The following is a 57,671-nucleotide window of genomic DNA, read 5'->3' on the forward strand; positions in this document are numbered from 1 at the left end:
TATATAGGAGGAGTTGACGAGGCTGGGAGAGGACCCCTAGCAGGACCTGTTGTGGCAAGTGTAGTAGTGTTTGAGAAGGATACTAAAATACCTTATGTAAACGACTCTAAGAAGCTATCTGAAGCCAAAAGAGAGGAATTATTCGATATAATAAAAGAAAAAGCGCTAGACTACGGTATAGGTATAGTAGATAACGATGAAATAGACGAGTATAATATTTTAAATGCGACATACATGGCCATGAAAAAGGCGATAAATTCATTAAATAAAAAGCCTGATTATCTGCTTTTAGATGCAGTTACTATTCCTGATTTAGATATAAAGCAATTTCCAATAATAAAGGGAGATGCAAAGTCAATTTCGATTGCAGCTGCAAGTATACTAGCAAAAGTAACTAGGGATAGACTTATGTACAAGTACGATGAAATATATCCACAATATGGATTTAAACACCACAAAGGCTATGGAACAAAGGAGCATTACGAGGCTATCGAAAATTTTGGAATAACTCCAATTCATAGGAAAAGTTTCCTAAAAAATGTGCTATAATTATGATGATATGAAAACTAAACGTTAAAAGTATTCATGGAAAATTCAAAACGATTATTTTAGGGGGATAAAGAAATGGATTACAAGGAAGTTCTAAAAAATGCAAAAGAAAATTTAAATGGAAGTTGTAGAGTATGTAAAACATGTAACGGTGTAGTATGTTCTGGAGAAGTACCTGGAATGGGTGGAAAAGGAACAGGATCAGCTTTCACTGAAAACATAAAAAGCTTAGATAAAATTAAAATAAACATGAGAGTACTACACGATGTAAAAAATCCTGACACATCAGTAGAAATGTTCGGCAAAAAAATGAAGGCTCCTATATTTGCAGCTCCAGTATCTGGAACAACTTTAAATATGGGTGGAAAATACTCAGAAAAAGAATACATATCATGGGTAATAGAAGGATGCTTAAAAGCTGGAATATATCCAATGGTAGGAGATACAGCAATAGAAACTTTCTTAACAGATAATCTAGAAGTATTAAAAGAAAAAAATGCAGATGGTATAGCATTTATAAAACCATGGGAAAACGACGCAATAATTTCAAAAATGAAATTAGCTGAAGATGCAGGTGTATTTGCTTTAGGTGTAGATGTAGATGCTTGCGGATTAGTTACATTATCATTACATGGAAAAAATGTAGAACCTAAAACTTTAGATAAAATAAAAGAATTAAAACAAGCTACAAAGCTACCTTTCATATTAAAAGGACTTATGACTGTTGATGAAGCAATATTAGCTGCAGAAGCTGGTGTAGATGCAATAGTTGTATCTAACCACGGTGGTAGAGTTTTAGACTGTACTCCAGGGGCAGCAGACGTATTACCTCAAATAGCTAAAGCAGTAAAAGGTAAAACTATAATACTTGCAGACGGTGGAGTTAGAACAGGCGTAGACGTATTAAAATTAATAGCTCTAGGAGCTGATGGTGTTTTAATAGGTAGACCATTTGTAACTGCTTCATTCGGTGGAGGTACTGAAGGTGTAGAAATTTATGTTAATAAGATAATATCTGAGCTTGAAGCTACTATGAGACTTACTGGATGTGCTACAATAGCTGATATAGATGAAAGAGTATTATTTAATTATTAATTTTATGAATTAAACAATTATTAGAGTTAAAGAAAGAGGCTTAAATCGAGCCTCTTTTTTAAAATTTAATTTTTAGCAAATTCCTTTTATATAATATATTTCGTTTTAATTTTCAAATGGATTTTCGACAACACTTATCTTGTCATCTGCCTTTATTTGGTCAGCTGTATTAGTATAAGATTGTTTTAAATAGCTTGAATCTATATATGATGTTTTGCTTAAAATATCGTCTGCAATAGGTATTATCTCATATACGTATTTTGAGCCATCACTATACTTAGCAACCCATGTAGGTATACAAGTGACTTTTTTGACTGCAGCTTCTTTTTCGTCGCTTTTTTTCTCGATATCTATGTTGACCATAAGACCATCTTCAGTGTACATACTCAAGTATTGTCTTCTTTGATTTGAAATGTAATTTCCAAGAGAGTATATCACTAGAGTTTCGTGATTTCCATCGCTTGATTTTATCATTTCAACAGGCTGAACTACATGAGGATGAGAGCCTATTATAATATCTACACCTGCATCACAAAGCTTTTGTGCAAGCTCTGTCTGGAAGGTGCTAGGAGTTCTGCTGTATTCGTCACCCCAGTGGAGAATTACTATTTGCATATCTGTGTCGTCTTTGTATTTTTTGACAGTAGAGTAGATTGTATTGAAGGCTTCATCTGAATCTGTAGCGTTAAATACATTCATCAAGTCATTTTTATCACTTGATACTTTTATGCCGTTTAAATATTTAGTTCCGTTTTTTATTTCGCCATAAGAATAAGATGTAATACCTAGTTTTATGTTGTTTACATTTTCTATTATGTATTCATCGTCTGATTTATTTTCTCTAGTACCTACAGTATCAAATCCCTTTTCCTTTAGAGTAGCTAATGTACGTTCAACTCCAAGGCTAGACATATCAAAGCTGTGGTTGTTAATAGTAGATAGTAAATCAAAACCAGTGTTTTTTAAGGCGTCTGCAATTGCATCTGGTGTGTTAAAGGTTGGATAAGAGCTGTATGCGTATACATCGTCTTTACAAAGAGTCGTTTCTAAATTTGCTATTGCCAAGTCTGATTTTTCTATGTATTTTTTTACGTATTTGTAGTTGTTGTCAAAAGAATATTCCTTAGTAGAGGCGTTGTACTGTGCTTTAAGCTGAGGCATATGAGCCATGACATCACCGCATGCAGTTAGTGAAGCTTTGTATGTTTCAACTTTTGTATTTATTTTAGTTATGTTATCAACTACGGATGAATTATTTGGTTTATTTAATATTTTACTCCCTGCAATTATTACAACTAATATAAGTGCAGATAAACAGCCTAAAAATATTTTTCCCCTTTTATTTAGCTTTGTCTTTTTATTATTTCTTTTTTTACTCATGATTTACCCCCCATTAGAAACGTATTCATTATTTATAATATATTTAATTGTAAAAAATTTCAATTAAAATCTAAAAAAGTGTATATATTGTAACTTTTATGACTAAAATAAAAAAGTCTACATTTGGAACATTAAATTTTGAAAATAGCAGGTGTCGTGTATGAATAACTACGAAGTATTTAAATCTTTAGATAACGTAAAGAAAGGCAAAATAGGTGAAAAAATAGCTCGAAAATATCTCGTTTCAATAGGTATGAATATAATTTGTACCAATTACAGGACTAAATTTGGAGAGGTAGATATAATTGCAAGGTTTGAAAATAAAATAGTATTTGTAGAAGTAAAATCCAGGACATCTAAAAATTACGGGTTAGCCTGTGAGGCTGTGGATTTGAAAAAAATCAAAAAGATAACTGCTGTAGCAAAGTACTACATTTTGGAGAACAATTTAAGAAATTGCGAAATGAGGTTTGATGTTGTAGAGGTTTATTTCGATGAAGAGAGGATAAACCATATAGAAAATGCATTTTAGGAAAGGGATAATATGTTAAGTATAGTAAATTCATGTAATCTATCAGGGATAAATGGCTTTATAGTCAATGTCGAGGTCGATATTACTAGAGGGATGCCTTGTTTTAATATAGTTGGGTTAGCTAGTATGGAGATAAAAGAGGCAAAAGAGAGAGTAAAATCGGCAATTATAAATAGCGAATATGATTTTCCGACTAAGAGAATAGTTGTAAACTTATCTCCAGCAGATATAAAGAAGGAGGGTTCTCTACTAGATTTGCCGATATCTATTGGACTAGTTATGAACTACATAACAAGAGGTGCAGATTATTTTAGAGAAACTGTATTTGTAGGAGAGCTTTCATTAGACGGAACTTTAAAGAAAATAAGAGGCGTTCTGCCAATAGTTTTGAGCGCAAAGGAAAAGGGATATAAGAGGATATTTATACCTTATGAGAATTTGCTAGAAAGCTCGTATGTAGATGGAATAGAAGTAGTTCCTGTAAAAAATCTAAGACAGTGTATAGGGTACATAAATGGAAAAATAGATTTAAATTTAAATGATTTATTTTCTAATATAAATAAAAATACAGAAGAAGAGGAGTACGAAGAGGACTTTTCTGATGTAAAGGGCAATTACTTTGTAAAAAGAGGATTGGAAATTGCAGCTGCAGGAAATCACAACACGCTTTTAATAGGTCCTCCTGGCACAGGTAAAACTATGATGGCGAGAAGGGTTAGGACTATACTGCCTGATTTAGATAAGGAGGAAATGATCGAGATAAGTAAGATTTACAGTATAGCTGGACTTATCGATAATAATATAGGCATAGTCAATAAAAGGCCATTTAGGTCGCCGCATCATAGCGCTACGACAATTTCTTTAATTGGAGGTGGGGTCAAGTCTACCCCAGGAGAAATTGTTTTAGCTCATAGGGGTACTTTATTCTTAGATGAGTTACAGGAGTTTAGAGATTTGGAAATATTGAGACAACCTATGGAGGATGGCTATATAAACATATCTAGGCTTAAAGGATATATAAAATACCCTTGTAAATCGTTGATAATTGCCGCGATGAATCCTTGTCCATGTGGTTATTTTATGTCGGATATTCCGTGTAAATGTTCTGCATATGAAATGATAAGATATAAAAATAAAATTTCAGGACCGATTTTAGATAGATTTGATTTATTTTTGCCAGTTGATTCAGTTGAACACGGTGAATTTAGCGATGATAACTTTAATGAATCCTCTGCTAGTATAAAAAAGAGAGTTGAAAATGCAAAGGATATGCAAAAAAATAGATTTAAAGATAGCGATATAAAGAGCAACAATGAAATAAAATCATCTCAAATAAATAAATACTGTAAATTAGATAAAGAAAGTAATCTAATTGCTAAAAAAATATTCGATAAATACAAATTGAGCAATAGAAGCTACACTAAATTACTTAAAACTGCTAGAACTATAGCAGATTTAGAATCGAGTGAAAATATAAATAAAAACCATATATTAGAGGCTTTTTCATATAGAAAGGGTTATTACAAATATTTTAAATGAGGTGAAAATTATGGAAAAAAAGGACATGTACTTGCTTTTAAGTTCTATATATAGAATAAATAACCTAGAAGTGGATATATTAAAAGAAGAATTTGGAACACTGGAAAATTTAATGCAGGTAGATAAGAGGAAAATTCTTCAAAATAAAAAATTAGATTCAAAATTATTAAGAAATATAGTAAAATATAGAAGCTATTCACGAATTGATAAAATTAAAGAAATTTTATATAATAACAAAATACAATGTGTTTGTATTGAGGATGAAAATTATCCAGAACAATTAAAGCATATTACGTTACCTCCGCCTATATTATTTTATAAAGGAGATATTTCTTTTTTAAAAATGGAACAGACATTAGCTGTGGTGGGTTCGAGAACTCCTACACAATACGGATTATATTGTGTTAGAAAATTAACAGAGGAATTGTCGTCTGTAGGTGTAAATATTGTAAGTGGACTCGCTTTGGGAATTGATTCTGAAGCACATATGGCGTGTATAAAAGGCAAAAATGGAAAAACTGCTGCGATATTGGGAGGACCTATAGATGAGATAAGACCAGCTACAAATATACCTGTAGCCGAAAAAATTTTAGAAAATGGTGGAGCCGTAATATCGGAGTTTTTTATTAGTTCTAAAATATATCCTTCAAATTTTGTTCAGAGAAATAGAATTATAAGCGGGCTGTGTAAAGGGACTTTAGTTGTAGAAGCTGCGGATGGTAGTGGTGCTTTAACTACTGCAGAGTATGCAATACAACAAAATAGAGATGTTTTAGCAATACCAGGACCTATAAATTCTCCAAAGAGCAAAGGATGCAATTATCTTTTATCTGAAGGTGCAAAAATAGCAAGAAATTTTGAAGATATTATGCAGGAGTGTGAATTTTCTTCTTTAAATAATTCTAAAGATAGTATAGAATATGATATTAAGGGTTTAAATTGTGAGCAAATTGCAATTTTAGATTTAATGAAAAGAAAAGGTAATATAAAAATAGATGATATTTGTAATTATACTGATATTGATATAAAGACAATAAATTCAAATATAAATGAACTATTGATAAACGATTATATTATTGAAATGGAAAATAAAACTTATGGATTTAACGTTTAACCGAAAAATAAGTTAACCGAGAAAGTAAGTGGGGGTGTAATAAAATATGGCGAAAGCATTAGTAATTGTCGAATCGCCAGCTAAGGCTAAAACAATAGAAAAGTTTTTAGGAAAAAGTCATTATACAGTAAAGGCTTCTGTAGGACATGTAAGAGATTTACCTAAAAGTCAATTAGGCGTTGATATAGAAAATAACTTTGAACCAAAATATATAAATATTAGGGGAAAAGGAGATGTAATCAAGGAACTAAAGAAAGAAGCCAAAAAAGCTAAGAGGGTTTATCTAGCGACCGACCCCGATAGAGAAGGGGAGGCAATTTCTTGGCATCTATCTTATATTTTAAATATAGATGAAAAAGAAGAATGTAGAATAGAGTTTCACGAAATAACAAAGGATGCAATTAAAAAAGCTATAAAAAATCCAAGAAGTATAAATCTAGATTTAGTAGATGCTCAACAGGCGAGAAGAGTTTTAGATAGGCTTTTAGGATATCAAATAAGTCCTATTTTATGGCAAAAGGTCAGAAAGGGCTTAAGTGCAGGTAGAGTTCAATCTGTGACTACTAAGTTAGTTTGTGAGAGGGAAGATGAAATTAATTCTTTTATACCTAAGGAATACTGGACAATAGATTTAATTGTAAAAAATAAAGACGGTGAAGAATTTGTTTTAAAATTTTATGGAGAAGACGGCAAAAAAATAGAATTAGAAAACGAAGATCAAGTAAAAGAAATATTAGAAATAGTAAAAAATAACGATTTAATAGTAAATAAAATAGAATCTAAAAGTCGTAGAAAATCAGCTCCAAAGCCGTTTACTACAAGTGTACTTCAACAGGATGCTGCAAATAAACTGAATTTTACAACTAAAAAGACTATGATGGTAGCTCAAGAGCTTTATGAAGGTATCGACATAAAAGGGGAAGGAACTGTAGGTCTTATATCTTATATAAGAACAGATTCTAAGAGAATATCAGAAGAAGCAAAGGAAAAGGCTAAGAATTATATAGTAGAATCAATAGGAGAAAATTATTATAAAAACCAAACAAAAGAAAATAAATCTAAAAAAGAAGATAAAAAAGTACAAGATGCTCACGAAGCCATCAGACCAACTTCTGTGGAGCGAACTCCAGATAGTATAAAGGATTCTTTGAGTAGAGATCAATATAAGCTTTACAATTTGATTTGGAGAAGATTTGTGGCAAGTCAAATGGAGGATTCTGTGTTTGATGTTTTAAATGTCGAATGTAAAATTTCTAATTTAGTGTTTAAGGCAACTGGCTCTAAACTTAAATTTGATGGATATACAAAAATATACAACTTTACAGAAAGGGAAGATAAAATACTTCCAGGTTTGAGCGAAGGTGAAAATTTAACTATACAAAAAGAAGAACCGGCTCAACATTTTACATCTCCTCCACCTAGATATACAGAGGCGAGCTTAGTAAAGACTTTAGAAGAGCTTGGAATAGGAAGACCAAGTACATATGCGCCTACTATAACTACTATACTAAATAGAGGATATGTTGAAAAAGACGGAACTAGTTTACTTCCGACTGAGCTGGGGATAATAGTTACAAAAATACTAGATGAAAATTTCCAAAAATTTATGGATGTAGATTTTACTGCCGATATGGAATCTCAATTAGACGAAATCGAAGAGGGAAATGCAGAATGGAAAAAAGTAGTCGAAGAGTTTTATTCACCATTGAAGGAAGCTATTAGAATCGCTATGGAAAAAATAGAAAAAGTAAATATGGATGAAGAAACTGATGAAATATGTGAAGTTTGTGGCGCTAATATGGTGATAAAATACGGTCGATTTGGCAAATTTATGGCCTGCAAAAATTATCCAGAATGCAAAAATACTAGACCTATTGTAAATAAAATTGGTGTAAAATGCCCAAAATGCAAAGATGGAGATGTGATAATGAGAAAAAGTAAAAAGAACAAGGTATTTTACGGATGCTCAAATTATCCAGAATGTGATTTTGTAGCATGGAATAAACCAGTTGAAGAAGTTTGTGAGCAATGTGGTTCTTATATGTATGAAAAATATTCAAAATCAGGCAAGAAAATAGTTTGCTCAAATAAAGAATGTAAAAACGAAAAGATTGTCGAAGATGAGTAAAAATTACAATTAAAAATAATATTATTGAAATGCGTGAAAATTTAAAATATTAAATTATATTTGTTGAATTGCATAAAAAAATATGTTAATATTACATTGTGAGACTGTTAATTATATGACATAGTTAGATTAGAGTTATAAATTTATATGATATTGACTTAAATTAAGGAGAGGATAATATGGCAAGTGAAGTGCTACAAAAAACTAGAAGAATAAATAAAACTTTACAAACTAGTGGTGGAACTAAAGTATCTTTTGATAGATTATCGGAAACATTAGGAGAGGTTTTAGACGCTAATGTCTATGTTTTAAACACAAAGGGTAAAGTATTAGGCCTATATCTTACAGACATACAAGATAGTTCTGTTATAGAGGACGAAGAGACAAAACAAAAGAAATTTTCAAAGGAATACAATGATAGCTTACTTAAAGTGTCAGAAACAGTAGACAATTTAACAGGAGAAAAGTTAGTAAAATTATTCCCAGATGAATACAATAGAAGTGAAAAATACTTGACAATAGTTCCAATACTTGGAAGTGGTCAAAGATTAGGATCATTAGTATTATCAAGATACCACAAGACTTTTAACGATGATGATTTAGTTATATCAGAATATAGTGCTACTGTAATAGGTATGGAAATACTAAAATCTCAAAGTGAAGAATTAGAAATTGAAATGCGTAAAAAAGCTGTAGTTCAAATGGCAATAGGAACTCTTTCTTATTCTGAGCTTGAAGCAGTTGAGCATATATTTAATGAATTAAATGGCAAGGAAGGTTTATTAGTAGCTAGTAAAATAGCTGATAGAGTTGGAATAACAAGATCAGTGATCGTAAATGCCTTGAGAAAATTTGAAAGTGCCGGTGTTATTGAATCTAGATCTTTAGGCATGAAGGGAACTCATATAAAGATACTTAATGACAAATTAATACCAGAGCTTAAAAAAGTAAGAAATAATTATTAATCTATAAAATTTATGAAAAAATCCTTCTTAATTAAAGAAGGATTTTTTCATATTATATTCCAAATAAGGAGAAAAAACATGCAACCTTTAGCAGATAAACTAAGACCAGAGACTATAGACGATATGGTGGGGCAATCACATATAATTGGCAAGGGGAAGATAATAAACAAACTAATAGAAAATAAAACTATTCCAAATATGATTTTATACGGTCCTCCTGGAACAGGAAAGACAACTTTGGCGAATATAATAGCTAATGTAACCGGGAAAAAGTACATAAAGTTAAATGCAGTCAATTGTGGAGTCAAGGAAATAAAAGAGGCGATAGACAACAGTAAGAGAGATTTGTTTTCATATAATGGAATAATATTGATGCTCGACGAAATACAAGCATTAAATAAAAAGCAGCAACAATCCCTACTTGAAGTAATAGAAGATGGCTCTGTAACCTTGATAGCTAGTACAGCAGATAATCCTTATTTTGTAGTGTATAAGGCTATTTTAAGTAGAAGCACTGTATTTGAATTCAAGTCTATAACAAAGGAGGATATTTATAAAGGACTTAAAAGAGCCGTAGATAAATTAAATAATCTGTATACATATGATAGTATAAATGTCGAAGAGGAAGCCTTAAAATATATAGCAAATACATGTAATGGAGATATGAGAAGTGCTTTAAATAAGCTAGAGCTTGTATTCAACATAGGAATAGATATTGGAAGCAATTCAGTTAATATAACATTGGAGAACACAATAAACTGCTCTAGTGTAAAAATAATGAACTACGACAACAAAGGCGACGACAGCTATTCTATATTATCTGCTTTTCATAAATCCCTTAGAGGGTCTGACGAAAATGCAGCAATCCACTATCTAGCTCGACTTATAAAAACACAGGATATGCAATCTATAATCAGAAGGCTTTTATGTGTGGCTAGTGAGGATGTAGGACTTGCAGTTCCACAAGCTGTGACTATAACAAATGCCTGTGTTGAATCAGCTCTTAAACTGGGGTTTCCAGAGGCTAGACTTCCATTAGCTCAAGCGACTATATATTTAGCTAGATGTCCTAAGTCAAATTCAGTTATAACGGCTATTGATAAGGCATTATACGATTTAGATAATACAGAGACAGGAGAAATACCAGATCATCTAAAAGATGCACATTATGCTGGAGCAAAAAAATTAGGTAGAGGTCTAGAATATAAATACCCTCACGATTATCCAAATAATTATATAGACCAACAATATCTTCCAGATACACTAAAGGATAAGAAGTACTACGAACCTGGAAATAATAAAAATGAACTGTCCTTTGAGCAATATTGGAAAAAATTAAAAAATGAATTTTAGTAGAAAAATCCTCTATCAGATTGAAGTAGAGGATTTTTCTTTGTTGATTATAAAATTGCTAATATTTATAATATTGATAGAAAAGCTTTATTTTAAAGTCGAATTAAAAAGGAGTAGAGGTAATTTGGGGGATTTAAATGATTAAAAGAATAGATAGAAAGTATGAAAAAAAAGTCATAGAATATTTAAATTTAGAAAAGGAAATAAATACATTTAGCTTACAGGAATTAAAAAATTACGGATTTGAAAATATATTTTATAAAATATATTGCGATATAGATGAAGATGGAAATATAAATGGAATCCTCTTCAGATGCTTTGAATATTTAACCTTTTATTCTTACGGAGATTTTGATGTAGATGGATTTTGTGAATTGATTTCAGATATGGAGTTCAATGAGATAAGTGGTAAATCTAGCTGTGTAGATTTAATTGCAAATAAACTAGGTCTGCTCAAATATAGAAGAGTTCATTTATGTAGATTATTATCTATAGATAAATACGAAGAAGAGATTGATGATAATTTTAAATTAAAAAAAATAAATATATTTAATATTAAAAAGGTCGTAAAGCTATACGAAGAAATCGATGAATTTCAAAATACAACGATAGAAAATGTAAGGTTAAATTTAAGAAGTGGAAGGGGCTATTGTATTGAACACAAAAAGAAAATAATTTCTATGGCAAAATCGACAGCTGAAAACCAAAACACGGCTATGATTATAGGTGTTGGAACTCATCATGATTACAGAAATAGAGGCCTTGCTACTAAATGTATGATGAAGCTTTGTAGTGAGCTTTTAGATAAAAATATAATTCCTTGCTTGTTTTATGATAATGAAGAGGCGGGAAAAATTTATAAAAAATTAGGATTTGAAACAATAGATAACTGGAGTATATACTATAAAGAATAAAATAAAATCTCAAGAAACATAGTATTTTCAATGGATTTAGAAAAAAACTTTTAATTCTGACTAAAATAGTCCAAATTAATGTTGACAAAATTACTAGGGTATAATACAATAATATCATAAAGATAAATCCTACCAAAAAAGTAGGAATAAAAAGGGTGATAAAATGAAATTATCAACAAAAGGTAGATACGGGCTCAAGGCTATGTTTGAATTATCACTCAACCATAGTAAAGGACCTGTATCGATAAAAAGTATTGCCAGTAAACAAAATATACCTGAGCAGTATTTAGAGCAGATTTTTTCAAAATTAAAAAAAGCTAATCTAATAAAAAGTGTAAGGGGTGCCCAAGGTGGGTATTTATTATCTAGGAGGGCAAGTGATATAACAGTATACGACATATTAGTTGTGCTTGAAGGACCTATATCGATTTCTGATTGCTTATCAGATGAAGGGGTATGTGAAAATTCAAATAGCTGTGTTACAAAGCTAGTATGGGCTAAGATGAGAGATGCTATGGAAAATGTCATGAAATCTATTACACTTTGTGATATGGTAAACGATTATTATGAAAATAATAATATAAATAGATTAGAAAATGATATTTATTGCTTGATGAATAATGAAATAAAGAAATAGGGAGATGACTATTATGGAAAAAAGAAGATTATATATGGATTATTCAGCAACTACACCAGTTAAAAAAGAAGTTTTAGAGGCTATGATGCCTTACTATACAACATATTTTGGTAACGCTTCAAGCTTCCATCAATTTGGTAGAGAAGCAAAAGAAGGACTAGACAAAGCCAGAGCTCAAGTTGCAGCTTTAATAAATGCTGAACCAAGGGAAGTATTTTTCACTAATGGTGGTACTGAAAGTGACAACTGGGCTTTAGAAGGAACTGCTTTTGCGAGAAAAGACAAAGGAAATCATATAATAACTACTAAAATAGAACATCATGCTATACTTCACACTTGCGAATACTTACAAAAGGTTCATGGATTTGAAGTTACTTACTTAGATGTAGATGCAGAAGGTAAAGTAGATTTAGATCAATTAAAGAGAGTTATAAGCGATAATACAATACTTGTAAGTGTAATGTACGCTAACAACGAAGTGGGAACTATACAACCTATAAAAGAGATAACTAAAATAGCTCATCAATACGGAGCTTTAATGCATACAGATGCAGTTCAAGCAAGTGGTAATATACCAGTAGATGTAAAAGATTTGGATGTGGATTTAATGAGTATGTCTGGACATAAAATATATGGACCTAAAGGAATAGGTGCTTTATTTGTTAAGAAAGGTGTAAAAATTCACAACTTTATACATGGTGGAGCTCAAGAGAAAAAGAAAAGAGCTGGTACAGAAAATATACCTGCAATAGTAGGATATGGAAAAGCTGCAGAACTTGCTAAAGCTAATATGGATCACCACGTAAAAGAACTTACAAGACTTAGAGAAAAATTATTAAATGGAATAGTTGAAACTATACCACATGTAAAAATAAACGGTCATAGAACTGATAGATTACCAGGGAATGCAAATATATCATTTGAATTTATAGAAGGTGAAGGAATATTATTACTTCTTGATCAATTAGGAATAGGAGCATCAAGTGGTTCAGCTTGTACATCAGGATCATTAGACCCATCACACGTACTTATGGCTTTAGGATTACCACATGAATTAGCTCATGGTTCTTTAAGACTTACAGTTGGAGATTTCACAACTGAAGATGATATAGATTATATACTAGAAAATTTACCAAAAGTAATAGCTAGACTTAGAGAATTATCTCCATTATATCAAACTTATTTAAAAGAGCATCCAGAAGAAAAATAATTTGAAAATCGACTTATAATAATATAAGCTTTAATATAGATAGAGAATATAAAATTAATTTAGGAGGAACAAGATTATGCAATATAGTGATAAAGTAATGGAACATTTCTTACATCCAAGAAATGTTGGTGAAATAGAAAATGCAAGTGGTGTAGGTGAAGTAGGAAACGCTAAATGTGGAGATATAATGAAAATCTATTTAGACGTTGAAGACGAAATAATAAAAGACGTTAAATTCCAAACATTTGGATGCGGTTCTGCAATAGCTAGTTCATCAATGGCTACAGAGCTTATAAAAGGTAAAAGCATACATGAAGCTTTAGCATTAACAAACAAAGCTGTAGCAGAAGCTTTAGATGGACTTCCACCAGTAAAAATGCACTGTTCAGTTTTAGCAGAACAAGCTATAAAGGCTGCTCTTGTAGATTATGCTAAGAAAAATAACGTAAGTATACCAGAATTAGATGATTTCGTTCCAGACGAAGATCACGATCACGGTGTAGAAGAAGACGATGAATAATAATTATTAAATTAAATAAAGGAAAAATCTTTGGGGCCTTCTCAAAGATTTTTTCATTTTCGATATATTTTTTGTTTAATACTTTTAAATTTATCTCAAAATAGATATAATATAAAAACGAGGTGATAAAGTAGAATGAAGAAAAAGGTAATGATAGGTATGAGCGGCGGAGTAGACAGCTCTGTTGCAGCTTATTTATTAAAAAAACAAGGATACGATGTAGTTGGAGTAACTATGAAATTGTGGCAAGACGATGAGGAGTACGACTTAATAGAAAATGAAGGTGGATGCTGTTCTTTAGAAGCCGTAGAAGATGCGAGAAGTGTTGCCCAAAAGTTAGACATACCATTTTACGTGTTGAACTTTAAAGAAGTATTTAAAGAGAAGGTAATAGATTATTTTATAGATGAATATATAAATGGGAGAACGCCAAACCCATGTATAGCCTGCAATAAGCATATAAAATTTGACGATTTATATAGAAGGGCTAAACAAATAGGATGCGACTATGTAGCTACAGGTCACTATGCTAGAATTGAAAAGGATGAAGAAACTGGTAGATATCTTCTTACAAAATCAGTTACAGATAAAAAGGACCAAACTTACGCTCTATACAATATGACGCAAGATCAGCTAGAGCATACATTGCTTCCTATAGGTGATTACGAAAAAGAAAAAGTAAGAGAAATGGCTAAAGAATTAGGACTTATAGTACACAATAAGCCAGACAGCCAAGAAATATGCTTCGTAAAAGATAACGACTATGCAAATTATGTAAAAAGACATTCAAATAAAAGAATAAAAGAAGGAAATTTTGTAGATACTAATGGTAAGGTGCTTGGAAGACATAAAGGTATCGTAAACTACACTATAGGACAACGTAAGGGCTTAGGTATAGCATTTGGTAAGCCTATGTTCGTAATAGACATAAATGCCAAGAATAATACTGTAGTATTAGGAGATAACGAGGATTTATTCAAACACAACCTAATCGCAAAGGATGTAAACTTTATATCAGTAGAGGATATAACAGAGCCTATTAGAGTAAAGGCTAAGGTAAGATACTCTGCAAGACCAGCAGATGCTACAGTTTACAAGGTCGCAGAGGACAAGATAAAAATTGTATTTGACGAAGCACAAAGAGCCATAACAAAAGGACAGTCTGTAGTTATGTATGACGGAGATAAAGTAGTCGGAGGAGGCATAATAGAAAGTAGCTTTTAGATAAAAATTCGACTTGATAATCTTTGAATAGAGCTTTTAAAATAAAATATTTGTTGACAAAATACAATTTATAATTTAAATTAATATTAGTAATTAATATTTAAAATACAGCGAAGAGGAATAGTAAAATATTCGATGGCTTTACAGAGAGAGGACATTGGTGAGAGTCTTTAAGTACAGGATATTTGAAGCAGCCTTGGAGTAGCAATCAGGAGTTTAGTATGGATTGTCGGTAGTTACGTTATAGCTAAGGTTTTCCGAAGATGCCATTTTTATGGTAACTAGGGTGGTACCGCGAATACACCTCGCCCCTATAATTTATTTATAGGTGCGAGGTTTTTTAATTTTATAACAATCAAATTGTAATATATTGAAAATTTAGGAGGTAATAAATTATGAAAAAAATGGGTTGTAATGAAATAAGAAAAGCTTTCTCAGATTTCTTTGAATCTAAGGAACATTATATAGGTAAAAGTTCTTCTTTAATACCTAAAAACGATAAAAGTTTACTTTTAATAAACTCAGGGATGGCTCCACTTAAAAATTACTTTTCAGGAGTTGAGGTTCCACCAAAAAACAGAATGAGTACAGTTCAAAAATGTATAAGAACTGGAGATATAGAAAATGTAGGTAAAACTGCTAGACATGGTACTTTCTTTGAAATGATGGGTAACTTCTCATTTGGAGATTATTTTAAAGAAGATGCTATAAAATGGGCTTGGGAATTTGTAACTGAACATCTACATATACCAGAAGAAAAAATATGGGTTACAGTTTATTTAGATGATGATGAAGCTCGTGATTTATGGTTAAAACACACAAGTATACCAGCAGAAAGAATAGTAAGATTAGGTAAAGATGATAACTTCTGGGAAATAGGTCTAGGACCATGTGGACCTTGTTCAGAAATGTACTACGATAGAGGTGAAGAATACGGCTGCGGAAGTCCTGACTGTAAACCAGGATGCGACTGCGATAGATACTTAGAATTCTGGAATCTAGTATTCACTCAATTTGACAGACAAGAAGACGGTAGTTATCCTGCTCTTGAACATAAAAACATAGATACTGGTATGGGTCTTGAAAGAATGGGATGCATAATGCAAGATGTAGACAATATATTCGAAGTAGATACTATAAGAGCTATAATAGACGAAATAGAAAAAATTTCAGGCGTTAAATATGGTGAAGACCACAATAAAGACGTATCAATAAGAATAATAACTGACCATATAAGAGCAACAAGCTTTATGATAGCTGACGGTATACTTCCATCAAATGAAGGTCGTGGATATGTTCTTAGAAGATTATTAAGAAGAGCTGCTCGTCATGGTAAATTATTAGGAATAAAAGAAGACTATCTATATAATTTATTCGATGTAGTTAAACAAGTTAGTGGAGAAGCTTATCCAGAGCTTGTTGAAAAAGAAGGATATATCAAAAAGGTTATAAAAATAGAAGAAGAAAAATTCAACGAAACAATAGACCAAGGTAGTGAAATATTAAATTCTTATATAGAAGAATTAAAAGCAAGTGGCCAAAAGACATTAGCTGGTGAAAAAGTATTTAAATTATACGATACTTATGGATTCCCAATGGACTTAACTCAAGAAATACTAGAAGAAGTTGGATTTGATTTAGATGAAGATGGATTTAACGAAGAAATGGACAAACAAAGAGAAAGAGCTAGAAGTGCTAGAGGTAATATGGAAGGTGAAAGCTGGAAGGAAGATCCACTTTCTACTTTAGACTCTTCTGTAGCATCTACATTTGAAGGATACGATCATCTTACAACTGTAGGTAAAGTAACTGCTATAGTTAAAGACGATCAAATAGTAGATACTATAAAAGAAGGAGACGAAGCAGTAGTAGTGCTTGACAAAACTACTTTCTATGCAGAAGGTGGAGGTCAAGTTGGTGATCACGGTATATTAGAAAATGAAAATGCAGTATTTGAAGTTATAAATACTAAAAAAGGTGCAAATAATACAATAAAACACATAGGTATTGTGAAAAAAGGTAGCATAAATACTAAAGATGATTTAAAATCATTAGTAAATAGAGAATTAAGAATGGCATCTGCTAGAAACCATTCAGCTACTCACTTACTACACAAGGCTTTAAAAGAAACTTTAGGAGAACACGTTAACCAAGCAGGTTCATTAGTAACTCCAGATAGACTTAGATTCGATATAACTCACTTTGAACCAATATCAAAGGACGAACTAGAAATAGTAGAAAGAAAAGTAAACGACGTTATTTTACAATCTCTTGATATAAACTGTGAAGTTATGGGTATAAATGAAGCTAAGGATAAAGGCGCTATGGCTTTATTCGGTGAAAAATACGGCGACGAAGTAAGAGTTGTATCTATGGGAGATTATTCAATAGAACTTTGTGGAGGTACTCACTTAACAAATACTTCACAAGTAGGATTATTCAAAATACTATCTGAAGGTGGAGTAGCAGCTGGAGTAAGAAGAATAGAAGCTATTACAGGAAGAAGTGTATATGAATACTTAAATTCAAGAGATGAATTAATAGAAGAAGCTTGTACAGCTCTAAAAACAAAAGAAGATAATTTAGTAAATAGAGCACATGCTTTAGTAGAAGAAAATAAATCTCTAGCAAAAGAATTACACGATGTAAAAGCTAAAATGAGCTTACAATCAGCTGATAAGTTTATGGACTCTAAAGTAGAAGTAAATGGAATTAACTTAGTAACTGCAAAATTCGAAGGAATGGATATGAACTCATTAAAGGAAATGGCAGATAATCTAAGAGATAAATTACAAAGTGGTGTAGTAGCAATCTCTAATGTAAGTGATTCTAAAGTAAACTTCGTAGTTACAGCAACTAAAGACGTAATAGAAAAAGGAATCCACAGTGGAAACATAGTAAAAGAAATCGCTAAAATCGCAGGTGGAAAAGGTGGCGGAAGACCTAACATGGCTCAAGCTGGAGCACCTGACGCTACAAAGATAGATGAAGCTCTAAGCTATGCTAGTGAGGTTATCAAAAGCCAAGTAAAATAATACTTTGAAAAATTACCAAAGGCTCTAATTTTTAGAGCTTTTGGGATTTTAATTTAATAGGGGGCTTTAAGATGGATAAAAATTTAGATTATACGATGAAATTTGAAGGAATATCAGAAGGTAAATTAACTATAAGAGAAACTCTTGAGTATGTATATGAGGCTTTAGATGAAAAGAAGCGCTATGATCCAATTGATCAAATTATAGGATATATACTTTCTGGGGATTCGAGTTATATAACAAGCAATAGAAATGCGAGAACTATAATCAAAAAATACGAAAGAGATGAATTGTTAAAAGAATTATTAAAAAGCTATTTATCTAAATAATTGGAGTTCTTGCTTTTTGAATTAAAAATAGAAAGAGGTAGCTTAATGAAAAAAAGATTAATATCCTTTTTATTATCACTAATAGTATGTTTAAGCTTTTCTATGTCTAGTATATATGCAGATACAGCTGAAAATTCAAATGGAAAGGTTATATATATAAGTTTAAATAGGACTAGCTTAGAAAATTTACTTGAGATACCTACAATCAAGCAAAAGACAGAAAATAGTGGTTATGTCGCTCTTATGACGACTAAAGGCGATGGTGGTTCAAATACAGACCAAAAATCTTTTGCCAGTATAGGTGCGGGCGTTAGAGCTAATGTTTTAGATGAGGATTATAATAAATTCGAAAATTTAAACGAAGACGAAAAAGTACAATTCGAATCTGTGACAGGAGTTAAGCCGCTTGAAATCAATAACTTAAAAATAAATAGAAATATAAATCAAAATATCGATTATGGAAGTTATGGAGCGACTTTAGGTATGCTTGGTTCTACATTACAGGAAAATAATCTAAAGGTTGCTTTGCTTGGAAATAGTGATATAGAAAAAAGTGGAGAAATCAAAAAGATAAGAAATTTAGCATTAGCCTGTATGGATCAATACGGTAGAGTCGAGTCAGGCAACGTAGATGATATAAATATAGAAGATAATACTATGCCGTATGCGATTTCAACTGATTACGAGAAATTAAAATCAGAGACAAAAAAATACTATGAAAGTAGCGATGCTATTTTTGTAGAGCTTGGAGATACATATAGACTAGATCAATATAGAAAATCTCTCAACGAAAATACTTATGAATCAATGAAAAATAGAATTTATCAGAGGATAGATGGATATCTAAAAGAAGTATTCGATATGGTAGGAGAAAATGATACTGTCTATATAGTAAGTGAATTTGAAAGTGATTTAGATTATTTAAATAAGAGAAGATTATCTCCTATTATAAAATTCCAAAAGGAAGGATACGGACTCTTAGAATCTTCAACAACAAGAGAAGATGGAATAGTAAGTAATATTGATATAGGTGTAGATATTTTAAATCAATTTGGATTAAAAAATGAATTGATGATAGGTAAATCATTTAACAGCGTTCAAGATGAAGATAATATAGAAAAGCTTTTAGATGAATATCAAAGGGTAGTTGCTGTAAATAGTATAAGAGCTACAGTTGTAAATACGTTCGTAGGTATAGTATCTGCATCTTGGGTTATAGCTATGCTAGCTTTATTATTTAAAGAAAAAATACCTAAAAAACAAAAGGGATTTGGCAGAGAACAAATATTTAAAGTTTTAAAAGAGCTTATAAAATTAGGTCTTATAATGCCGTTGGCGTTTTTATCAGCTCCTGTATTGCAATTTAAAACTCAAACAGGATTAGTAGTTGGAGTACTAATTATGACAATTATTTATTATTTAATAGGACGTAAATTATTTAAGCACGATGATTTAAAACAGATGGGATTCTATGCATTGCTTACAATAGGTCTTATAATAATCGATTGTGTATTAGGTACACCTCTTATGAAGGGTTGTATAATGAGCTATGATGCTATAAATGGAGCTAGATACTACGGTGTAGGTAATGAATACGAAGGTGTAACTATTGCAAGTGCCGTATTTGCATTGGCTATTTTATTAAACTACAAAAAAATACCAAAATGGCTTGCAGTTATATTGGCAATAGTTATTTTAGTAACTAGTGCGATGCCTTCTATGGGGGCAAATGTCGGCGGTGCTATATCAGAGTGTGTAGCTTATCTATTATTTATACTGTTGATATTCGACGTTAAATTGGACTTTAAGAAGATTGTTTTAATAGGAGTAGCTGCAGCATTATTAGTTGTAGCATTTGCAGGATTAGATTTTATTATGGGAAGTGAATCACATTTATCAGTATTTACAAACCAAATAATACAAGAGGGTCCAGCTGCTATATTTAATACATTTGGAAGAAAAATACAAATGAACTTAAAATTAGCTAGATCTAGTGTATGGGTAAATATACTTATTGTAAGTGTAATTATAGTTGGAGTACTTATATTTAAGCCATCTGGATACTTCAAGAGAATCCACGACAAATATCCTATAATATTTAAAGCCTTTATGGCTTCTTTTGTAGGATGTATAGTTACATTATTGGTAAATGATTCAGGTATAGTGGCAGCTTCGACGGCGGCTATTTATATACTAATTCCTATTATAATAATAAGCATCAACATGATAATTTTTGATGAGGATGAAATTTAATAATGAAAATTAGTCAGGATATCCTGGCTAATTTTTTTAAAAGTACAATATAAAATACATGAATAATTAAGTTACGAAGGAGTAAAATATGTTAGATGGAAGAATAATGGGTCTAGATATAGGTGATAAGACTATAGGAGTTGCTGTGAGCGATATAATGGGAATTACAGCACAAGGTATAAAGACTATAAGAAGGGAATCTAAGAAAAAGGATATAGAAGAGTTAAAAAATATAATCAAAGAAAAACAAGTCAACAAAATTGTATCAGGGCTTCCTAAAAATATGAATGGAACTCTAGGTCCACAAGGTGAAAAGGTCATAAAATTTTGCGATTTAATAAAAGAAGAAACTGGTTTAGAAATAGAATTTTGGGATGAAAGATTGACTACAGTTGCAGCAGAGAGATCTCTACTTGAAGGAGATGTAAGCAGAAAAAAAAGAAAAAAAGTGATAGATATGCTGGCAGCAGTGCTTATATTACAGGGATATTTAGATAGTAAGTCAAAATTTTAAATTAAGTGTGTAAAAATTTCTGTTTATGATATATAATTATATATCATAATAACAAGATAGAATAATAAAAATATTTATCGTAAAAAAGGAGAAAAACATGGAAGAAAATATAATAACTTTAATAGACGAAGATGGTCAAGAGGCTGAATTTGAGATAGTATTATCTTTAGAAGCCGAAGGTAAGGAATATGCTATATTACTACCTTTAGATGATGAAACTTGTGACGAAGCTTTAATATTTAGAATTGATTCAGATGAACAAGGAGATATATTAGTTCCTCTAGAAGATGAAGAAGAATACCAAATAGTTGTAGATGTTTACAACACTTTAATGGATGAACAAGGATTAAACGACGACGAATTTTAATAAATTTTAAATCGATTGAAAAAAGGGGTTTTTACCTCTTTTTTTTGTGGAAAATAAATTATTTAAAAAAGAGTTGACTTTTTTAATTTAGAGTACTATTATTTAATTAAGTAATTACTTAACTAGATAAGGAGGTAGTTATGGAAGACCTAGTAAAGGTTTTTAAAGCTTTAAGCGATGAGACTAGATTAAAAATATTATTAATTATCTCAAAGAGAACAATTTGCCAAAAAGGTATTTCTAAACACTTGGGTATTTCAGATTCGGCTGTATCACAGCATATAAAGGTTTTGAAAGAAGCCAATATTGTTACAGGAATAAAAGAAGGCTATTCAGTTATATATGTAATCAATGAAGAAGCTTTTAACAAAGCTAGATTATTTTTAAAAATGATAAACAAAATAGACGATGACACGTTTATAAAAAAAGAAAATCTAGAACAGATAAGATTAAATAGCTGTGCAAATTGTAAGCTACATAAAAAATGTTGTAAAAATAGGGGGATTTAAAGATGAAAGTTTGTATACCAGTTGTAGAAAATAAGGGAATGGATAGTTTACCATATGGACATTTTGGATCAGCTCCAGAATTTGTTGTATGTGATTTAGAAAATGGAACAGTTGAATCAATAAACAACGGAGATTTAGGACATGAACATGGAAAATGTCAACCATTAAAAGCTTTATCAGGAGTTAAAGTAGATGCAGTTATAGTAGGTGGTATAGGTGCAGGTGCTATAATGAAATTAAACGATATGGGAACAAAAGTTTACAAAGGTGTAAATGATACTATAGAAGTTAACTTAAAATTATTAAAAGAAGGAAAATTAGCTGAATTCTCTATGGCTAATGCTTGCCAACATCACCATGGCAACGGGGGTTGCGGACACGACCACGGTCATGAAATAAATCTTTAATATATTGAAAAGTCAACGATTGTTACAATGTTAAATTTTGAAATAGAGTAAATTAATGTAAAAAGTCACTTGGAATTTTGAAAGTGGCTTTTTATATATGAACTTTTTAAAATGAAAAAATTATCAATTAAGAAATTTATTAAACAAAAAAAGCATCTAAAAAAGTCATTTGTATGCTCTGTAAGAAAACGGTATATTGACAAAATAAGAAAAATGATTTAAAATAATTACAATAGATTATCAGTTGAAAATAGGTGAGTTTATGAAAGAGTCGATAGAAAACATAAAAAGTAAGCTTAAAGAGACTGGCTTTAAAATAACACCACAGAGAAGAGCTATATTAGAGATTTTATTAGAAAATGATGATAAGCATTTAAGTAGCGAAGAAATATACGATATGGTAAGAGTTTCTTGCCCTGAAATAGGCTTAGCTACAGTTTATAGAACAATACAACTTTTAAATGATGTGGGGTTACTTTCTAAATTAAATTTAGATGATGGATGTATTAGATACGAACTTCGCTTTAATAAAGAGGAAAAGCATAATCATCACCATTTAATATGTGAAAAATGTGGTAAGATTATAGAGACGAAAGAAGATTTATTAGACGGAATAGAAACGTTGATTCAAAAAGAATATAAATTTAATGTATCAGACCATGATATTAAGTTTTACGGAATATGTGAAGATTGCCAAAAAGTATAAGTCCTGAGATAGGACTTATATTTTAGTTTAAAACAAAAAGCTTAGTTTTAAAATCAATTTGGGCTTTTTAATATTGAGTAATAAATAGACTGATATAAAATTTGTCATAATAATAAGATAAATGTATTACGATTATGTCTTAAAATATATTAGAAATTATGGTACAATAAAATCAGCTGGTAAAAGTGTACGTGATTTAATATTATTTTTTTTTGCAAATTTAAAATTGAATAGACAGAGGAGAGGATGCAATTGTTTAAGAAAAACACCAACAAGATAAAGGTGATGGCTTTAGGTGGTCTTAACGAAATAGGTAAGAATATGACTTTAATCGAGTACAAAGACGAGATTGTTGTAATCGATGCAGGTCTTAGCTTTCCAGAAGACGAGATGCTAGGAGTAGATATTGTCATACCAGATATTACTTATTTAATTAAGAACAAGGATAAGGTTAAAGGTATTTTTATAACACATGGCCATGAGGATCATATAGGAGCCCTTCCATACATCCTTAAAAAGATTGATGTACCTGTATACGGAACTATGCTTAGTATAGGCTTGATAGAAGTTAAATTAAAGGAGCATAAATTGAGTACAGCTAAATTAAATGTAGTTACTCCTAGACAGATAATAAAGCTTGCAAATATGAGTGTAGAGTTTATTAAAAACAATCACAGTATCCCAGGTGCATGTTCTATTGCAGTTCATACAGATCAAGGTATAATATACCATACAGGAGACTTTAAGATAGATTTAACTCCAATAGACGGCGGTGTTATGGATTTACACAGAATATGCGAGCTAGGACAAGAAGGAGTCCTTTTACTATTAGCAGATAGTACTAATGTTGAGAGACCAGGATATACAATGTCAGAAAAAATAGTAGGGGCTGGTCTAGATGATTTATTTAGAAAGGCTAATGATAGCAGAATTATAGTTGCAACGTTCTCTTCAAACATACACAGATTACAACAAATAATAGATATGGCGAAGAAATGCGATAGAAAAGTAGCTATATCAGGAAGATCTATGGTCAATGTCATATGCGTTGCAAGAGAGCTTGGATACTTAGACATAGAAGACGATATGTTAGTTGATTTGAACGATATATCTAAATACGATGATAGTGAGCTTGTAATTATAACTACAGGGACTCAAGGAGAACCGATGTCTGCCCTTGCTAGAATGGCAAGTAGCGAACACAAAAAGGTCGAAATTAAAGCTGGGGATTTAGTTATAATATCAGCTCATCCAATACCAGGTAATGAAAAATTAATTTCAAAGGTTATAAACCTACTATTTGAAAAGGGCGCAAGCGTAGTATACAATGACTTAGCTGATATACACGTTTCAGGGCATGCATCTCAAGAAGAGTTAAAATTAATAAATGTAATGGCAAAACCTAAATTCTTTATGCCAGTACACGGTGAGTATAGAATGTTAAAGAGACATGCAGAGCTTGCTGAGGAATTGGGAATGCCAGAAGAAAACATATTTGTGATGCAGACAGGTCAAGTGCTAGAATTAGATAAAAATTCTGCTAAAGTAACTACTACGGTTCCAATAGGAAATGTTTTAGTCGACGGTCTAGGTGTTGGAGATGTAGGAAACATAGTTTTAAGAGATAGAAAACACCTATCAGAGGATGGGCTAATGATAGTTGTAGTAACTATTTCAAAAGAAGATGGAAAAGTTTTAGCAGGACCAGATATAATATCAAGAGGATTCGTATATGTAAGAGAATCAGAAGACTTAATGGACGGTGCGAAGGCTGTAATAAAAGAAGTATTAACTGAATGCGAAGAAAAAAATATAAAAGAATGGGCTTATTTAAAAAATAATATAAAAGAAAATCTTAAAGAATATTTGTACACAAAAACAAAAAGAAATCCAATGATACTACCTATAATAATGGAAGTATAGAATTTGGTTTTAAAGGGTATTGTGAAATAGGTTTTAAATCTATTTTGCAATACCCTATTTTGTTGAAGAGTTTTGCCTTCCAATAATATACCAATTATAAATTTATAATTTTGGAAAATATACATATATAGAATAATCATTTGACGAGGTGACATTATGAAGAGATTTATAAGTGTATTTTTAGCTATAATATTTATTATCTGCCAAAATGCTTTTGTGTTTGCAGATAAAAATACAAGTAACAATATCGATATAGGCTCAAAATCGGCTGTACTTATGGATGTTTCTAGTGGACAGGTATTGTACGAAAAAAATTGCCACGAGAAGTTACCTCCAGCCAGTGTTACTAAGGTAATGACGATGCTTTTAATCTGTGAAGCAATAGAAAGTGGAAAGATAAAAATAAACGACGAGGTTACTATTAGTGAAAATGCAGCTTCGATGGGAGGTAGTCAAATTTTTTTAGAGCCTGGAGAGGTTCAGACAGTAGATACTTTGTTAAAGGGTATATCTGTTGCATCTGCAAATGACGCCTGTGTCGCGATGGCAGAGTACATTGGCGGCAGTGTAGAGGAATTTGTGGATATGATGAATAAAAAAGCCAAAGATCTTAAAATGAACGACACAAATTTTGTAAATACAAACGGTCTTCCTGTAGAGAATCACTACACATCTGCCTATGATATAGGAATAATGTCTAGAGAGCTTTTAAAGCATGAGCTGATTGAAAAATACTTGACTACATGGATGGATAATATAGTTGTAGGTAAGAAAAAAGCGACAATAGGTCTAGCAAATACAAATAAATTGATAAAACACTACAACGGTGCTACAGGCGTGAAGACTGGTTTTACAGGAGAAGCAAAATTTTGTGTATCAGCATCTGCAAAGAGAGGAAAAACTCATCTAATAGCAGTTATTTTAGGAGGACAAACATCAAAGGATAGATTTAAGGATGCAACTACACTTTTAGATTATGGATTTGCAAATTATGAAAGCGTAAAAATATGCTCTAAAAATCAAAAGCTATATACTTTAAAATTGAAAAAGGCAGACTGCGAAAATGTGGGCTTAGTAGCTAAAGACGATTTAGGAATACTAACTAAAAAGGGTGAGTCAAAGGATTTTATTAAAAAGATAGAGGTAGATAAAAATTTAAAGCTTCCTATTAAACAGGGAACTACTTTAGGTAAGGTGAAGATATATAAAGGAAATAAATTAATAGGACAAGTTGACCTTGTAAGTAGTAGGGATATAGACAAAGCTAGTTATTTACAAATGCTAAAGAGATTAGTTGAAGATATCGTGTAATGCTATGATATATCTAAACCCTATATAGATAGGTATTTGCTTATCTGTATAGGGTATTTATTTGATATTGCTATTTATTTACTTTTATATTTATTAAATTATATCAGATTAGAAAAATTATTGTTTTGATTAAATGTATTATTTTTGATATAATAGTAACATTATCAAAAAATAATAAATTCATATATAGTTTAGGCTTATCTAGAAATACAAATAGTAAAACAAAGGAGGCAAAAATTATGGAAAAATATTTTGCAAATATGGTTGTTGTAGATTCTAGTAAATATGCGCTAGATGAAGTCACTAAAACAATCGTAGAACATCTCGAATCAATTCGTGCTAAAGATATAACTTATTTCAAAGGAGAACAAAACGATAAAGTATATATTCATTTTGAAATCGTCAATCAGCATTTAGTCGATGTTGTTGAAGTAGTTATAAAAAAATATGAAGATATTGAATACATTAGTTGTAATTTTTGTCCTAAGATGATTTTTGGTTATAGCGTAGGTTATATTAGTTATAGAGGTAATAATAAAGAATTTATACATAGAAAACTGCTTGAAGATGGGTATAAGAATTCTTATGAGTTTTCAGCATTTATAAATCAAGTTTCTTTAGAAGAAGCGGGATTTGTATATGATGAGGAAAAACATAATTATCGTTTAGTAAATCTTGAAGATCAACAAAAAAGAATCGAAGATCAAGAAAAGTTTGATCAATATTTGAGAGATTCATATCTTTGCCTTTGCTTGCATGAAAAAATAGATGAACCATTTGAATATATTCCGATTGAAAAGCGCGATTTAACACTTGATGACGACATAAGAGAATTAGATTTGCAAGTTCGTCCGTACAATTGTCTAAAAAGAGCTGGAGTTAATACAATCGAAGAATTAATTGGATTAACTAAGGAGGAAGTTTTACAATTTAGAAATTTAAATGATAATGCACTTGAAAATATTTTAGAGCAACTTAGTAAAATTGGACTTAAATTAAAAGAATAAATTTTAGTTATACTATATAAAATAATTAGATTGACATCTATATTTAAATTATTTTGATTAAACATACTATAATTGATATAATAATAGTATTATCTAAAAAATAATTAGGAGAGAAATTAAATGAATTTTTTAAGTGACATTTTAGTATCTCTAGTAGGTATAGTATTTGCGATGACTATACATGAGTTTGGTCATGCGTTTGCGGCGTATTTACTAGGCGATGATACTGCTAAAAGAGCAGGAAGAATGACAATCAATCCATCTAGACATGTGGATATTTTAGGCTTGATTATGCTTGTTATATTTCATTTTGGATGGGCAAAACCAGTACCAGTAAACCCAAATAATTTTAAAAACTATAGAGTTGGAAGCTTTATCGTAGCTATATCTGGGGCTATCGGAAATTTAATAGGAGCTATAATCTGTGCTTTTATTTTAAAATTCAGTCCAATGTACTCTATTAGTTTAATAGCTGCTACAGCTGTAAATTACAATTTATGGTTTGGTGCATTCAACCTACTTCCAGTTCCACCACTTGATGGATGGGGAGTAATTTCTAGTTTTTTACCTTATAAATACAGAGATTTTGAAATAAAATACGAAAATATAGGATATGTAGTATTGATAGTACTATTAATCACAAATTTATATTCTTATATAACAACTCCAATAGTAAGTGTATTTGCAACTATAGTAAGGTTTGTGACAAAAATATAGATGAAGTACAGCATACATTTAAACGTATACGATGGACCTTTAGACCTGCTTTGTGATATGATATCTAAGCAAAAAATAGATATCAAGGATATATCTATAATTGAAATCACAAAGCAGTATTTAGCTTATTTGAATATGCTAGAATCCATGGATTTAGAGGTGACGAGTGATTTTATAACTATGGCTACAAAGCTTTTAGAGATAAAATCAAAATACCTGTTGTTTTCGCAAAGAGATATGGATGAAGAAGAGGATCCAAGACTTGAGCTTATGGAGCAGATAAAAGAATATAAAAAATACAAAAAGGCTAGTGAGGTTTTAAAAGAAAATGTAGATTACATAAATCAGCCTTACTACAGAACTAGAGAGGAAGTTATTACAGATGAAAAGGTCGATTTAAATGAAATATCGATAGAATCTATAAAAGCGATACTTCCATATATATTTAAGGTAAAAACTATACAAGAAGAAGAAAAAGACGAGAGATTAGATAAAATTGTAAGAGGAAAAATAATACCTGTTGAAGAAAAAATAAAATATATAGAAGATATTTTAAAAACTACAGATAATATAAATTTTAACAGCATGGTACAAAGCTACCAAAAGGATGAAGTAATAGCTACATTTTTATCTATACTAGAGCTTATTAAATCTAGAAAAATAGTAGTCGTTCAAGAAAATTTCTTTGAAGACATTATTATAAAAAAGAATTTGGAGAATTAACATGAAGAGAAGTGAGATAAAATATATTATAGAATCAATAATGTTTGCATATGGAGAACCGATAAGTATAAAGGAATTAAATTATGCAATTAATGAAGAACTTTCTCCAAAAGAAATAGAGTATATGCTTAATTTATTAAGGGATGAATATGAAGAGCAAAATAGAGGTATACAGATTATACAGCTAGAAGATAGATATCAAATGTGTACCAATAAGAAATATACTCCTTATATCAAGAAAATCCTAGAGCCTAAAAGAAAGAAAACATTAAGTCAGGCGACATTAGAGACTTTGACTATAATTGCATATAAACAACCTATCACAAAAGTCGAAATTGAGAGCGTTAGAGGTGTAAAATGCGATAAAGTTCTACAGACTTTACTTGAAAATTCTCTAATAAAGGAAGCAGGAAGGTTAAATAAAATAGGAAAACCTATAATATATAAAACAACAGATGAATTTTTAAAGCTTCTAAATATAGAAAAATTAGAAGATTTACCACCAATTGAACAATTTGAAGAAAGTATGGATTAAATATTTAATTAGCGATAGTTAAAAATACGATTTTAGAAGTTTTTAATATATGAAGTAGGGGGGTCGTAACATGAAAAATATAAGCTTACCACTTATAATAGGTTCTGTAATGTGCGTATTGAGTATATTGTTTGGATTTTACACTATAAATTCAGGAGATACTTTTAAAGGTGTTTTATGGATGGTAGCTGCTCTTTGTTGGGCATCTTTTGTTAGAAATGTATTTAGAAAAAATAATAAAAGCAATAGAAAATAAGAAAAAATTAAAAATTGTTGCATGTTTTTACTTGCAACAATTTTTTTGCACTTTTTTAATCTTCGCCAAAAGTATCGTAGTAAAGAGCTTTGATTTCTTCTTCTGATTTGTCTTTTAAAGACTCTGAGATATCCTTATGTGCAATTATAAGGTAGTAATTTATCAATTCGTCAATCATTATAGAAATATCCATTTTAGCCTCCTAGTTTATAATTATTTTCTATATAAGGTGATTGTAGCACAAAATTAAAAAAAATAGTATTTTTTATGGAAATAGGGAATATTAATAATATACTAGAAGAAAATTGTAAAGAGGTGTAAAAATGGACATTTTGAGAGAGGCGACTAGGATAAAGGAGATAGTTCTAGCTGTGGCGGAGGATAAGGGAATAAGTAGCCTAGAAGCGTGGCCAGAAGCTATCTTGTTGTATAAATTAAAATACGAAAATAATTTTAGATAATAAAATTTAAATACTGAAAAAAATCTGTCCAGGTAATCGATTGGACAGATTTTTTTCAGTATTTAATTAATATACATCTAAAACAGCTTCTTTTAATACTTCTCCTATTGCATCGTTTATAACTAGAGAAGCTGTGTTGTCGTATCCAGTTGAGCTCTTATTTATTAAAACTAGATCTCTACCCCTATAGTAATTTATAAAGCTAGCAGCAGGGTAAACAACTAGAGAAGTACCACCTATTATCAACAAATCAGCAGATGATATAGCCCTTATAGCACCTTCAACAGTAGCATTGTCTAATCCCTCTTCATATAAAACAACATCTGGCTTTACAACTGAACCACATTTATCACAATGAGGAATATTACCGCCAAGGTCTAACATTCCATCTAAGTCAAAGAATTTATGACATTTAGTACAGTAATTTCTATGTACAGATCCATGCAATTCGTATACGTTTTTACTTCCAGCCATTTGATGAAGTCCATCTATATTTTGAGTAACTATAGCCTTTAGTTTTCCCATTTCTTCTAATTTAGCTAAGGCCTTATGCGCATTATTAGGTTTAGCATCTGGGTAAATTAATTTATCTTTATAGAATTTAAAAAACTCCTCTGGATATTTAACAAAAAATGTATGAGATACTAGCTGTTCTGGTGTAAAATTTCTATTTAACTTTTCACTGAATAGTCCAGAAGAACTACGGAAATCGGGAATATTTGATTCTGTACTTGTTCCTGCACCTCCGAAGAAAACTATATTATTGCTTTTTTCTATGAGTTCTTTTAATTCATTTATTTTATCATTCATATTAGGACCTCCTAAATTAATTTATATTTATATGATATCAAATTATTTAGTATTTATAAATAATTAAAAAATTTATATTTATTGAGAAAATTATAAAGGGTTTTGTATCAATTTTAATGAATAAGTAGTTAAATAGATAAATTTTTTGAAAAAATAATATTAATTTGTAAATATAGGGGTATATATTTATAATATAAAAGGGACTAAAAAAGAAAAAAGGAGATTTATATGAATTTTAATAAAAAAATAATATTAACTAGCATGGCAGTGATGCCATTTTTCATGGGGACGATAAATGCACAATCTAATGAAGGTGTGGTTACAGCATATGCGTTAAATGTAAGAAGTGGTCCAGATAAATCATACGATATAAAATTTGTAATTTATAAAGATGATAAGGTTACAATTGAGGATTCATCCAATGGATGGTATAAAATAACTACTAAAAGCGAAAAAAAAGGATGGGCAAGCTCTAAGTATATAGATGTAGTTGAAAATGAGTCGACTACAATTAAAAAGGTATCAGCTTCATCACTTAATATGAGAAAGGGTCCATCTACATCTTACGGGATAATAACGACATTGAGTAAAGGTCAAGCGGTTGAGGTTATTTCAGTCGACAATGGATGGGCAAAAATAAAGTATAATTCAAAAATAGGATATGTATCTAACAAGTATTTAAAGGATGAGGTAGATAGCGGTATAAAGATAAAATATGTAAATACATCATCATTAAATGTGAGAACAGGTCCATCTACATCTTATAAAATATTGAAAGTTTATAAATATGGACAGGAAGTTAAGGTAGTATCTATAAACGGAAATTGGGCAAAAATAAAATACAAAGATGGATATGCATACATATCAAATAAATATTTAACTGATAAAATATCAGATAATGAAGATAATAAGAATGAAGGTAATACTGAAAATAACAATCAAGGTGGAATAAAAACTACATATGAAAATTTAAGCTATTCTTTCGATACAATGGTCGATTACGAGTATAAATTATCACAAAAAGGATACAATAAAATTAGAGCTAATATATCTAGTGATTACTCAAATTCTAATAAATATATAAATGCTACTAAAACAGATTTGAGAAAATATTTAAATCCAGATAATTTTACTTCAAATAGCAATGGAAAGCTTCAATTTTTAAGAATAGATAAGTATCGCTCTGGAATAACAGCTAGTGAATTGAATGCTTATTTTGCAAAATACTGTCAATCACATAGCGTATTTTTAAATAAGGGACAGGCATTTATAGATGCAGCTAAGAAATACGATTTAGATGTGACATATTTAGTTGCAGCATCTATGCTTGAGACAGGACATGGAGTTTCTAAATTAGCTCAGGGAGTTTATGTAACTGATTCTTCAGGAAATCAAGTCAAGGTTTATAACTTCTTTGGGATATCTGCATATGACGGAACTGCTGTATCATCAGCTTCTCAATATGCTTATAAAAAGGGATGGACTTCAGTTGATAAAACTATAGATGGCTCAGCTAAATGGCTATCTGATAATTACATACATAGCAGCAAATACAATCAAAATACACTATATAAAATGAGATGGAGCTACAATACAGGTCACCAATATGCTACAGATGTAGATTGGGCAGCCTATATAGGAAAATTGATGAATAAAATAGTTCCTTATTACAACGACTCTACGACTTTAGAGTATTTGATACCTAAATATAAATAATATCAAATTGGAAAATCTAAAATTTTGAATTTTAGATTTTCCTCGAATAAAAATCAGCATAAAATCTTTATACGATTTTCTAAATTATTTTCTGAAACTATATTTTTTAAATTGCCGTAATTATATGTCGCCAAGGCGTATTCCTTCATTTTTTCAAAAATATATTTTTCCATATCGCTTTTGAAATTCACGATATCTTTTCCTATATTCCAGGCATTTAGCTCTCTTAAAATCGTATTTTTCTTAAACTGAAGGACGTAATCCTCAAGTTCTAAGGGCAGATTTTTTTTGTAGTAGGAGCGATCCTTTAAATCTATATTGTACTCTACTATAGAATTTGCAATTGAAGAAATTATATCGCTCGAGGTCGATTTTATAATAGATAAATTTGGATCTAGTATATGGCCTATTTCGTGGCAAAGAGCGCATTTTCCTATAAGGTATATGTTGTGTTTTGTAATAGGTATATTTTCAGTATTGAACGAATTTATAAATAGGTAAAAATTATAGCAAAATGATAAAAAGCCGTTTTTAGAAATAACTACAACTCCTAATTTGGGAAGTGCGCAAATTGGAATATTGCTTTTTTTATAGTAAAATAGATGAATTTGCTTTTTATTTATATTCATTTCTGCTAGAGCATTTGTGAAGAGCTTTTTACATTTTAATTCCTTATAATAAATAGGTATTTTTTTTATATCATATATATTTGAGCAAGTCATACTATACCTCCAAATATAAGACCTTATTATAATAATATTAAAAAGCTTCAAAAAAGAGCTAATCCAAAAAAATAATTTATAATTTACTTTGAGATAGGGGACTTTCAAAATAAATTATAAATATGATATAATTTTATTTTAAAAAGCAAAATCTTGAGATGAAAGGGGATGTCATATATAAATGGATAGCATAAACGATTATTTGAGCAAATTGAAAATTGAAAATGATTTTTTATATAAGAGATTAAAAGATGTGCTTGTAACAAAGGTTGTTTATTACAAAGAGAACAGGATTTTTTATATGTATTTATCGTCCAAGGAAATAATTTCTTATGACATTTTATCATCGCTTAGGGAGGCTTTATTAGATGAATTGGATTATTTTTCTGATATAAAAATAAAGATGAGATATAATGGATTGTCTCGTAAATCTAATAAGGACATAGTAAAAAAGAATTGGGATAATATACTGCATATACTCAGAGATATCTGTCCAGCTATTGAAGGATGGAGAAAGCAGGTTGAATATATGTGTATAGATGACACCTTAAAAATAAAGATACCTAAGGGTATTTTTTACGATAAATTAAAATCGAAAGACTGTGAGCATATAATCCACAATGTCTTTTTAGAGGAGTTTTCTCTAGAGCTAAAGGTCGTATTAGAAAAGGCTGTAGATGAAAAAATCGACACGAAAAAAATAATTGAGAAGATGGATAGAGAGCTTGAGGAAAAAATCAAGGAGATGGAAATTTCTGACTCTAAAAAGGAAGAGGAGGAAGAAGGTGCATACGTAATAAAGGACGAGGAACAAGAGGATACAAATATAATATACGGCGAAAATGTAAATGCAGCATTTGAGCATATTTGCGATATAAACCAAAATATGAGAACTATCTGCATAGTCGGAGAAATATTTAATATAGAAATCAAAGAGCTTAAAAATGGAAAAATTCTTCTTATAGTAGATGTCACAGATAACACGAGCTCTATAAGCTGTAAGCTATTCTTAAACGATATGAATCAGGATAAGGTCTTAAGTAAGATAACAGAAGGGACTTATGTAAAAATCAAGGGAGACGTATTATACGATGCGTTTAAACGCGAGCTTACTATGACTATAAGTGGTATCAGACTAGAGGAAAAGAAATACAGACAGGATACTAGCCCTAAAAAACGTGTAGAGCTCCATGCGCATACTCAAATGTCTTCAATGGATGCATTATGTCAAACTAAAAAGCTCGTGAAGCAGGCGGCTACTTGGGGTCATAAGGCAATAGCTATTACAGACCACGGTGTAGTTCAGGCGTTCCCTGAGGCTATGGACGCCGGTAAAAGCAACAATATAAAGATACTTTACGGCGTGGAGGGTTATTTAGTAGAGGATAATGCACCGATTATAAAGGATCCAAATGATAAAGATCTTTCTCAGACATTTGTAGTATTCGACTTAGAGACTACTGGTTTTTCAAATAAAAACGACAAGATAACTGAAATCGGAGCTGTCAAGGTCCAAAATTTCGAGATTGTAGATAGATTTAATGAGCTAATAAATCCAGAGAAGGATATATCGTATAAGGTTCAGGAATTGACAGGTATAACTAATGATTTGATAAAGGATAAACCTACAATTGAAGAGATTTTGCCTAAGTTTATGGAATTTGTAGGAGACAGTGTGTTAGTTGCGCATAATGCAGAATTCGATATAGGGTTTATAAATCAAAAATGCAAGGAAATGGGCATAAAATTTGAAAATAAAAGTGTAGATACCCTAATGCTCGCTAGAATACTTCTACCACATTTAAAGAGATTTAAGCTTAATAACCTTACAAAGGAGCTAGGAGTTCCTCTACACAACCACCATAGAGCAGTAGATGACGCTGCTGCAACTGCTCATATATTTATAAAATTCTTGGATATGCTCCAAAAGAGGGGCGCAGAAAAATTGAGCGATGTAAATGAAATATTAGGATTTATAGACTATACTAAGCTAAAGACAAAGCATATTACTCTAATAGCTCAAAATTTGGTTGGAATTAAGAATTTATACAAGATAGTATCTGATGCACATGTAAATCATTTTTACAGATCACCGAGAATATTAAAGAGTGTATTGATGGAATATAAAGAAGGAATTATCGTTGGTTCAGCATGTGAGTCGGGAGAAGTGTTCCAGGCTGTCAAACAGAATAAAGACGACGATGAGATAAAAGATATTATAGATTTATACGACTATATAGAGGTAATGCCTATAGACAACAACAGGTTTATGATACACAACGGCGAGGTTGAGGACGAAGACGAGCTTAGAGAATTAAATAAAAAGATCGTAGATGTAGCAAAGAGATTTGGTAAAATTCCAGTGGCTACAGGAGATGTGCACTTTATAGAAAAGCATGAGGCTGTATTTAGAAGGGTACTTAAGTATTCTCAAGGCTACAGTGTAGATGAAGAAGAGACATATCTGCATTTTAGGACTACAGATGAGATGCTAGAGGAGTTTAAGTATTTAGGTGAGGATCTGGCGTACGAGGTCGTAGTCGAAAATACTAATAAAATTGCGGATATGGTAGAGGACTTTTTACCTATACCAAATGAGACATTCCCACCTGTAATAGAGGGTTCAGATACAGAGCTTAGAGAGATGTGCTACTCAAAGGCTAAGAGAATTTACGGAGATCCGATGCCTGAAATAGTAAAAACTCGTCTAGACAGAGAGCTAAACTCTATAATCAGCAACGGTTACGCAGTTATGTATATAATAGCCCAAAAGCTTGTTACAAAATCGCTAGCAGACGGTTATCTAGTTGGATCTAGAGGTTCTGTTGGATCCTCACTTGCAGCTACAATGAGTGATATAACAGAGGTTAACCCACTTCCAGCACATTATATCTGTGAAAATCCAGATTGCAAATATTCTTATTTTTACGATGTAGGTGAATGGGGTTCTGGGGTAGATTTACCGGATAAAGACTGTCCTAAATGCGGTAGAAAGCTTAAAAAAGACGGCCACGATATACCTTTTGAGGTCTTTTTAGGATTTGAGGGAGATAAGGAGCCTGATATAGACCTTAACTTCTCGGGTAGCTATCAGCCGGTAATTCACAAATACACAGAGGAATTATTCGGTGAAGGCCACGTATATAGAGCTGGAACTATAGGTACAGTTGCAGATAAAACTGCATATGGATATGCTAAAAAATATTCAGAGGAAAATGAGTTAGATTTAAATAGTGCAGAGATTTTAAGACTTGCAAAGGGATGTACTGGAGTTAAAAGAACATCAGGACAGCATCCAGGAGGCGTAATGGTTATACCAGATTATAAGGAGGTCTATGATATTACACCTATACAATACCCAGCAAATGATACGTCCTGTGGAGTTATAACGACGCATTTCGACTACCACTCTATAAGTGGTAGAATACTGAAGCTAGACATTCTAGGGCACGACGTTCCGACCATAATAAGAATGCTTGAGGATATTACAGGGCTAGATGCGACAAATATTCCTCTAGATGACAAGGAGACTATGTCCATATTTACATCTACAGAGGCATTAGGTGTAACTCCAGAAGAAATTAACTGTCCAATAGGTTCCCTTGCTATACCAGAATTTGGGACATCCTTCGTTAGACAGATGCTGCTTGACACAAGACCTACTACTTTTGCAGAGCTCGTTCGTATAGCAGGACTTTCACATGGTACAGATGTTTGGCTAAACAATGCACAGGATTTAGTTGTAGATGGAGTAGTTGAATTCAAAGAGGTTATATCTACTCGTGACGATATAATGAACTACTTGCTGTTTAAGGGATTGCCTCCTAAGATGGCGTTTACAATTATGGAGCACGTCAGAAAGGGTAAAGGATTGAAGCCTGAATTTATAGAAGAGATGAACAAACACGATGTGCCTGAGTGGTATATTGAGTCTTGTAAGAAGATAAAATACATGTTCCCTAAGGCACATGCCGTAGCATATGTAATGATGTCGTTTAGACTTGCCTATTTTAAGGTGCATTATCCGGCTGCATTTTATGCGACTTATTTTACAACTAAGGCACAGGATTTTGATGCAGATTTGATTGTGAAGGGGCTCGACAGTATTAAAGCAAAGATAGATCAAATTCACGAGCTAGGAAATGATGCAACAGCAAAGGACAAGACGATGCTTACGGTCCTAGAGGTTGCACTTGAAATGTACGCGAGAAAGATAAAGATAATTCCTGTAGATATTTATAAATCTGATGCGACTAAGTTTCAGGTTGTAGACGATAAGACAATACTTCCACCTATGATAGCTTTACAAGGTGTAGGGGAAAATGCAGCTATAAATATCCAAAGGGAAAGAGAAAACGGAGAATTTATCTCTAAAGAGGATTTGAGAAAGAGAACTAAAATCTCAAAAACAGTAGTGGAGACACTTTCAAATCACGGTTCTCTAAACGATATGAGTGAAAAAAATCAATTATCCTTATTTTAAAAGTTTTACAAAAAAATTGAAATTATTGTGTACAAATCGAAAAAAATAGTGTAAACTATAATAGTTAAAAATGTATTTATACAAAAACACTTGTAAAAAAAAAAATTTTATGTTATAGTAATAGAAAAATAGTATATGGCAGAAGATAAGAGTGAGGCAGTTGTTCTCACTCTTTTATTTTAAATATGTTATAATACAACTGAATAGGAGGCATAAATGAAAAAGAATATTGAATCTATAGTTGAAGAATTAGTATTGCCTGTTTTAGATGCTAAGGATATAGAATTAGTAGATGTAGAATATGTAAAAGAAGCGGGACAATTTTATTTGAGAATCTACCTTGAAAAGGAAGGTGGAATTACATTAAATGATTGTGAAGCTGTATCAAGAGAAATAAATCCTATATTAGACGAAAAAGACCCAATCGAAGAAAATTATTATTTAGAAGTATGTTCACCAGGTCTTGATAGACCTCTTAAAAAAGAAAAAGACTTTATAAGATACGCAGGAAGGGATGTAGAAATCAAATTATACAAACCTTTAAACGGAACAAAACAGCTTGAAGGAGAACTTGTAGGTTTAACTGAAGACAAAAAAATAAAAGTTATAATAGATGATAGTGAAGTTGAGTTTGATAAAAAAGATATTGCGATAATCAGACTTGCTGTGAAATTTTAGCGGTAGTATTAACTAGGGAGGAATAAAAATGAAACAAGAAATTGTAGATCCAAAGCAAGATTTTATGGAAGCGTTAGACGAATTAGAAAAAGACAGAGGGATAGATAAAGAAATTATAATAGATACTATAGAACAAGCACTTTTAACTGCTTACAAAAAGAACTTCGGTTCAGCTCAAAATGTAAGAGTTGAAGTAGATAGAGAAGATGGAGAAGTAAGAGTATTCTCTCAAAGAAGAGTAGTAGATGAATCAGATTTATACGATACTTTCTTAGAAATAGAATTAGCAGATGCTAGAAAAATAGACCCAAGCTATGAATTAGGAGATATAATAGAAAATGAAGTAACTCCTAAGGACTTCGGTAGAATAGCAGCTCAAACTGCTAAGCAAGTAGTTGTACAAAGAATAAGAGAAGCAGAAAGAGAAATCGTATACAATGAATTTATCGAAAAGGAAACAGAAATAGTTACAGGTGAAATAGCTAGAGCTACTTCAAAAACTGTATATGTAAATGTAGGAAAAATAGAAGCTTCTATGCCAGAATCTGAACAAATTCCTGGAGAAGAGTATAAAGCAGGTCAAAAGATAAAAGTATATATACTAGAAGTTAAAAAGACTAATAAAGGACCTCAAATAGTAGTTTCAAGAAGTCATCCAGGTCTTGTTAAGAGATTATTTGAAAAACAAGTAGAAGAAATATACCAAGGTATAGTTCAAATAAAATCTGTTTCAAGAGAAGCTGGTTCAAGAACTAAAATAGCAGTTCAATCAATAGACGAAAGAATAGATCCAATCGGTGCTTGTGTAGGTACTAAAGGTTCCAGAGTAAGAGCTGTAGTAGATGAGTTAGGTGGAGAAAAAATAGATATAATTAATTACAGTGAAGACCCAGCTGAATTTATATCAGCATCACTTAGCCCATCAAAAGTTGTAAGAGTAGATGTAAATGAAGAAGAAAAAACTGCACTTGTAGTAGTTCCTGATTATCAATTATCTTTAGCAATAGGTAAATCTGGTCAAAATGCAAGACTTGCAGCTAAACTTACTAATTGGAAAATAGACATAAAAAGCGAATCACAAATAAAAGAAGAAATGGAATTAAAAGCTAACGAAGAAGAAATCGAATCTACACCTGAAGTAGCTGAAGTAGAAGATATAGATTTAGATACTGAAGTTGATTTAGATTCTGATATTGAAGAATAATCTCAACTAGTATAAAGTTAAGGAGGGATGGCTTTGAAAAAAGTAAAGAAAATACCTCAAAGAAAATGCATAGTATGTCAAGATAGAGATTCTAAAAAAGAGCTTATGAGAATTGTTAAAAACAAAGAAGGCGAAATATTTTTAGATCCATCTGGCAGAGCAAATGGTAGAGGTGCATATATATGTAAAGACTCTGAATGTCTAAAAAAAGCCATAAAGACAAAAGCTTTAAATAGAGCTTTTAAGGTCGAAGTTTCTGATGAAGTATACGAAAAATTATTGACGGAGTTAGAAGCTTATGATAAATAACAATCAAAAAATTCATTCTTATATAGGTCTAGCTATGAGAGCTGGCAAAGTCGTATCAGGAGATGACACAACTTTAAAAGATCTCAAAAAAGGCAAAGTAAATTTAATAATAATCGCCGAGGACGCTTCAGATAATACTAAAAAGTTATTTAAAGACAAATCGGCGTATAGAAAGGTAGACCAAATTCTGTTTTCAACAAAGGTAGAGCTTGGTTTATCTATAGGAAAATCACCGAGAGCAGTGCTAGGGATAAAAGATAAAGCTCTAGCACAAAAGATTTTAGAACTCGTTGAAGTAAAAATTTAATAGGGGGTGATCTTGTGGCAAATACAAGAATAGACCAAATTGCAAAAGAAGTAAAAGTTTCAAATAAAGAAGTTATAGCTAAATTAGCTGAATTAGGAATTGAAGTAGAAAACGAAAATTCAGAAATAGACGAAGAAGACGCACAGTTAGTGACAGAATTATTATTAGAAGAAAATGGTAAGAAAATAAGTATAGATGGACCTTTAACAGTTCAAAATCTATCAGATGCTGTAGGAAAATCAGTTTCAGAAGTAATAATGGAGCTTATGAAAATGGGAACTATGGCAACAATAAATCAAGAGGTTACTTTTGAAGTAGCAGCTCTATTAGCTCAAAAATATGGATTTACATTAGAAGCAGTTGCAAGTGATGTAGATGCAGAAGAAGAAATAGAAAAATTAATGGAAATTGAAGAAGATAGAGAAGAAGATTTAAAACCAAGACCACCAGTTGTAACTGTAATGGGACACGTTGACCATGGTAAGACATCTTTACTTGATGCTATAAGAAATACTCGTGTAACATCAAGTGAAGCAGGTGGAATAACTCAACATATAGGTGCATCTGAAGTATCTATAAACGGACAAAAAATCGTATTTTTAGATACTCCAGGACATGAAGCCTTCACATCAATGAGAGCAAGAGGTGCTCAAGTAACAGATATAGCAATACTTGTAGTTGCAGCAGACGACGGTATAATGCCTCAAACAATAGAAGCTATAAACCATGCCAATGCAGCAGGTGTACCTCTAATAGTAGCTATAAACAAAATAGATAAACCAGGTGCTAACCCAGAAAAGGTTAAAAAAGAATTAGCAGATGAAGGTCTACTAGTAGAAGACTGGGGTGGAACAGTAATATCTGTAGAAGTTTCAGCTAAGAAAAACCAAAATATAGATACATTGCTAGAAATGGTTCTATTAGTTGCAGAAATGGAAGAATTACGCGCAAATCCTAATAAGAGAGCAGTTGGTACTGTAATAGAAGCTCAACTTGATAAAGCTAGAGGACCAGTTGCAACAGTTTTAGTTCAAGGTGGAACTTTAAAAGTTGGTGACCCAATAGTTGCAGGTGTGGCTTCAGGTAAAGTAAGAGCCATGATAAATTCAAAAGGAAAAAGAGTTAAACATGCAGGCCCATCAACAGCAGTAGAAATACTTGGTCTATCTGAAGTACCACTAGGTGGAGATCAATTTGTAGCTGTTCCAACAGATAAAATAGCTAGAAATATTTCTGAAAAGAGACAATTAATCCAAAGAGAAGAAATGCTTAAGTCTTCTCAAAGAATGTCACTTGACGATTTCTTCAACCAAATGAATGAAGGTCAAGTAAAAGACTTAAATGTAGTAATAAAAGCAGATGTTCAAGGTTCAGTTCAAGCTGTAAAACAATCACTTGAAAAATTATCAAATGAAGAAGTTGGCGTAAATGTAATCCACGGTGGTGTAGGTGCGATAAACGAATCAGACGTATTATTAGCTGCTGCATCAAATGCTATAATCATAGGATTCAACGTAAGACCAGTATCAGGTGCTGAATCTTTAGCAGACAAAGAAAATGTAGATATAAGAACATATACAATAATTTACAAAGCTATAGAAGATATACAAGCTGCTATGAGCGGTTTACTAGATCCAGAATTAAAAGACGAAGATACAGGAAAAGCTGAAATAAGAGAAGTATACAAAATTTCAGGTGTTGGTTCTGTTGCAGGTTGCTACGTTACAAGCGGTAAGATATTTAGAAATTCTAAGGTTAGAATCGTTAGAGACGGTATAATAATCCAAGAATGTGAATTATTAGCGCTTAAGAGATTCAAAGACGATGTAAAAGAAGTTAATAGTGGTTTTGAATGTGGTATGAGCTTTGTTAATTACAACGACATAAAAGTAGGTGACGTAATAGAAGCCTACATCCAAAAGGAAGTAAAGAGAGAACTATAATTAACAAAAGAGGTTGATATAATGGCATCAAATAATAGAACACGTAGAATAGCAGAAGAAATTAGAAAAATAGTAAGTACAATGCTAATTAATGGAATAAAAGATCCAAGAATAAATTCTCTAGTAAGTGTAACTGATGTTGAAGTTACAAGCGACTTAAGCTATGCATATGTATATATAAGTATTTTAGGTGGGGATGAAGAATCTACTTTAGAAGGCTTAAAAAGTGCATGTGGGTATATAAGAAGAGAAGTTGGAAAAAATATAAAAATAAGACATATTCCAGAAATTATATTCAAGATCGACGATTCTCTAATAAAGGGAATGTACATGGATGAATTAATCAAAAAAGTCAATAGTGGATATAAAAATTCATCAGAAGAAGATGAAAAAGACGGTGAATAATATGGATAAAATTATTAATTATATAGATGAGGGTAACTATTTTATAGTTACCTCTCATGTAAATCCAGATGGAGACAATATAGGCTCTACTTTATCTATGTATTATTATCTAAAATCTATAAATAAACAGGTCTACTATGTTTTAGACGACGATATTCCTCTTAATTTAAAGTTTTTATTAAATGATATAGATATTTTAAATTCTGAAGAATTCGAAAAGTTAAATTTAAAGGATTTCAGTATAATATCACTAGATTGTGGAGATTTAGGTAGAATATGCTTGGATAAGGACTTAATAGACAGAGCTTCTAAATTGATTTGTATAGATCACCATGCGAGTAATCAGAGCTTTGGGGATCTCAACTATATAATACCAGAGGCGTCTTCAACTTGTGAACTTGTATATAATATATTAAAAAGAATAAACCAAATAAAAAATACACAAGTTATGGATTCAAAGATAGCAACTGCATTGTATGCAGGTGTGGTAACAGATACAGGTAAATTTACTTACTCTAATACTAGTCCTAGCACATTTGATATGGCAAAGGATCTTTTAGTACTTGGAGCAGAGTCCAATAAAGTTATCTGTGAGGTTTATGGAAACAACCCTTATAATTACTACAAATTATTAGGAGAAGCATTAAATACACTTAATATAATTGAAACTAAGGTGGCGACTATAACGCTTACTCAAGATATGTTATCTAGAAATAATGTAAGCTTCAAGGATACAGACGGCATAACACCTTATTGTAGAGATATTGAAAACGTAGAAGTAGGGATTTTAGTAAAAGAAAAATCTCCAAATGAAATTAAAATAAGTCTTAGATCTAAAAATTACGTGGACGTAAGCCAAATTGCAAAGAAATTTAACGGTGGAGGTCATGTGAGAGCTGCTGGATTAACTGTATTTGGAGAAACTATAGAAAATGCAACTAAGATGGTAGTAGATGAGACTTTAAAGTACATTTAAGGATGATATAATGAATAAAATTGTTAATATTTTAAAGCCAACAGGGATGACATCTCATGATGTAGTAAGTTGTGTTAGAAGGATACTAAATATCAAAAAAGTTGGTCATACTGGAACCTTAGATCCAGATGCAGCAGGAGTACTTCCTATATGTTTAGGTAGGGCTACAAAGGTAAGTGAACTTATTTTAAATAAGGACAAGTCCTATATATGTGAATTGACACTTGGAATAGAGACTGACACCTACGATTCATCAGGTACTATTTTGCACAGAAGTGATAAATTCGATATAGAAAAATCAAAAATAATACAGGCTTTTAAATTACAAGAGGGCGAAATCAATCAAATTCCACCAGTTTACTCGGCTTTGAAGGTTAATGGTAAAAAAATGTGCGACTTAGCCAGAAAAGGAAAGGCTGATTCGATAGAGATAAAGCCTAGAAAAGTCAACATAAAAAAAATCGAGATTTTAAATATATCCGATAATAAAATAACTTTTTATGTAGAATGTTCAAAGGGAACATATGTAAGAAGTATATGCCATGATGTAGGAGCTTATCTAGGATGTGGTGGACATATGTCCTTCTTGCTTAGAACTTCATCTGGAAGATTTAATCTAGAAAACGCTATAACTCTAGAACAATTAGAGGAATTTTCTAAAAATGCTACATTAGATGATCATTTATACGATGTAGACTATGTTCTAAGTAATTTATTAGAGGTCGATTTAAAGCCGAGTGCAAAAAAATACTATACAAATGGCGGAACTATTGATTCAAAGAGATTTATTGTAAAAGGATTGAAGACTAACGACGAAAAAAGCTACCTTGTCAGAGTTTATTGTGAAAATATTTTTATAGGTGTAGGAAAAATATCAAAAGATAATAACACTATTACTTTAAAAAGTGATAAACTCTTTATATAGTAAATAATATTTCGGTGGGGAAAAAATAATGATAGTTATAACATCTTTAGACGAATTAGAACAAATAGAAGAAAGTTCTGTCACAATAGGAAAGTTTGAAGGGCTTCATAAAGGTCATAAAGTACTTATACAAAAGACTGTAAATTATGCAAGAGAAAATAATATCAAAAGTGTAGTATTTACTTTTGCAAATAATCCAGCCAATTTTTTTGAAAGTGAAAAAGTAAGAAAAATTATTACTAATAAAGGCAAAATAGATAGTATGAGAGAATTAGGAGTTGATATCGTTTTAAATATACCATTTGATGAATCTATGACTAAGATATCAGCTATAGATTTTGTCCAAAATATTTTAGTAAAAAAATTAAATGTAAAAAAAGTATATGTGGGGCATGATTTTACTTTTGCAAGGAATAAAGAAGGAGATGCAAATTTATTGAAGGTATTAGGTGGAGAATATAATTTCGATGTGGACATAATTAAACCGATAAAAATAAACAATATAAGAGTCAGCAGCACATATATAAGAGATTTATTGGCTCAAGGTAAAGTTGATAAAGTAAAAGATTATTTAGGAAATAATTATATGGTAGAGGGAGTAGTTGTAAGTGGAAAGCAAATAGGTAGAACTATTGGATTTCCTACTGCAAATTTAAAATTCAAAGAAAATTTAATCCTTCCTAGACCTGGTATATATGCTACAAAGGTTTACATTAAAGATAAAGTTTATATGGGAGCTACAAATATAGGCTTTAATCCTACTGTAAGAGTTGAAAAATTATCAATTGAGACTAATATTTTACAGTTTAATCAAGATATTTATGGTGAAACTATAAAACTTGAATTTTTGGAAAGAATAAGAGATGAGAAGAGATTTAATTCTCTAGACGAATTAAAAGAACAATTAAAAAAAGATACAAAAAAAATATATGAAAAGTATATTTGCAAAAGTAATTAAGTTATGATAGAATAGACAAGGAAGTTAACCATTACCCGGCATCTGAATACTCCAATCGATGCTTAGTAAATGGCGCTTGTAAATAAATAAACGGAGGTACATCAAAGGATGAACAAACAAGAAATAATCAAAGAATTTGGAAGAAAAGAAGGAGATACTGGTTCTCCAGAAGTACAAATAGCTTTATTAACAGCTAGAATAAACGAACTTAACGAACATTTAAGAGTTCATAAAAAAGACCACCATTCAAGAAGAGGACTATTAAAAATGGTTGGTAGAAGAAGAAACTTATTAGCTTACCTAAAAGAAAAAGACCTAGAAGGTTACAGAGCTTTAATAGCTAAATTAGGATTAAGAAAATAGTTTTATTACTTTTGATTAAAAAGCAGGTATACATAAATACTTGCTTTTTTTGTATTTAAGATGTAAGGAATGGATATTATAAATGTATAATTATATATTTATATATTTAAAATATTATATACTATTAAAAAATACGATAATTTTAAGCAAGGGGGCTTAATTCATGAAAATAAAACTAATTTGCGACAGTATGTGTGATATTCCAGAAGAAATAAACAATAAAGAGTTTGTGGAAATGATACCCTTGACAATAAATATAGACGGGAAAGAATATAAAGATGGTGTAGATTTCACAAAAGAAGAGTTTTACGATGTTTTAAAAAATAGCGAAAACTTACCAAAAACATCACAAATTACTTACGTTGACTTTAAGGATACATTTGAAAAATACACAAAAGAAGGCTATGATATTATTTGTATAACAGGCTCTTCTAAAGCTTCAGGAACTTTTCAAAGTGCTAATTTAGCTAAAGCTGATGTAGATGGAAACATATATATATTTGACAGTTTATTTTTATCATTGGGAAGTGGACAATATGTTATAAAGGCGGCCCAACTTATAGAAGAAGGAAAGCTTAACGCTAAACAAATAGTAGACGAATTAGAAAATATCAGAGGAAGTGTTAATTTACTATTTGTTCCTTTTACACTTGAATATTTAAAACAAAGTGGAAGACTTCCAAGTGTAGTATCTTTTGTAGGAAATATGCTTAGCATTAAGCCTATATGCACTATGGAGGATGGAAAAAATAAAATAGTATCTAAGGTAAGAGGTACAAAGCAAATAGCTTCTAAGCTTGTAGATATGATTTTAGAGCTAAACGGCGGAAATCTAGAGGACAAGATTTTGACTATAGGATATGGCTCAAATGAGGCAGATTTTAAAAAACTACAACAAGAAGTATCAAAGAAGATAAAAGCAAAAAAAATTTATATAACAAGGGGCGGATCTTGTATTTGCTCTCACACAGGACCTGAAATTTTAGCGATAAGTTCTTCTTATTAGGTATAAATAACTACATAATAACAGTAAGCCTTATTGTTTATTTATAATATTTTTGATAATATATTAAAGAGAATGAAAAAAGGGTTTAATATAATAGGAGGTAAAAGCATTAATGTTTGAACATAAGATTTTTACAATGGAATTAGCAGGCAGAGAGCTGTCTGTAGAGATAGGAAAGATAGCACAATTAGCAAGCGGTAGTGCTATACTTAAATACGGGGAAACTATGGTAATGGTAAACGTGTCTAAGTCAGCTGAACCAAGAGAAGGGGTAGACTTTTTCCCACTAAGTGTTGATTACGAAGAAAAATTATATTCAGTAGGTAAAATCCCAGGCGGATTCTTAAAAAGAGAAGGGAAACCATCTGAAAAAGCTATACTTACATCAAGACTTATAGATAGACCGATAAGACCATTATTCCCAAAAGGATTTAGAAACGACGTACAAGTAGTAGCTACTGTACTATCAGTAGACCACGACTGTACACCAGATATAGTTGCGATGATAGGATCATCAGTTGCTCTATCAATATCAGAAATACCATTTAACGGTCCAACTGGATCTGTTTCTATGGGACTTGTAGACGGAGCATTAGTAGTAAATCCTACAGCTGAGCAAAGAGAAAAAAGTTCACTACATCTTACTGTTTCAGGAACAAAGGATGCAGTAATGATGGTTGAAGCAGGTGCAGAGGAAATACCTGAATCATTAATGCTTGAAGCAATACTTACAGCTCACGAAGAAATCAAAAAAATAGTTGAATTTATAGAAAATATAGCAGCTGAAGTCGGCAAAGAAAAAATGGAATTTGTAGAACCAGAACCAGATGCAGAAATAGAAGCTAAGGTTCGTGAAATGGCTACAGATAAAATGAAAGAAGCTGTAAGAGTAATAGAAAAATTAGAAAGACAAGAAGCTATGGACGCCGTTAAAAATGAAATACTAGAAAGCTTCGACGAAGAAACTTTAGAAGAATTTGAAGGCGATATAGTAGCTGTTTTAGATAAAATAATAAAAGAACAAGTTAGAAAGATGATAGTACATGAAGGTAGAAGACCAGATGCTAGAAAAACTGACGAAATAAGACCTATATGGTGTGATTGCGGTTTTGTACCTAGAGCACATGGTTCTGGGTTATTTACAAGAGGTCAAACTCAAGTAATGACAATAACAACTCTAGGAGCATTAGGAGACGTTCAAATACTTGATGGATTAGACGAAGAAGAAAACAAGAGATATATGCATCACTACAACTTCCCAGCTTACTCTGTAGGTGAAGCTAGACCATCTAGAGGACCAGGAAGAAGAGAAATAGGTCACGGTGCATTAGCAGAAAGAGCATTACTTCCAGTAATACCATCTAAAGAAGAATTCCCATATGCAATAAGACTTGTATCAGAAGTTTTAAGCTCAAATGGTTCAACTTCTCAAGGTAGTGTTTGTGGATCTACTCTATCACTATTAGATGCTGGTGTTCCAATAAAAGACATGGTAGCAGGTATCGCTATGGGTCTAATAGAACAAGATGGGGAAATAGCTATACTTTCAGATATACAAGGTATGGAAGACCACTTAGGAGATATGGACTTTAAGGTTGCAGGTACAGAACACGGTATAACAGCTATACAAATGGATATAAAAATAGCTGGTATAGACGAAGATATATTAAAAAGAGCACTTGCACAAGCTAGATTAGGTAGATTACACATACTAAACGAAATGAGAAAAACAATAGATGCTCCAAGACCACAATTATCTAAATACGCACCTAAGATAGTGACTATGAATATAAATCCAGATAAGATAAGAGATGTTATAGGACCTGGTGGAAAAGTGATAACTAAGATAATCGACGAAACAGGAGTTAAAATAGACATAGAACAAACTGGTGAAGTATTTATATCTGGTATAGATGCTGAAATGATAGAATTAGCACAAAAGAAAATATCAGATATAGTTGCAGAAGTAGAAGTGGGACAAGTATACAAAGGTAAAGTAACTAGAATACTAAACTTCGGTGCTTTCGTAGAATTACTTCCAGGAAAAGAAGGTCTACTTCATATATCTCATATAGCTCATGAAAGAGTAAACAAAGTAGAAGATGTATTAAACATAGGCGATGAAGTAGAAGTTAAGGTTACTGAAATAGACGAAAAAGGAAGAGTAAATGTATCTAGAAAGGTATTACTTCCTAAACCTAAAAGAGATCACAAATAAAATTAAATCGTAGACAAAAAATCTTTCCCGTTTTAGGGTAAAGATTTTTTTTGTTTTTGAAAAATATGAATAAAACAATTTTCCTTCAAATAATATGTAATATAGGATTGTACATAAATAAGGAGGAAGTTTTGATGATAATGATGGTTATCAATAAGAACAAATTGAAAAAAATAATTGTATTCATATTAATTGTTTTATTTATAATAGCAGGTATTATATACACTGTAAAAAATAAAACGCTAGATACTATGGACATACTAGATTTAGCGGGAAATAATCAGCCTTATACTATGGGAACAAATGAAAATAGTAACTACGTTGCAATTACCTGCAACGTAGATTTAGGCTGGGAGGATGAGTATATCCAAAAAATTTTGGAAATTCTAGACAAAGAAAATGTAAAAATAACATTTGCAGTTACGGGGAAATGGGCTGAAAAAAACGAGGATAAATTACTACAAATGAAGGAGAAGGGTCATGAAATTGCAAATCATGGATACCAGCATTTAAATTACGACACATTGTCCTACGATGAAAATTTAAATCAGATTAAAAAATCAAAAGATATAATCGATTCGATAACTAAGACAGAGAGCCGTTTTTTTCAGGCACCGTCGGGAGCCTTTGGAGATGAGACTGTGAAAGCCGCAAATGATCTAGGTTATATATGCTATAAATGGGATGTAGACACTATAGACTGGATGGATAAGGATAATCCACAAAATATAATAAATAGAATAAAAAAGAAGGATATAAAAAACGGAAGTATAGTTTTAATGCATCCAACAAACGCCACAGCTACGTGTTTGGGAGATATAATATCTATAATCAGGGATAAGGGATATGTACCAGGTAAATTAAGCGATGTATTTTCAAAATGAGAATTTTTCACTTGTATAAATTTATTGTGTACACTATAATTAATACATATATAATTTTCAATATTTAAACAATTGGAGGACAGTATGTACAAATGTCAGACCTTAAAAAATGGACTTACTATAATTGGAGAAGAAATTCCGTATTTAAAATCAATATCATTAGGTATTTGGATAAAAGCAGGTTCAGTTATGGAGACAGAGGAAAATAGTGGAGTATCGCATTTTATAGAGCATATGTTATTTAAAGGTACGAAAAATAGATCAGCAAAGGATTTGGCGAGAGAAATAGATAATTTAGGTGGAGTAATAAACGCCTTTACTAGCAAGGAATGCACATGTTTTTATGTAAAATTGCTAGATGAGCATATAAACATAGGGATAGATGTACTGAGTGATATGATACTTAATTCTTCATTTGACGAAAAAGACATTGAAAAAGAAAAATTTGTGATTTTAGAAGAGTTGAAAATGTATGAGGATTCTCCAGAGGATTTGGCTTATGATTTATTACTTGAAAATATTTATAAAAATCATAACCTTGGAATGAATATTTTAGGCGATAGAAAAACTCTTAAAAACTTTAAAAGAGAAAATATTTTAGATTACTACAACAAATATTATATTCCAAATAATTCGGTAATATCTGTTTGTGGTAATTTTAAATTTGAAGAGATTGTAGAGCGAATCCAAGAAAAGTTTAAGGCTTGGGAGAAAAAGGAAATACATACACAGCTTACAAAACCGAACTTTAATCCATGTTTTATAAAAAAGAACAAGGATACAGAGCAGGTAAATTTAGCAATAAATTTAGAGGCTATACCTATGACAAATGACAGAGAGGTCTATGCTTTAGCTGTAGTAAACAATGTCTTTGGAGGAAGCATAAGCTCGAGATTATTTCAGAAGATACGTGAAGAAAAAGGGCTCGTTTATTCGATATATTCATCACAGACTTTATATGAAACATGTGGAGAATTGGGGATATTTGCTAGCACCAGCACCGAAAATATAAAAAAAGTATACGACATGATACTAGAGGAAATAAAACTTATTAGAGAAAATTACATTTCACCTCAAGAGATAAGTGAAAGTAAAGAGCAGCTAAAGGGAAGCTATATGCTAGATCTTGAAAGTACTAGCAGTAGAATGATGTCAAATGGCAAAAGTCTACTTATGAGAAATAAAGTCGACGACGAACAGGATATTATAGATTATATTAATAGAGTAGAATACGAAGATGTAGTAAGAATAATCGAAAAAGTTTTTAATCTAGATAAATTAGGAGTCTGTATAGTAGGTAAAGATGTAGAAGATATAAATTTATAATATAATAAAATCTTTATAAGACATATTTAAATTTATATTGGAGGGGTATTTATGTATTTATCTGAAATAGCTGGAAAAGAAATAGTCAATCTAGTGACAGGGGAAAGATTAGGTGTAGTCGGTGAGTGTGATATTATAATAGATGAGACAGATGGTAGTATTTTAGCTTTATCTATACCGAGAGAGAGAGGTTTTTTAGGTCTTAGAAAAGATAAAGATGTATTAGAAGTGCCTTGGAGAAATGTTAGAAAGATTGGAAATGATATGATAATAATAGAATATGAAGGGATATATTAGGAGGATAATATGGGAGTTTTAGTACAAAAATTTGGTGGTACTTCAGTAGCATCATATGAAAAGATGAAAGAAGTCTGTAAAATAATAGAAGCGCATAAAGAACAATATAAAGATATAGCAGTAGTAGTTTCAGCTATGGGTAGAAAGGGAGCTCCATACGCTACAGATACACTTATAGGAATGTGCACTAATATAAATGACAGACCGACTAAGAGAGAACTTGACATGATAATGTCATGTGGTGAAATAATATCAGGAACAATACTTGCTACTATGCTAGATTCAATGGGAATACCAGCTACATTTTTAACTGGAATTCAAGCAGGTATAACAACTACAAAGGCATTTTCAAATGCAAAAATCAAAAAAATAAATCCTAAAAAAATACAAAAGGAATTAGCTGATGGAAAAGTAGTAATTATAGCAGGATTCCAAGGTGGAACAGAGGATGGAGAAATAACTACTCTAGGTAGAGGTGGTTCAGATACATCTGCTGTTGCTATAGGTAAGGCTTTAGGAAGTGATTTAGTTCAAATATACACAGATGTAGATGGTATAATGACAGCTGACCCAAGAATAGAACCAGATGCTAAGGTTTTAAAATATGTAGATTACGATGAAGTATTCCAAATGGCTGAAAAGGGTGCTAAGGTTATACATCCAAGAGCTGTAGAGCTTGCTAAAAACGCAGACATAATACTTCAAATAAAAAATACTTACAATCCAAGCTATGAAGGAACTAAAATAGGTCCAGCTAACGTGCTTAAGGATGTATACGAAGACAGCTCAAAGGTTAAATTTATGAGTGCTGTTGCTCATAAAGACAAAATAGCTCAAGTAAAAGTAATAGCAAATGAAATTGAGTTTTCTAAGATATTAAATGAAATGGAAGACAGACATATCAATATGGATATGATAAACTTCTTCACAGAAAAGAAGGCTTTTGCTCTTGATGTAAATAATTTAGAAGAAGTTGAAAATATAATTAAAAAATACAATGTAGAATACGAAATAAAATCAGATTGTGCTAAGGTAACATTAATAGGAAATAAGGTTACTGAAACACCTGGTGTTATAGCAAAAATAATGAGAGCTTTAAATGCAGAAAATGTTACATTACTTCAATCTTCTGACTCATACAATTCACTTTCTTGTCTTGTAGATGAAAAAGATATGGTAACAACAGTTCACGTTATACACAATGCTTTTTCTGCTCAATAAACGATAAAATAGTAAACTACGATAGACTTGCTTTAACGGGCAGGTCTATTTTTTTTAAATAAAATTATCTATTTTGGATAAAATATTTTTAGTTATTATATTAGAAATAAATTCATTTGTAATATATACTAATTAAAATAAATCTCAAGAGGTGACAAAATGAAAAAGCATGAAGATTTTTGTAGTGATTATATAAAGTTTTGTGATTGGAAGTTTGAAGGAATAGACGAGTTAGAAAAAAATGCAGTACAAAATTTAGCACAAAATGTAGCACAAAATGCATCGCAAAGTACATCACAAAATACAGCAGAAAACAACAAAACAGAAAATACAAAGGAAAATCAAGTCATACAAAATATAAATGAAATAGGAGCACCTAAGGTACCTACAAACGAAAACAAAGAAATACAATGCATAACAATAATAGGTGAAATAGAAGGTCATTTTATGGGAAATCCTCAAAAGAAGGCCACAAAATACGAACACATAATACCGATGCTCTATTCTGTAGAAGAGGATCCTCAAATAAAGGGAATTTTAGTAATACTAAATACTGTAGGAGGCGATGTAGAGGCAGGACTTGCTATGGCAGAGCTAATAAATAGTTTATCCAAAAAGGTAGTCACACTAGTTTTGGGAGGAAGTCACTCGATAGGAGTTCCGCTTGCAACTGCTGGAGATTATTCGTTTATAGCGCCAAGTGCTACTATGATAGTACATCCAGTTAGAACAAATGGACTCGTAATAGGTGTAAACGAAACATTTGAATATTTTAAAAAGATGCAGGAGAGAATAAATGATTTTATAGTTAGAACATCTAATATATCTAAGGAGAATCTGACAAAATTGATGCATGCAAAGGACGAATTAGTCAGCGATGTAGGTAGTGTACTTATTGGAAAAGAAGCCGTAGAATACGGACTTATAGATGAAGTAGGAGGACTTAAAGAATCTCTTACAAAACTTAAAGATTTAATAAAAGAATGTGACAATAAATAAACAACATAAATCTTATGTGTTTAAATACTATAATTTATGATATAATAGTAAAATACAATAAAGTGTTAGTGTTTACGCATTAACACTTTTTGCTGTGAGTACCGTAATTTACAGCATTTAATATCCTTAAAATAAGAGGTGAGATGAGTGGCAGGTAAGAAAAAACAAAGCAAATTTTCTAACAAGAAAAAAAATAATAATATTGTAATTGGATCAGAGTACAGTAATTTAATAACAATATTTATAGGTATCTTTTTATTATACAGTTTAAATTCTACATCTATGGGCCTTTTGGGAAAAGTGACTCAAGAGGTGTTTAAAGGGCTATTTGGTTCTTTAGCTATGCTGATACCTATAGTGATTATTGTAATAGGTATTTTAGGTTTCTTTGATCACAATGAGTACGTGTTTAGATTCAGAAAGAGCAAAATATGTTACATAGCTATAGTATTTATATTTATTTTTTACGGACTTTTGAATTCAAATCTTATACCAGTCGACAATCCATTAAGACCAGAGATGATAAGCTCAATTATGAAGGTTTCAGTTGAAGAAGGCGGAATAGGTCTAGTTACATCTATAATTGCCTACTATATAAAGGCAGTATTTGGTATAACTGGTGGATGGTTAATAAGTATATTTGCTCTATTTTTGAGTATTTTATTCGTGTTTAATATATCATTAAAGGATTTAATTCTAAGTATAAAGGATAAATCTACAAGTGCTAAAAATGGAGATGTTGATTTCAAAGATGTAATACAAAATATAAAGAAATCAGCTTTAGATATGGTAACTGATGAAGTCGAAGATACTACTATGGACACTACAATAGTAGAAGAAAAAGAAGGCTTTTTCAAAAAGCTTCTAAACAAGAAAAATAAAAAAGAGGAAGAAGTGCCTCAAATTGAAAGTAGCGAAAATGAAAAAGCAGATTCAAATGAATACGACGATGAAAAGACTATTAAAATAGTAGGCTTTAACCAAGCAGATGACGATGTTTTAGAAATACTTGAAGGTACACAAAGTTTAGACGACTTAAAAGAATTACGAGATCTTATAAACAAAGAAGGTACTACAAATGAAAAGAAGGAAGTTTCTGAGTCGACTTCTAATTACGACAAATCTATATTTGACACAAATAAAGTGGATTTAGGAAAAACACAAGATATAAAACAGCTTGATTTTAATTTAGAAGGCGATAACTACAAGAGACCTTCTATAAATTGTCTTAAAAATTACAATAGTAATAAAGATTATAAAGAAGCAGATAAGAGTGAGGCAGTTAAAGAGACACTTAGTAATTTTAATATCAATATAAAAGACTGCAATGCTACATTTGGACCTACTATAACTAGATACGAAGTATCTCCAGAGGCTGGAACAAAAGTAAGTAAGATAGTAAACCTATCTGATGACCTAGCACTTGGCCTAGCTGCTAGAAGTATAAGAATAGAAGCTCCAGTTCCAGGAAAATCTGTAATAGGTATAGAAGTTCCAAACGACAATCCTCAAGTTGTAGGTCTTAGAGAGGTTATAACTAGCGACGAGTTTAAGAATCATCCATCTAGCCTGGCAGTTGGACTTGGAAAAGAAATAACAGGAAAACCGCTTATAGCAGATTTAGCGAAAATGCCTCATCTACTTATAGCAGGGGCTACAGGCTCTGGTAAGAGTGTTTGCGTAAATACAATAATAACATCTCTACTATATAAATCATCACCAGACGATGTTAAGCTTCTTTTAATAGATCCTAAGGTAGTTGAGCTTGCTCATTATAATGGAATACCACACTTACTATCTCCAGTAGTTACAGATCCTAAAAAGGCTTCAAATGCTTTAAATTGGGCAGTAAGTGAGATGAACAAGAGATATAAGCTATTTGCAGAAAATGGAGTAAAGGACATAACAGGCTACAACAAAAAATGTGATGAAAAAATGTATAAAATTGTCATAATAATAGACGAGTTAGCCGATTTAATGATGGCATGCGGTAATGAAGTAGAGGATTATATATGTAGACTTGCTCAAATGGCAAGAGCTGCAGGTATGCATTTAATTATAGCTACACAAAGACCATCTGTAGATGTAATCACTGGTATAATCAAGGCAAATATTCCTTCGAGAATAGCATTTGCAGTTTCTTCACAAACAGATTCTAGAACTATTTTAGATATGGGTGGAGCTGAAAAATTACTTGGAAAAGGAGATATGCTTTATTATCCTCTAGGAGCTGCTAAACCAGTTAGAATACAAGGTGCCTTCATATCAGAGGAAGAATCAGAAAAAGTAATAGAAGAGATAAAAACTCAAAAACAAGAAGAAGTAAAATACGAAGAAGAGATAATCGAAACTATATCTAAGGTTGTACCAGTTAAAGAAAGCGACGAGGATGAATTCTTAGAAGAAGCTATAGAATTTGTCGTATCAAATAACCAAGGTTCAGCTTCAATGCTTCAAAGAAAATTCAAAATAGGATTTAATAGAGCTGCTAGACTTATAGATTCTATGGAGGAAAGAGGTATAGTTGGACCAAGTGAGGGAAGTAAGCCTCGTAAGGTTTTAATAACAAAGGAAGAATTAGAAAATTTAAAAAGAGAAAGTCGATAAGGAGTTAATTAATTTATGTTAAAAATAGCATTAGAATCCCTGGGTTGCTCGAAAAACCTAGTGGATGCAGAAATAATGATGGGTATATTAAATGAAAAAGGTTATAGACTGACAGGTGATTTTGACGAAGCTGATGTGATAATTGTAAATACTTGCGGTTTTATAGAATCAGCTAAGCAGGAATCAATAGATACTATATTAGATTTTGCAGATCTTAAACAAACTGGAAATTTAAAATTATTGATAGTTACAGGATGTCTAGCTCAGAGATATGCAGACGAATTAAAAGAAGAAATACCAGAGATAGATGCTATAGTAGGTACAGGAAGCTACCAAAATATAGACGAAATAATAGGAAAGCTTAAAGAAGAGCATCAAATAGTGAGCTTAAATAATATAGAGTTTGCATACGATGAGACTCTACCTAGATATGTATCTACTCCAAGTCATATGGCTTACTTAAAAATAGGTGAAGGCTGTGACAACAAATGTACTTACTGTATAATTCCTAAGCTTAGAGGTAAATACAGAAGTAGAAAAATGGAGGATATAATTTCAGAGGCTAAAAAGCTTGCCGAGATGGGAGTTAAGGAGTTAATCGTAATAGCTCAAGATACTACTAAATACGGCGTAGATTTATACGGTGAGGAAAGACTTGCCGAGCTTCTAGAGGAATTAGCTCAAATAGATGGATTTAAATGGATTAGAGTTATGTACTCTTATCCAGAATCAATAACTGAAAAGCTAGTAAATGTAATAAGCAAATATGATAATATATGTAACTACTTCGATATGCCTATACAACACGCGAGCAATAGAATATTAAAGCTGATGAATAGAAAAACTACTAAAGAGGATATTCTGTCTAAGGTAAAGATGATTAGAAATATTATACCAGATGCTACACTTAGAACTAGTATAATAGTAGGATTTCCAGGGGAAACAGATGAGGATTTTGAAGAGCTTGTAGATTTTGTAAAGGAAGTCGAATTTGATAAATTAGGAGTATTTACTTACTCTAGAGAAGAAGATACTCCTGCTGATAGACTGCCTAATCATCTTGAAGAGGAAGTTAAATTAGAAAGACAAGAGAGATTGATG

The 57,671-nt window shown here is 31.3% G+C and carries 54 protein-coding genes and 1 other annotated feature (1 of these 55 running past the window's edge); of the genes, 50 read left to right on the forward strand and 4 right to left on the reverse strand.

Annotation, left to right across the window (positions count from 1 at the left end; genetic code table 11):
* Nucleotides 1-549 (forward strand): ribonuclease HII (locus SPD90_RS06730; RefSeq protein WP_320924725.1); only part of this gene is annotated, 549 nt, incomplete at its 5' end.
* 75 nt (nt 550-624) lie between these two features.
* Nucleotides 625-1,644: an alpha-hydroxy-acid oxidizing protein gene (locus tag SPD90_RS06735; protein ID WP_320626370.1), complete on the forward strand. Its 1,020-nt coding sequence runs from the start codon at nt 625-627 to the stop codon at nt 1,642-1,644.
* A gap of 105 nt (nt 1,645-1,749) precedes the next feature.
* Here the strand turns inward: SPD90_RS06735 and SPD90_RS06740 are convergent, their stop codons facing one another.
* Nucleotides 1,750-3,024 (reverse strand): CapA family protein, encoded by a 1,275-nt coding sequence (locus tag SPD90_RS06740; RefSeq protein WP_320626371.1) that lies wholly within the window; start codon nt 3,022-3,024, stop codon nt 1,750-1,752.
* A gap of 160 nt (nt 3,025-3,184) precedes the next feature.
* On the opposite strand from SPD90_RS06740, the gene SPD90_RS06745 reads away from it, so the two are divergent.
* From SPD90_RS06745 to SPD90_RS06870, 26 genes are all read left to right on the forward strand, one after another.
* Nucleotides 3,185-3,556, forward strand: coding sequence for a YraN family protein (locus tag SPD90_RS06745; protein ID WP_320924726.1), 372 nt, complete (start codon nt 3,185-3,187; stop codon nt 3,554-3,556).
* Between the two features lie 12 nt (nt 3,557-3,568).
* The gene (locus SPD90_RS06750) at nt 3,569-5,095 is read left to right on the forward strand and encodes a YifB family Mg chelatase-like AAA ATPase (RefSeq protein ID WP_320924727.1); all 1,527 of its coding nucleotides are present in this window, start codon (nt 3,569-3,571) and stop codon (nt 5,093-5,095) included.
* 10 nt (nt 5,096-5,105) lie between these two features.
* Complete coding sequence (dprA, locus tag SPD90_RS06755) at nt 5,106-6,209, forward strand: DNA-processing protein DprA (protein WP_320924728.1); 1,104 nt, start codon at nt 5,106-5,108, stop codon at nt 6,207-6,209.
* A 46-nt stretch (nt 6,210-6,255) separates the two neighbouring features.
* Entirely contained in the window at nt 6,256-8,337 is a 2,082-nt protein-coding gene (gene topA, locus SPD90_RS06760) for a type I DNA topoisomerase (RefSeq protein WP_320626375.1), read from the forward strand.
* 179 nt (nt 8,338-8,516) lie between these two features.
* On the forward strand, nt 8,517-9,302 hold the full coding sequence (gene codY / locus SPD90_RS06765) for a GTP-sensing pleiotropic transcriptional regulator CodY (RefSeq protein WP_320626376.1): 786 nt from the start codon (nt 8,517-8,519) through the stop codon (nt 9,300-9,302).
* Between the two features lie 78 nt (nt 9,303-9,380).
* Nucleotides 9,381-10,655, forward strand: coding sequence for a replication-associated recombination protein A (locus tag SPD90_RS06770; RefSeq protein ID WP_320626377.1), 1,275 nt, complete (start codon nt 9,381-9,383; stop codon nt 10,653-10,655).
* A gap of 137 nt (nt 10,656-10,792) precedes the next feature.
* Nucleotides 10,793-11,569, forward strand: a complete 777-nt coding sequence (locus SPD90_RS06775) for a GNAT family N-acetyltransferase (RefSeq protein ID WP_320626378.1) — start codon at nt 10,793-10,795, stop codon at nt 11,567-11,569.
* A 163-nt stretch (nt 11,570-11,732) separates the two neighbouring features.
* Nucleotides 11,733-12,206, forward strand: coding sequence for an RrF2 family transcriptional regulator (locus SPD90_RS06780; RefSeq protein ID WP_320626379.1), 474 nt, complete (start codon nt 11,733-11,735; stop codon nt 12,204-12,206).
* A 13-nt stretch (nt 12,207-12,219) separates the two neighbouring features.
* Complete coding sequence (nifS, locus tag SPD90_RS06785; protein WP_320924729.1) at nt 12,220-13,416, forward strand: cysteine desulfurase NifS; 1,197 nt, start codon at nt 12,220-12,222, stop codon at nt 13,414-13,416.
* A gap of 76 nt (nt 13,417-13,492) precedes the next feature.
* Nucleotides 13,493-13,936, forward strand: coding sequence for a Fe-S cluster assembly scaffold protein NifU (gene nifU / locus SPD90_RS06790; protein WP_320626381.1), 444 nt, complete (start codon nt 13,493-13,495; stop codon nt 13,934-13,936).
* A gap of 135 nt (nt 13,937-14,071) precedes the next feature.
* Nucleotides 14,072-15,160, forward strand: coding sequence for a tRNA 2-thiouridine(34) synthase MnmA (gene mnmA, locus SPD90_RS06795; protein ID WP_320924730.1), 1,089 nt, complete (start codon nt 14,072-14,074; stop codon nt 15,158-15,160).
* Between the two features lie 101 nt (nt 15,161-15,261).
* Nucleotides 15,262-15,476: a binding site (T-box leader), on the forward strand.
* 79 nt (nt 15,477-15,555) lie between these two features.
* Nucleotides 15,556-18,195, forward strand: a complete 2,640-nt coding sequence (alaS, locus tag SPD90_RS06800; protein ID WP_320924731.1) for an alanine--tRNA ligase — start codon at nt 15,556-15,558, stop codon at nt 18,193-18,195.
* Nucleotides 18,196-18,266: 71 nt separating this feature from the next.
* Nucleotides 18,267-18,524, forward strand: a complete 258-nt coding sequence (locus tag SPD90_RS06805) for an IreB family regulatory phosphoprotein (protein ID WP_320624632.1) — start codon at nt 18,267-18,269, stop codon at nt 18,522-18,524.
* A 45-nt stretch (nt 18,525-18,569) separates the two neighbouring features.
* Complete coding sequence (locus SPD90_RS06810; protein WP_320924732.1) at nt 18,570-20,777, forward strand: hypothetical protein; 2,208 nt, start codon at nt 18,570-18,572, stop codon at nt 20,775-20,777.
* An 88-nt stretch (nt 20,778-20,865) separates the two neighbouring features.
* Nucleotides 20,866-21,291, forward strand: a complete 426-nt coding sequence (ruvX, locus tag SPD90_RS06815) for a Holliday junction resolvase RuvX (RefSeq protein WP_290693381.1) — start codon at nt 20,866-20,868, stop codon at nt 21,289-21,291.
* A gap of 97 nt (nt 21,292-21,388) precedes the next feature.
* Nucleotides 21,389-21,658, forward strand: coding sequence for a DUF1292 domain-containing protein (locus SPD90_RS06820; RefSeq protein ID WP_320624634.1), 270 nt, complete (start codon nt 21,389-21,391; stop codon nt 21,656-21,658).
* A gap of 140 nt (nt 21,659-21,798) precedes the next feature.
* Nucleotides 21,799-22,167 (forward strand): ArsR/SmtB family transcription factor, encoded by a 369-nt coding sequence (locus tag SPD90_RS06825; protein WP_320624635.1) that lies wholly within the window; start codon nt 21,799-21,801, stop codon nt 22,165-22,167.
* Between the two features lie 2 nt (nt 22,168-22,169).
* Nucleotides 22,170-22,574: a NifB/NifX family molybdenum-iron cluster-binding protein gene (locus SPD90_RS06830; RefSeq protein WP_320624636.1), complete on the forward strand. Its 405-nt coding sequence runs from the start codon at nt 22,170-22,172 to the stop codon at nt 22,572-22,574.
* A gap of 262 nt (nt 22,575-22,836) precedes the next feature.
* Nucleotides 22,837-23,280 carry a Fur family transcriptional regulator gene (locus SPD90_RS06835; RefSeq protein ID WP_320624637.1) on the forward strand — a complete coding sequence of 148 codons (444 nt, stop codon included), beginning with the start codon at nt 22,837-22,839 and terminating at the stop codon, nt 23,278-23,280.
* A gap of 246 nt (nt 23,281-23,526) precedes the next feature.
* Nucleotides 23,527-25,203, forward strand: a complete 1,677-nt coding sequence (locus SPD90_RS06840; protein WP_320624638.1) for a ribonuclease J — start codon at nt 23,527-23,529, stop codon at nt 25,201-25,203.
* 156 nt (nt 25,204-25,359) lie between these two features.
* Nucleotides 25,360-26,514, forward strand: coding sequence for a D-alanyl-D-alanine carboxypeptidase family protein (locus tag SPD90_RS06845; protein WP_320924733.1), 1,155 nt, complete (start codon nt 25,360-25,362; stop codon nt 26,512-26,514).
* Nucleotides 26,515-26,753: 239 nt separating this feature from the next.
* Nucleotides 26,754-27,521 (forward strand): DNA-directed RNA polymerase subunit alpha C-terminal domain-containing protein, encoded by a 768-nt coding sequence (locus tag SPD90_RS06850; RefSeq protein WP_320924734.1) that lies wholly within the window; start codon nt 26,754-26,756, stop codon nt 27,519-27,521.
* Between the two features lie 120 nt (nt 27,522-27,641).
* Nucleotides 27,642-28,238, forward strand: a complete 597-nt coding sequence (locus SPD90_RS06855; RefSeq protein WP_320624734.1) for a site-2 protease family protein — start codon at nt 27,642-27,644, stop codon at nt 28,236-28,238.
* On the forward strand, nt 28,239-28,961 hold the full coding sequence (locus SPD90_RS06860) for a segregation and condensation protein A (protein ID WP_320924735.1): 723 nt from the start codon (nt 28,239-28,241) through the stop codon (nt 28,959-28,961).
* 1 nt (nt 28,962) lies between these two features.
* Nucleotides 28,963-29,496, forward strand: a complete 534-nt coding sequence (gene scpB / locus SPD90_RS06865; protein ID WP_320624732.1) for an SMC-Scp complex subunit ScpB — start codon at nt 28,963-28,965, stop codon at nt 29,494-29,496.
* A gap of 70 nt (nt 29,497-29,566) precedes the next feature.
* Nucleotides 29,567-29,752: a hypothetical protein gene (locus tag SPD90_RS06870; protein WP_320924736.1), complete on the forward strand. Its 186-nt coding sequence runs from the start codon at nt 29,567-29,569 to the stop codon at nt 29,750-29,752.
* Nucleotides 29,753-29,807: 55 nt separating this feature from the next.
* On the opposite strand, the gene SPD90_RS06875 is transcribed toward SPD90_RS06870, so the two are convergent.
* The gene (locus SPD90_RS06875) at nt 29,808-29,945 is read right to left on the reverse strand and encodes a hypothetical protein (protein ID WP_320924737.1); all 138 of its coding nucleotides are present in this window, start codon (nt 29,943-29,945) and stop codon (nt 29,808-29,810) included.
* 130 nt (nt 29,946-30,075) lie between these two features.
* On the opposite strand from SPD90_RS06875, the gene SPD90_RS06880 reads away from it, so the two are divergent.
* Nucleotides 30,076-30,213 carry a hypothetical protein gene (locus tag SPD90_RS06880; RefSeq protein WP_320924738.1) on the forward strand — a complete coding sequence of 46 codons (138 nt, stop codon included), beginning with the start codon at nt 30,076-30,078 and terminating at the stop codon, nt 30,211-30,213.
* A 66-nt stretch (nt 30,214-30,279) separates the two neighbouring features.
* Here SPD90_RS06880 and SPD90_RS06885 read toward each other — a convergent pair whose 3' ends face one another.
* Nucleotides 30,280-31,023 carry an NAD-dependent protein deacylase gene (locus SPD90_RS06885; RefSeq protein ID WP_320623829.1) on the reverse strand — a complete coding sequence of 248 codons (744 nt, stop codon included), beginning with the start codon at nt 31,021-31,023 and terminating at the stop codon, nt 30,280-30,282.
* 228 nt (nt 31,024-31,251) lie between these two features.
* On the opposite strand from SPD90_RS06885, the gene SPD90_RS06890 reads away from it, so the two are divergent.
* Entirely contained in the window at nt 31,252-32,739 is a 1,488-nt protein-coding gene (locus tag SPD90_RS06890; RefSeq protein ID WP_320924739.1) for an SH3 domain-containing protein, read from the forward strand.
* A 53-nt stretch (nt 32,740-32,792) separates the two neighbouring features.
* Here SPD90_RS06890 and SPD90_RS06895 read toward each other — a convergent pair whose 3' ends face one another.
* Nucleotides 32,793-33,461, reverse strand: coding sequence for a hypothetical protein (locus SPD90_RS06895; protein WP_320924740.1), 669 nt, complete (start codon nt 33,459-33,461; stop codon nt 32,793-32,795).
* Nucleotides 33,462-33,642: 181 nt separating this feature from the next.
* On the opposite strand from SPD90_RS06895, the gene SPD90_RS06900 reads away from it, so the two are divergent.
* The 20 genes from SPD90_RS06900 to rimO form a co-directional block, all read left to right on the forward strand.
* A complete protein-coding gene (locus SPD90_RS06900; RefSeq protein WP_320924741.1) occupies nt 33,643-37,944 on the forward strand; it encodes a PolC-type DNA polymerase III in 4,302 nt (1,433 codons plus the stop codon).
* A gap of 216 nt (nt 37,945-38,160) precedes the next feature.
* The gene (gene rimP / locus SPD90_RS06905) at nt 38,161-38,622 is read left to right on the forward strand and encodes a ribosome maturation factor RimP (RefSeq protein WP_320626550.1); all 462 of its coding nucleotides are present in this window, start codon (nt 38,161-38,163) and stop codon (nt 38,620-38,622) included.
* A gap of 28 nt (nt 38,623-38,650) precedes the next feature.
* Nucleotides 38,651-39,826: a transcription termination factor NusA gene (nusA, locus tag SPD90_RS06910; RefSeq protein ID WP_320626549.1), complete on the forward strand. Its 1,176-nt coding sequence runs from the start codon at nt 38,651-38,653 to the stop codon at nt 39,824-39,826.
* A gap of 27 nt (nt 39,827-39,853) precedes the next feature.
* Complete coding sequence (rnpM, locus tag SPD90_RS06915; protein ID WP_320924742.1) at nt 39,854-40,135, forward strand: RNase P modulator RnpM; 282 nt, start codon at nt 39,854-39,856, stop codon at nt 40,133-40,135.
* Nucleotides 40,125-40,442 (forward strand): L7Ae/L30e/S12e/Gadd45 family ribosomal protein, encoded by a 318-nt coding sequence (locus SPD90_RS06920; protein WP_320624658.1) that lies wholly within the window; start codon nt 40,125-40,127, stop codon nt 40,440-40,442. Before rnpM ends, SPD90_RS06920 begins: the two co-directional genes overlap by 11 nt.
* Nucleotides 40,443-40,456: 14 nt before the next feature.
* Nucleotides 40,457-42,385: a translation initiation factor IF-2 gene (gene infB, locus SPD90_RS06925; RefSeq protein WP_320624659.1), complete on the forward strand. Its 1,929-nt coding sequence runs from the start codon at nt 40,457-40,459 to the stop codon at nt 42,383-42,385.
* Nucleotides 42,386-42,406: 21 nt separating this feature from the next.
* Nucleotides 42,407-42,790, forward strand: a complete 384-nt coding sequence (gene rbfA, locus SPD90_RS06930; RefSeq protein ID WP_320924743.1) for a 30S ribosome-binding factor RbfA — start codon at nt 42,407-42,409, stop codon at nt 42,788-42,790.
* A gap of 1 nt (nt 42,791) precedes the next feature.
* Entirely contained in the window at nt 42,792-43,766 is a 975-nt protein-coding gene (locus SPD90_RS06935; protein WP_320924744.1) for a DHH family phosphoesterase, read from the forward strand.
* Nucleotides 43,767-43,776: 10 nt separating this feature from the next.
* On the forward strand, nt 43,777-44,691 hold the full coding sequence (gene truB / locus SPD90_RS06940) for a tRNA pseudouridine(55) synthase TruB (RefSeq protein ID WP_320626777.1): 915 nt from the start codon (nt 43,777-43,779) through the stop codon (nt 44,689-44,691).
* 28 nt (nt 44,692-44,719) lie between these two features.
* The gene (locus SPD90_RS06945; RefSeq protein ID WP_320626776.1) at nt 44,720-45,649 is read left to right on the forward strand and encodes a bifunctional riboflavin kinase/FAD synthetase; all 930 of its coding nucleotides are present in this window, start codon (nt 44,720-44,722) and stop codon (nt 45,647-45,649) included.
* Nucleotides 45,650-45,757: 108 nt separating this feature from the next.
* The gene (gene rpsO / locus SPD90_RS06950) at nt 45,758-46,012 is read left to right on the forward strand and encodes a 30S ribosomal protein S15 (RefSeq protein WP_290685753.1); all 255 of its coding nucleotides are present in this window, start codon (nt 45,758-45,760) and stop codon (nt 46,010-46,012) included.
* Nucleotides 46,013-46,175: 163 nt separating this feature from the next.
* Nucleotides 46,176-47,018, forward strand: a complete 843-nt coding sequence (locus SPD90_RS06955; protein WP_320626775.1) for a DegV family protein — start codon at nt 46,176-46,178, stop codon at nt 47,016-47,018.
* A gap of 112 nt (nt 47,019-47,130) precedes the next feature.
* Nucleotides 47,131-49,236 (forward strand): polyribonucleotide nucleotidyltransferase, encoded by a 2,106-nt coding sequence (pnp, locus tag SPD90_RS06960; protein ID WP_320924745.1) that lies wholly within the window; start codon nt 47,131-47,133, stop codon nt 49,234-49,236.
* A 134-nt stretch (nt 49,237-49,370) separates the two neighbouring features.
* Nucleotides 49,371-50,120: a polysaccharide deacetylase family protein gene (locus SPD90_RS06965; protein ID WP_320924746.1), complete on the forward strand. Its 750-nt coding sequence runs from the start codon at nt 49,371-49,373 to the stop codon at nt 50,118-50,120.
* 84 nt (nt 50,121-50,204) lie between these two features.
* Nucleotides 50,205-51,446 carry a M16 family metallopeptidase gene (locus tag SPD90_RS06970; RefSeq protein WP_320924747.1) on the forward strand — a complete coding sequence of 414 codons (1,242 nt, stop codon included), beginning with the start codon at nt 50,205-50,207 and terminating at the stop codon, nt 51,444-51,446.
* 51 nt (nt 51,447-51,497) lie between these two features.
* Nucleotides 51,498-51,743, forward strand: coding sequence for a YlmC/YmxH family sporulation protein (locus SPD90_RS06975; protein WP_320625263.1), 246 nt, complete (start codon nt 51,498-51,500; stop codon nt 51,741-51,743).
* 9 nt (nt 51,744-51,752) lie between these two features.
* A complete protein-coding gene (dapG, locus tag SPD90_RS06980) occupies nt 51,753-52,964 on the forward strand; it encodes an aspartate kinase (protein WP_320625264.1) in 1,212 nt (403 codons plus the stop codon).
* 159 nt (nt 52,965-53,123) lie between these two features.
* Nucleotides 53,124-53,963 (forward strand): ClpP family protease, encoded by an 840-nt coding sequence (locus SPD90_RS06985; RefSeq protein WP_320625265.1) that lies wholly within the window; start codon nt 53,124-53,126, stop codon nt 53,961-53,963.
* A gap of 147 nt (nt 53,964-54,110) precedes the next feature.
* Nucleotides 54,111-56,570 (forward strand): FtsK/SpoIIIE family DNA translocase, encoded by a 2,460-nt coding sequence (locus tag SPD90_RS06990; protein WP_320625266.1) that lies wholly within the window; start codon nt 54,111-54,113, stop codon nt 56,568-56,570.
* Nucleotides 56,571-56,585: 15 nt separating this feature from the next.
* Nucleotides 56,586-57,671 carry the 5' portion of a 30S ribosomal protein S12 methylthiotransferase RimO gene (gene rimO / locus SPD90_RS06995; protein WP_320924748.1) on the forward strand. It continues 252 nt past the right edge of the window, so 1,086 of the gene's 1,338 nt are visible here — the first part of the coding sequence; the start codon lies at nt 56,586-56,588; its stop codon lies off the right edge, out of view.

Origin of the sequence: Intestinibacter sp., assembly GCF_034113885.1 — a bacterium.
In the GTDB taxonomy this organism is placed as follows: Bacteria; Bacillota; Clostridia; order Peptostreptococcales; family Peptostreptococcaceae; genus Intestinibacter.

What these genes read in the sequence shown, in the direction of transcription:
- SPD90_RS06955 (WP_320626775.1), top strand. Translation starts at nt 46,176, where the DNA reads ATGAAAATAAAACTAATTTGCGACAGTATGTGTGATATTCCAGAAGAA.
- SPD90_RS06770 (WP_320626377.1), top strand. Translation starts at nt 9,381, where the DNA reads ATGCAACCTTTAGCAGATAAACTAAGACCAGAGACTATAGACGATATG.
- ruvX (WP_290693381.1), top strand. Translation starts at nt 20,866, where the DNA reads ATGTTAGATGGAAGAATAATGGGTCTAGATATAGGTGATAAGACTATA.
- SPD90_RS06870 (WP_320924736.1), top strand. Translation starts at nt 29,567, where the DNA reads ATGAAAAATATAAGCTTACCACTTATAATAGGTTCTGTAATGTGCGTA.
- SPD90_RS06920 (WP_320624658.1), top strand. Translation starts at nt 40,125, where the DNA reads ATGATAAATAACAATCAAAAAATTCATTCTTATATAGGTCTAGCTATG.
- SPD90_RS06805 (WP_320624632.1), top strand. Translation starts at nt 18,267, where the DNA reads ATGGATAAAAATTTAGATTATACGATGAAATTTGAAGGAATATCAGAA.
- SPD90_RS06735 (WP_320626370.1), top strand. Translation starts at nt 625, where the DNA reads ATGGATTACAAGGAAGTTCTAAAAAATGCAAAAGAAAATTTAAATGGA.
- SPD90_RS06850 (WP_320924734.1), top strand. Translation starts at nt 26,754, where the DNA reads ATGGAAAAATATTTTGCAAATATGGTTGTTGTAGATTCTAGTAAATAT.
- truB (WP_320626777.1), top strand. Translation starts at nt 43,777, where the DNA reads ATGAATAAAATTGTTAATATTTTAAAGCCAACAGGGATGACATCTCAT.
- dapG (WP_320625264.1), top strand. Translation starts at nt 51,753, where the DNA reads ATGGGAGTTTTAGTACAAAAATTTGGTGGTACTTCAGTAGCATCATAT.
- SPD90_RS06855 (WP_320624734.1), top strand. Translation starts at nt 27,642, where the DNA reads ATGAATTTTTTAAGTGACATTTTAGTATCTCTAGTAGGTATAGTATTT.
- rpsO (WP_290685753.1), top strand. Translation starts at nt 45,758, where the DNA reads ATGAACAAACAAGAAATAATCAAAGAATTTGGAAGAAAAGAAGGAGAT.
- SPD90_RS06875 (WP_320924737.1), bottom strand. Translation starts at nt 29,945, where the DNA reads ATGGATATTTCTATAATGATTGACGAATTGATAAATTACTACCTTATA.
- SPD90_RS06890 (WP_320924739.1), top strand. Translation starts at nt 31,252, where the DNA reads ATGAATTTTAATAAAAAAATAATATTAACTAGCATGGCAGTGATGCCA.
- SPD90_RS06975 (WP_320625263.1), top strand. Translation starts at nt 51,498, where the DNA reads ATGTATTTATCTGAAATAGCTGGAAAAGAAATAGTCAATCTAGTGACA.
- SPD90_RS06780 (WP_320626379.1), top strand. Translation starts at nt 11,733, where the DNA reads ATGAAATTATCAACAAAAGGTAGATACGGGCTCAAGGCTATGTTTGAA.
- SPD90_RS06880 (WP_320924738.1), top strand. Translation starts at nt 30,076, where the DNA reads ATGGACATTTTGAGAGAGGCGACTAGGATAAAGGAGATAGTTCTAGCT.
- SPD90_RS06970 (WP_320924747.1), top strand. Translation starts at nt 50,205, where the DNA reads ATGTACAAATGTCAGACCTTAAAAAATGGACTTACTATAATTGGAGAA.
- SPD90_RS06895 (WP_320924740.1), bottom strand. Translation starts at nt 33,461, where the DNA reads ATGACTTGCTCAAATATATATGATATAAAAAAAATACCTATTTATTAT.
- nusA (WP_320626549.1), top strand. Translation starts at nt 38,651, where the DNA reads ATGAAACAAGAAATTGTAGATCCAAAGCAAGATTTTATGGAAGCGTTA.
- alaS (WP_320924731.1), top strand. Translation starts at nt 15,556, where the DNA reads ATGAAAAAAATGGGTTGTAATGAAATAAGAAAAGCTTTCTCAGATTTC.
- dprA (WP_320924728.1), top strand. Translation starts at nt 5,106, where the DNA reads ATGGAAAAAAAGGACATGTACTTGCTTTTAAGTTCTATATATAGAATA.
- SPD90_RS06820 (WP_320624634.1), top strand. Translation starts at nt 21,389, where the DNA reads ATGGAAGAAAATATAATAACTTTAATAGACGAAGATGGTCAAGAGGCT.
- SPD90_RS06965 (WP_320924746.1), top strand. Translation starts at nt 49,371, where the DNA reads ATGATAATGATGGTTATCAATAAGAACAAATTGAAAAAAATAATTGTA.
- SPD90_RS06750 (WP_320924727.1), top strand. Translation starts at nt 3,569, where the DNA reads ATGTTAAGTATAGTAAATTCATGTAATCTATCAGGGATAAATGGCTTT.
- SPD90_RS06900 (WP_320924741.1), top strand. Translation starts at nt 33,643, where the DNA reads ATGGATAGCATAAACGATTATTTGAGCAAATTGAAAATTGAAAATGAT.
- SPD90_RS06835 (WP_320624637.1), top strand. Translation starts at nt 22,837, where the DNA reads ATGAAAGAGTCGATAGAAAACATAAAAAGTAAGCTTAAAGAGACTGGC.
- SPD90_RS06845 (WP_320924733.1), top strand. Translation starts at nt 25,360, where the DNA reads ATGAAGAGATTTATAAGTGTATTTTTAGCTATAATATTTATTATCTGC.
- nifU (WP_320626381.1), top strand. Translation starts at nt 13,493, where the DNA reads ATGCAATATAGTGATAAAGTAATGGAACATTTCTTACATCCAAGAAAT.
- SPD90_RS06810 (WP_320924732.1), top strand. Translation starts at nt 18,570, where the DNA reads ATGAAAAAAAGATTAATATCCTTTTTATTATCACTAATAGTATGTTTA.
- SPD90_RS06935 (WP_320924744.1), top strand. Translation starts at nt 42,792, where the DNA reads ATGGATAAAATTATTAATTATATAGATGAGGGTAACTATTTTATAGTT.
- SPD90_RS06830 (WP_320624636.1), top strand. Translation starts at nt 22,170, where the DNA reads ATGAAAGTTTGTATACCAGTTGTAGAAAATAAGGGAATGGATAGTTTA.
- SPD90_RS06985 (WP_320625265.1), top strand. Translation starts at nt 53,124, where the DNA reads ATGAAAAAGCATGAAGATTTTTGTAGTGATTATATAAAGTTTTGTGAT.
- SPD90_RS06840 (WP_320624638.1), top strand. Translation starts at nt 23,527, where the DNA reads ATGCAATTGTTTAAGAAAAACACCAACAAGATAAAGGTGATGGCTTTA.
- SPD90_RS06860 (WP_320924735.1), top strand. Translation starts at nt 28,239, where the DNA reads ATGAAGTACAGCATACATTTAAACGTATACGATGGACCTTTAGACCTG.
- pnp (WP_320924745.1), top strand. Translation starts at nt 47,131, where the DNA reads ATGTTTGAACATAAGATTTTTACAATGGAATTAGCAGGCAGAGAGCTG.
- scpB (WP_320624732.1), top strand. Translation starts at nt 28,963, where the DNA reads ATGAAGAGAAGTGAGATAAAATATATTATAGAATCAATAATGTTTGCA.
- rbfA (WP_320924743.1), top strand. Translation starts at nt 42,407, where the DNA reads ATGGCATCAAATAATAGAACACGTAGAATAGCAGAAGAAATTAGAAAA.
- rnpM (WP_320924742.1), top strand. Translation starts at nt 39,854, where the DNA reads ATGGCTTTGAAAAAAGTAAAGAAAATACCTCAAAGAAAATGCATAGTA.
- nifS (WP_320924729.1), top strand. Translation starts at nt 12,220, where the DNA reads ATGGAAAAAAGAAGATTATATATGGATTATTCAGCAACTACACCAGTT.
- SPD90_RS06775 (WP_320626378.1), top strand. Translation starts at nt 10,793, where the DNA reads ATGATTAAAAGAATAGATAGAAAGTATGAAAAAAAAGTCATAGAATAT.
- rimP (WP_320626550.1), top strand. Translation starts at nt 38,161, where the DNA reads ATGAAAAAGAATATTGAATCTATAGTTGAAGAATTAGTATTGCCTGTT.
- SPD90_RS06740 (WP_320626371.1), bottom strand. Translation starts at nt 3,024, where the DNA reads ATGAGTAAAAAAAGAAATAATAAAAAGACAAAGCTAAATAAAAGGGGA.
- SPD90_RS06825 (WP_320624635.1), top strand. Translation starts at nt 21,799, where the DNA reads ATGGAAGACCTAGTAAAGGTTTTTAAAGCTTTAAGCGATGAGACTAGA.
- topA (WP_320626375.1), top strand. Translation starts at nt 6,256, where the DNA reads ATGGCGAAAGCATTAGTAATTGTCGAATCGCCAGCTAAGGCTAAAACA.
- mnmA (WP_320924730.1), top strand. Translation starts at nt 14,072, where the DNA reads ATGAAGAAAAAGGTAATGATAGGTATGAGCGGCGGAGTAGACAGCTCT.
- SPD90_RS06885 (WP_320623829.1), bottom strand. Translation starts at nt 31,023, where the DNA reads ATGAATGATAAAATAAATGAATTAAAAGAACTCATAGAAAAAAGCAAT.
- codY (WP_320626376.1), top strand. Translation starts at nt 8,517, where the DNA reads ATGGCAAGTGAAGTGCTACAAAAAACTAGAAGAATAAATAAAACTTTA.
- SPD90_RS06945 (WP_320626776.1), top strand. Translation starts at nt 44,720, where the DNA reads ATGATAGTTATAACATCTTTAGACGAATTAGAACAAATAGAAGAAAGT.
- SPD90_RS06745 (WP_320924726.1), top strand. Translation starts at nt 3,185, where the DNA reads ATGAATAACTACGAAGTATTTAAATCTTTAGATAACGTAAAGAAAGGC.